Genomic DNA, 51,400 nt, shown 5'->3' with positions numbered 1-51,400 from the left:
AAAGAGCTGATCGAACGCGTCGTCACACGCTGCGGGATCAAGAAGCGCGATGCCAAGCCCTCGATCGAGGCGGCGCTGGCGATTCTCGGCGAGGCGCTGGCCGAGGGCCGCGACTTGCGACTGGAGCCCTTCGGCAAACTCAAGGTGGGCAAGATCAAGCCCCGCGGCAACAAGCGCGTCGTTCACGCGCGGCTGCTACAGAACGCGGCGGCGCCTTCCGAAGGCTCCGATGGGGCGCCCGAGGCCCTCGAAGACTGAGCCCGGGGGCCTGCCGCCACGACAGCGCGCGGGCGGCATGGATTTCGTCGAAAATCCTGCGAATGCCCTCTTGCACCTCTCGGCGGCTTCTCTTATTAGACCCGCTACCGGGTGATTAGCTCAGTGGTAGAGCGCTTCGTTCACATCGAAGATGTCAGGAGTTCAAATCTCTTATCACCCACCATTCTTCTGAAGGGCGCGCTCTCCGATAGGATCGAGCGCGCCCTTTTTCCGTTCTAGGACTTGGTGTCGCGGGCGGCCTCCCGCCCGATCAGGGCGGTTTCCTCCGCCACCGCGCGGCAGAGCGCATCGCAGCGTGTGGGCGCGCGATAGATCCCCGCAAAAAATGTCAGAATGCGTCGCATGGATTACAGGCCTCCTCGGGGTGCGCGGGGCAATTCGCACCGGGGCTGCTCGGCGGGAAGGCCGAGGTCGCGCGCGAGCGCCGGGTTTCGGCGCAGCTGCGCCAGACGCTTGCGGGCGCGGCGGGCGCGCAACCTGTCGCGCAGCAGCGCGAGCAGGCGCGACCGGATCGGTCGCACGCCGATGATGCGGGTCGGGGTCGACATGGGCTCGTCTCCTTGAAGATTCTCTCGATATCGGCCAGCCTGCTTCCTCAAGCTCACTTGAGGTCAAGCGCTCATGTCTTCATCGCCTTCCCGCCGCGGCGCGCCCGTGCGCCCGAACGATCTCTCGGTCGGAGAGATGGCCACCCGCGCGGGTGTCGCTGTCTCGACACTGCATTTCTACGAATCGGAGGGCCTGATCGAGAGCTGGCGCACGCCCGCCAACCACCGCCGCTACGACCGGCGCGAGCTGCGCCGGGTGGCGGTGATCCGGGTGGCACAGTCGCTGGGCATCCCTCTGGCCGAGATCCGCGCCATGCTGGCGCGCCTGCCGAAGGGCAGGGCGCCCAACAAGGCGGAGTGGCAGGCGGTCTCAGAGGACTGGCGGCACGAGCTCGACGCGCGCATCGCCCGGCTCGAGGCGCTGCGCGACGATCTCGACGGCTGCATCGGCTGTGGCTGCCTGTCGATGGAGACCTGCCCGCTCTACAATCCCGGTGACAGCAAGGGCCGTGAGGGGCCGGGGCCACGCACATGGATCGCGCGTGAGCGCCGGGTGCGCAAAGCGACTTGAACTGCGCCGCGCGCTTGGCTAAACCGCGCGGGCCGGGTGATTAGCTCAGTTGGTAGAGCGCTTCGTTTACACCGAAGATGTCGGGAGTTCGAGTCTCTCATCACCCACCACGAAAATCATTGATATATAAAGATTTTTGATCTGCTGAGGCGCGATTTACGAAGTGCGCCTCAGTTCGCTGAACTCAAGAACCTCCGCCGCGCCCGCCAGATGCTCTGGCATGAACCGCGCATAGGTCTTGTAGGTGATAGCGGTGTTCGAGTGGCCGAGGTACTGCGCGACCGCCTCGATGGGCTGGCCTGCGCTGAGCATCCGCACCGCGACCGTATGCCGGATCTGGTGGATGTTGACGTCCTCGAGCTTCGCGCGATCAAGGGCCGCAGCATAGCCTTTCCGGATCGACTTCACCCGCTTCCCGGCCCACTCCACGACATGATCGGTCAGGCGCGCCTGGTAGGCCGTCTCCAGCGCCGCGCGCGCCATGCGGTTCATCGGAACCACGGCGCGGCCTTTCCGCGTGATGCCGTCGGGCAGGCGGAGATCGATCACGCCGCGGTCAAAGTCGACTCGATTCCATTCCAGATCCAGAACAGCGCCGACCCGGGCACCTGTGGCCAGTAGCAGGATGACGGCGAGCCGGATGTGTGGGGCGCCGCATCCGTCGAGCAGGGCAGTGATCTGCCGATCGGTGAGAGGGCGGACGTCGCTGGCGGGCTTCGGTGGTTGCTCGATGTGGGGTGCCTGGTCGATCAGTCGGACCTTCGCTGCCCAGCGAAGCGCAGATCGGAGGTGGCCGAGTTCGGTGTGAACGCTGCCGACCTTCCGACCTGCCGCCATGCGCTGCGCCATGTAATCACGGCAATCCGCGACGGTGATCTGGTCCGGTCGGAATGCGCCGAAGTGCGCGAGAACTGCTTTTCCGGTGTGGGCCATCGTCTGGGCTGTGGGCTTCGATCCGAGGTGGACGATGTAGGCGGTCCAGATTTGCTCGACGGTCGCGCCGCTCGGCCCGGCTGTTTCCTTCAGGTATCGGTCGCGGCCCTCGGCTTCTGCTTCCGCTCTGGTGCCGCTTTTCAATTGGTAGCGAACGCGATTTCCCGTATTCGGGTCCCTCCAGTAGACGCAAAAACCGCCGCGAAGTCGTCCTATCGTAATCTCAGCCATTCGCCCGCCCGTGATTGATGTGATATCCATGGGCGCGCTCCGCCAAATTTCTCGCTTTTATCGCCTCTTCTTTCTCAATGAACGTTCCGAGGTGTCTTCTTCTTCCTTGTGCGTAGATCTGGGCAACCCAACGGCCAGTGCGAGGCTCGAGGAAAACACCGACACATCCGCTAGTATTGTTAGTTGGGCGCTTCGTGTTCATGTGGTTCTCGATATTCGACACGAGGCGGAGGTTGGCTAGTGCGTTGTCTGTTCGGTTGCCGTTGATGTGGTCGATCTGGTACGAGGCATCCGGCCAGCCACCTTTTGCCAAGCACCAGAGAACGCGATGTGCCGAGTATACCCTCCCGAACAGGCAGCCAACACGATAGCCATGGTTATTTGTAGCCGTGAATGCCTCCTCCCCTGCGAACCTTGCGTTCCATGATCTGTAAGCCCTCAGGCCAGATGGGAACGCTTCTATCGGACGTGTCCGCCAGTACAGCTTGCCTGTCTTGAAGTCTGCCTTTAACAGATCTTTGACCTCATTTGGCGCTAGGTCAGTTCTTGTTGGTTTGCTCACTCTTTCGCCTCCTGACAGGAGCATGTCGAAGGCTTATGACGGGGCCGCTTCCCTGTCGCCTCGTCATCCCAATAGACGCAGTATCCGCCTCGCAGGCGTCCGATGCTGATTGCTGACATTTCTCGTATTCCTCGACGGCCTCCCACGGGATTCGGATCATGCGGCCCACGCGGAAGCCGCGCAAGGAGCCGCGCTTGTAGAGCTGCCGGACGGTCTCCGCGGAGCATTGCCAGCGATCGGCCAGGATCTCAGGGGTGACCGGGCGGGATTGGGTCATGGTCATGCGATCTTCTCCCTAAGCCCCTTATTCACCTTCTGCAGGAGCAGCTGCGCGCCCTTTGCTGAGGTCTGCCCGCCGGTGAGCTTCTGCAGCTGCTGGGCCTCCTCCTTGAGGGTCTCGAAATCCGTCTCGGCCAGAACGCTGTCCAGGCGCGAGAGCTCGCGTCCCGCGTCGAGCATCTTGCCGACCACCGTAGCGGTGGCGTCGATCGCGAAGGCGGTGAGCAGGTTGTTCTGGCCGGGCTGGGCGTCGAGCATGGTTTCGAGCGTGGTGAAGACCACGCCTCGGCCGAGGCGCTTCTGCAGCTTCTCTAGTGTGCTAACCGCGCGCGTCTCTTTGTGTCGGATCCCGGCGCCGGCCGGAACGTCGGTGCTGATCTCGAGCTCCTTCAGCATCTCGTCGACGGCGATGGCAACCACGTCGCCGGAAGCGACCCGGGCGCGGAATTTGTCGATCGCGGCCACTGAGGTGCGAACCGAGTTGATGCCGACGAAATCCTTGGCTTGGGCGGCGAGATCTCCGCGCGCGATCACGGCAGGTACGGCGTCGGCCCCAATCAGCGTGGCGGCGAGGGCGCGGTGCTGGCCATCGATGATGGCATAGAGCCCCTCATGCACCTCGGTCACGGCGATCGCACCGAACTTCGACCAGGAGAAGTCGCTCACGATCTTGCGGATGCGCGAGCGTGAGCCATCGCTGGTTCGGCGCTGGTATCGCCTATCCACCGTGAGTGCCGACACGGGGATGAACTCCAGGCGAATGGCTTCCCCGGCTGGCGGGGCCTCCGGGCCTTGTGGCTTCCCAATGCGGGCGAGTTCGGGGCTCTCGATGATCGGTTCAAGGTCGGGCAGGGGCATGGCTCACTCCATCCCCAGAGCGGCTTTGTACATCTCGAGCACGGCCTCTTCCTCGGCGATGTCTTCCTTGTCGCGCTTGCGCAGCGCGATCACCTTGCGCAGCACCTTGACGTCGTAGCCGCGGCCTTTCGCCTCGGCCATGACTTCCTTCTGCTGGTCGGCGATCTCTTTCTTCTCGGCCTCGAGACGCTCAAAGCGCTCGACGAAGCTCCGAAGTTCGCCGGCGGCCACGCCGTATGCGCTTGTTGCGGCCTGTTCGAAGTCCGGGTCGGATTTCATGGGCGGGGCACCACGCTTCTTCTTCCTGGCTTCGTCGGCCCGGCGCATCTCGGTTGCCGCGGTGTTTGCGATTTCGTCCAGCATTTCATCTCTCCGTTCAAAGGCGCATGGGCATGATGACCCAGAGCGCGTCGGGGTCATCCGATTGGATCGTTGCCGGATCACCGGGGCTCATGGTGGCAAGCGTGAAAGTTGGCGTAACAGCCCCCTGGTCGCGCAAGTAGTTGAGGTTGAAACCTGCGCACTGGTGCGTGCAGCCCTCCTCTCGACTGGCTTGCAGGGGCATCGTGATTGAGGTGCCATCTGTAATGCTCGGGCCTCGAGCGCTGATTTTTCCCTCCTCGAAGTTCATTTCCGCGACTGGCCGGTAGTTGTTGTTCATGGCCTTTGCCGCCTTATGCATCCGGCGAAGTGCGCTGCCGCTCAGGTGCGCCACTAGAGCCTTGCTCTGAGGGGGGATGACACGTGTGTAATCTGGATATGTGCCGTCGATCGTCTTCGCGCGAAGTGAAACGCCGGCGACCTCAGCGGAGAGGAAGGTCTTCGCGAACCTGAAGGTGACGGGTTCGTTGCAACCCTTCTCGATGATCAGGCTGAGGAGGTCTGCGGTCTTGGTGGCAACGATCAGGCCCGGACTGCCGGTGCTGCTGAAGTCGACCTCGGCCTCTGAATCGATCACCGCCATGCGATGTCCGTCCGTCGACACCGCGCGCAGAGAGATCTCCTCCGGCCTGTTGGTGAGGTAAATGCCAGTCAGGTAATAGCGCGTCAGCTCAGTGCTCACGCAGTGTCTGCTCAGGCTGAGAAGCCGTTCGACTTGATCTTGGCTGAGGCTCAGGTGTGCGGTGCCGCGTTGAAGGCTCTCCGGCGCCTCAAGCCGAGGGAAATCCTCCACCGGCATATGGACATTCAGCCGGATCAGCGTTTCGCCGTCGGTAAGAATGATCGTATCTGCGCTGCTCACGCCGCGCCTCGGGTCATTCGCTGTGATCGATACCGTGATGGCGCCCGATGCAATGGAGGTGAGCCCGGCGAGCACGGATTTCCCGACCATGAAAGTTGCATCGCCTGTGGTCTCCGCCTCAAGCTCCATGGTCAGGGCGTTGTCCAGATCTGTGGCCTCAAGGGTGACCCTGTTGGATGCGATCGTGATCTTGACGTAAGACAGCACCGGGATGGTGTTTCTGAGCTCAACGACCTTGTTAAGGATTCTGGTGGCGCGCTTGAGGGCGTCGATCTGGATCGTCGCACTCGCCTTTGTCGCTGTCATTTCCTTGCGATGGTGGAGCATGAGGCCCTCCGTCTGATGAGTGGCCCCCTGCCGCGCGCACCGGCCAAGATATGTGCGGCAGGGGGATGCGGGCGGGATGCCCGGCATTCGGTTATCGGTGGGTCGCAATCCGCCCCGTCCAGGCGTCGAACTCGGTGTTCAGCACTCTGAAGCGGGCGCGGGCCTTCTCGTTCGAGTCGAGCTCGCGGCGGCTCTCGATGCGGCAGAAGCTGCGCAGGAACTCGGCGGCGGCTCTGGTGCAGAACTGGCCATCCTCGAAGCCCGATCGGGCCGCGGCGAAGCGCTGGAAGCGCGCGTCGTTGCAGAGGATGCCGGCGCGCTGCGCGAGCGGGGTGTCAGAAGCTGTCATGCTCGCCTCCGGCGCTGGCCATCTCTCCGATCAGGACAGCGGCGAGCTTGCGCGCCGAGACGACCTCTTCGGGCGCGTGCGACAGCGCGATCACCGTGCTGCAGGCCTCGAGCATCACGTCGTCCGGGATCTCGCCAAGCTGCCAGCCGGGCAGGGCCAGAAGCTGCCGAGCATACCACAGGTGGTCGCCCGGCAGCGGGACAGGCGCGGGTCCGTGAGTGATGGTGGGCGCTGTCATTCGAAAAGCCCGGGGGCGCGGTGGACCATCTGGTAGGCCTCGAAAACGATCCATACCCAGACCAGCAGGATTGCGAGCGCGACGACGAGTGTCGGGCGCCAGGTGAGATCATCGCCGGTCTCCGGCTCGAAGGTTTGGCACATGCGTCCGGTATGGGCGGGGTCGATCGGGGGCGAGGCCTCGACTGGACCGTCGAGGCGAACCAGCGCATCCGTGTGCATCTGGATCTCGAGGCTGCCGCTGGTTGGTCCGAGGGCAATGCTGGGGTTGCTCATGCCGCGTCTCCGCCGCGAGCGAGCTTTGCCACCGCCGCGCGGATCGCCGGCATGGCGTGCAAACGGCCAACCTCAACCTCTGTCAGTGCCGGCGCAGGCGGCAGCGGATCGGGGTCGGTTTCCGTGACAACGTGAATGAAAGTAGGGCGCCCGGAGATACGAGCTTCGAGATCATGCAGTCGATTTCCTGCTTCGTTGCAAATCGGGTGTCCCTGACGCTGCTTCGCATGAAACCAGAAGTCTTGGCGGGTCACTCGATCGGCGGCGGCGGCTTCCGGGTCTGTCAGGAAGGCCGCCTCTTCGGGGAGAACGTACTTGTTCGGCATGGTTGCCTCCGTTGATTGATAGCCTGACGATAATCTAGTAAATTTAGATTTTCAATCCGCGTTGGAAAATTTTCTAGATTTTTGCTGACCATCAACGCCGGGGAAGTGCGTGCCTCTGCCTCGGTAGCTTGCTAACGTGCCTTCGAAGGCGTCAGGTCGTGGTGAGATTTATGGAAAACTGGACACGGCATCTGGCCATGGCTCGCTACCTCGCGGCCATCATGGCTGCTGGATACGATGTGAAGGTGTGCACGGACTTTGAGCGGATCCCTGATTTGGCATTGCTCAGCGGTCGGGATTTCCAGATGCCTCAATTCGATATTGGGCGAACGGACCTGACCGCCGGTCGCGCCTTTTGGCTCTTCCTGATTCACCGTGGCGAGGCTGTCGGTGGGGCGGCAGTGCAGCTTCAGGACTTGGGGGGTGAGCCTCTTGATCGCTATTTGCTGCGTACCGCAAGCCATCAATTTCCGCGACAGGACGGGCCGACACTTAAGTCGGTCGCGCAACCCTTAAGCGCAATTACCGGGCGCATTGCCTACATCGGAGAACTGCGGTTCGCGACCGGCCATCGGGGGCGAAGGGAAGTTCTTCAGAACTTCATGCGGCTGTTGCAGTGCATGGCGGTGGTGGAGTGGCGCGTGGCGTGGTCATACGCATTCATACCAGAGCGGCACATGCGCGCGAGGCTCGATCTGGTTTACGGCTTCACTCGCGCTTTACCTTCTGCGCAAGTCTGGGCATCTCCAGTTCCAGCGGTTCGTTCGTCGTCAGAGTGGTTTGTTGGTGCTTCGCGAGAGGAGCTCGATCACATTTTTTCTCTAGACGCGAAGGTCTTGTGAAAAGTTCATGATCAGCTTCTTCCCCGCCTCGTTCACGACCGGGGCTAGGACCCTGCGATAGCGTCTGATGCAGCGCTCTCCGTTTGGTAGGGTCTGGTCGATCGCGGTGTGCGACAGGATTGGCTCCCCGGCGCGAAACGCTTGAAGATGTGCTTCGATAAGCGCGTCGTTATACTCACCGCTAAACCCTTCCAAGGTCTTGGAAAGCTGCGCTGCGTCAGTCACGTGAAATGCGACGCTGGCTAGGCTGTTTGGTCCCGATTTGAGCGGTTGTATCGTGCGAGCTGCACTTTGGGGTGGCTCGAATAGGTCGACGTTCAGCTTCACGGAATCCCAGTTCTCAAGGCGTCCGCCGTGGGCGTGCCACCAGTCAAGAAAGCTCTCCAGCCCTATCGTGGGTTGGTAGATCTTTGCGGTGTCACCGAGTTCGAGGGCGAGTGACAGTATGCGCCTGGCGGCCTCTTGTTCGCGAACTGATGGGGGTGTTCGTGCAAGGTCGTCGAGGCTTACGCCTAGAGTGAGCGAGAGGCTGGCGACGTCCTCAAAGCGCATGCTGCTGCCGTTCGATAATGCGCCGTGAAGGCGCGTGTAAGGAATGTTCGCTGACTTTGCGACATCCCTCATCGATCGACCCGAAGCTTCGATAAGGCACTTAATCTGCGTGTGTATCGACATGCTACATCCAGAAAACTGTATACATCCCATTCTGAATTGCATGGATGACGCGAAAGAGCAACAGTCCCCTCTTGGTTGAGTGAGTTATCGGAGGGGAAAGTGCTTACAGAGGGAAATCTGGATGATGTGATCGAGGCCGCGCGCATGAGCGGCGTTCCGATCGATGTTCTCGTTCACTTGCTGGACGGTCTCGATGAGACCGCCTCTGCTAAGCTGTTGGGCAATGTGTCAACTCTGCCCAGGTATATGAAATCTAAAGATATTCCATACCGCGCTTGCAGCTTCATCGCTCCATCCACCGAGACGCGCCCACTTCCGCGCTCCCACTGCGAGTAGGACTTCGGGGACACGTCTGCCTGCTCGGCGAACTCTTTCGAGCCGAGGTCGTAGAATTTTCGGACAGCCTTCAGGCGTTTGCCGATGTCCGCGAAGCGGTATGACGCGTTTTCGTTCATGCGCGCATTATCCAGTCTAAAAAATTTTACATCCATCTAAGTATCGCGCCATTGACGAAATCTAGAAAATCTGGATTTTATGACTGCATGCAGAGATGGACAGTCAGAGAACTCTTCGATCATTTGGGCCGCCCGAGGGTGCGAGAGGCGCTCTTTGGCCCGTTTGAGGGTAACGAATCCGAGGCGAAGGGTTTCAAAACCGTCGCCCTCTACGCTGCGAAAGGGGCGATCCCGGCCGCGTGGTTTGAGGTAATCGACAGGCTCTGCAAAGAGGAGGGAATTCAGACCCCGCGGTATCTCTTCAGCTTTAAGCGGCCCGATGGCAGTGCAGACGGGAGGAATGCAGCGTGAGCGAGTTTCCGAAGCTTGTGGTGTCAAATGGCGCATGTCTGAACGCTGCGCTGGAACAGCCTGCATCGTCGTGGACCAAAACTTTGGATCGGCGCCGTGTCAGAGTAATTTCGGCCGAGCTCTGGTCGGATTTCCTCCGTCGGAACTTTCGCAACCAAGAGGCAGTGGCGGCATTCTTTGAGGTTCGGTTTCAGACGGCTTGCAACTGGTGGCTCGCAACCAACCGGCCGTCTGCCGACAAGATCATGATCGCCGTTCTCGAGCTACCCGGGTTCCTAGAACATCTGGAGAGCTATATCGAAGTCAATGGGCGCAAGGCGGCATGAGCTTCGAGAGCGATCTCCTCGGCCGCCCGCCGATGATGCGCCCGTTCGAGCGCGCCCCGCGTGAGGACCGCAGGCCGCTGCCGCGCGAAACCCGCGACGGCGTGACCATCGCGCATGTCCCGCGCGTCGGGACCACCAGCGCTGTCGGTCTTACCGCGCCGATCACGATGCCGACGGCGCCGTGGGAGGTCTCGGCGTGACGCGCTCGCTTCAGAATTCGAATGCCCGACCTGTTCGGGCCTGCCTGGCGGGGGTCCAACCTCGCCAACTGGTGCGCGGGGCTGTCCCCGAGCTGGTTGTCTCCTCCCCAGATGTCAGCATGTCCTGCGCACCCTTTTTCATCCCGAGCGCCGCGGGGCCCCGGCGCACCTCCCTGTTGAACCTTGCCCCGGTGTCGCTTTCGGCGCCGGGGTCTTTCGTCGGGGTTATGTGACGTGTCAGGGGGCCACGACCTCGGCGCCGCCTGCCGCGCGCTCTGGGCGGCCGTGCTTGAGCGCGCCTGGTCGGACAGCTTCGGCGCGCGCAGCTACTCAAGCTGGAAGGGAACCGAGGCGCTGGCGGTCGAGCAGGCCCGGCAGTGGATGGGTTCCGATGATTTCGCGACGGTCTGCCTGTTGGCGGGCCTCGATCCGGCGGCGGTCTATGGCCGATGGCGCCGGGCAATTCAGGAAAGGAGCAACGCTCATGGCCGAAAGCTGGTCAGAACAGCAGCAGCGCCACGCGCGAGAGCGGGTTGAACTACTGCGCACCATCCTGCTGGATTCGGATGCTGAGGCTTGCAGTGCGGCGGTTACCGCGTCCGATCTGCTCGAGCTTCTTTGCGAGGAGGTGGCGGCGCGCCACCGCGTTTCGAGCGAGGACATGCGCGGGCACTGCCGCCGCTCGGCGCTCGTCGAGGCGCGTCGCGAGGCCTATGAGTTGATGCTCCGGGCGGAGTTCTCGGCCTCAGAGGTCGCGCGGTTCTTCCGCCGCGACCACACCACCATCCTCTTCGCTATGCGGGGTGCCAAGGGCGCGGCGCAGCGCCGGTCTCAACTGGTAGCCGCGACGGTCGGCGCGCTGGGGGCCACATGAGCGGCTCGGGCGCAAAGAGGGTGCCGATCGTGCACTCGGTTAAGACGAAGTTTGGGCATCTGGATCTTCGGATGAACCAGCTCGAATGCGGCACGCGCGGATGGTCTCTGCGTCCGAGTGGGTTCGATGAGGCGGAGGCGCTTCCGATCGTGAATGGAACGCTCGACGGGCGCGCCGCCGTGTCTTTTCTGGCCGACCTCGAGGTCGCCGCGGCGCTGCTTCGGGGCTTCATCGAGGATGTCGGGGGTGCGGAATGAGCGGCGCCCCGGGGCCGCGCGCGCGGCTTGTGACGATCGCGACGGCTGTCGCCCTGTTCCGCGGCGGCATGGATCTGTGCCCGGACCTGTTGGTGCGGCTCGACGCCGTTCTGCGGTCGATGGGCGGCGGACCGGATGATGATCTGAGCGAGATCGCGGGCGCCGGTCGCGCGATGTGCGATGCGCGCCTCGATGGCGACGTGGCGGCTTTCGACGATGCCAAGATGCGCTTGTGGCGTGAGCTGGCCCGATACTGGGCCGGTCGCGCGCTGGGGATGTCGGCAACGAATTGAGTGCCCGCCGCAGTGCGGGCGGCGCGGGGAGGTCTGCGCAAATACCTGAAGGTGAGGGACGAAATGGAGACGACGAAGGTCTCGGACACATGGTGGTATCCGCTTCGCTACGGCGACACGCTGTCGAACCACGACTGGATTCCGCTCTACATCAACCGGCTGCTGACCTCGCGGTTCGTGGCTCATGCGATTGCGGAAGGCCGGCGGGCCGATCTCGGCACGGCTCTCCTGCTCTGGGCAGAGAGCTTCAAGCAGGACCCGGCGGGAACGCTCCCGGATGACGACATCCAGCTCGCGCAGATCGCGCGGTTCGGTGCTGACCTGGATGGCTGGCGGGCAGCGCGAGCCGGGGCGCTCTACGGGTGGCGCTCGGCGGAGATCGAGGGTGAGGAGCCGGGCCGCACGGCGCGCCTTGCACACCCTGTCATCGCCGAGATCGCCTTCGACATGCACAAGCGGAAGAAGGGCCGGGATCAGGCGCGCGCCGCGAGTCGAATGTCGAGCCTGCGGAGCCGCGTGAGGGCCAAGCTGCACTCGATGAAATACCCGAAGCACATCTGGGACAGCCGGCAGATCGTCGAGACCGTCGCCGACTTCCTCGATCAGGCGGGGCTCTACTGCACCGACGAGAACCTGCGGATCGCCATGGCCGATGCTGTCGGCATTCCTCGCGAGGTCACCACATTGCGCAGCGCCGGAGGTGCCGATGGCGATCTGTGATCCGAGTGTGACAGCGTGTGACGGTCACAGTGATGTCACTGTGACGGCACAGTGCGTCACACCTGTGAACTGCCTTTTTTTAAAGGCCGGAAGTGTGACTGCCCTACAGGACAAGACAAGAAAAAACAGAACAAGAAAAAACACCCTGATACCGCCCCGGGCCGAAGCGCTGGGGCAAGCCGAAAACGCCGATTGCTGAGAAGGGACAGGCCATGACCGACGAGCAGACGACGAAGACCGAAACCAAGCGTGACCGGGTGCGCCGGATCCTGATCCATCCCCTGACCGAGTGGGGCTTCCGCAAGCCGGGCAACGTGACCGAGGAGAAGCACGGCAAGTTCCTCGTCGATCTCGCTGATGGGCTCGCCTACCTCAGCGACGAACAGCTCGAGCGGCTGCGCGAGTTCCTCAAGACCAAGGGCGAGGGCAAGGACCGCCGGGGCTGGCCGCGCATGGCGACGATCACGCCGCTGGCCGAGGCCGTCGCGCCGCGCCCCCTCGAAGAGGTCCCGGTGATCGCAAGCTGGTTCGGCTCGGCGCGCGGGCCGCAGGCGCTGGAGGAAGGCACGCTCGTCGCCGAGTTCCAGTTCGTCACGAAGTTCAAGCGCCCGCCGCTGCATGATGGCGACTGGCGAATGGTCCGGCAGCGCGCCGCCGAGCACGACAGCAACAAGCGGGTGCGCGAGGATCGGGCGCGCCGCGGCGTGGCTGACGAAGATGATCGGCAATGGCTGGCCTGGTACGCCAAGCTCGAGGCGCGGGCGATGGCGCTGTTGCCCGAGCAAGGGCGGGGTGCGGCATGAGTGTGATGGGTGCGCAATTCCGAGTTCCCCGTGTGCGGCCGGGCCGCGCCGGCAAGACGCCGGTCGCGATCTGGGATCTGCTGGTCTGGGCGTTCCAGTCCGAGCGCGTGTCGCTGGACTTCGACGAGTTGGCCAGCGCGGCGGGCGAGCGGCCGGGCGTGTCGATGGAATGGGTGATGATGCAGCGGGCGAACCTCGGCTGCTCGATCGATGGCGGCGGGCGCTCTGAGCCGCACCCGGATGCGGACCTCGTTGCTTCGGCTGTCTCGTGTCTGCCCGAGGGCTGCGGCGGTAGGCGCATGGCGGTCTGGATTGCGGAGCTCGCGCGGCAAGGGCGCGTTCCGGATTGGGGGCAGGGCGTCGTCTCTCGTTGCGAGCCGGTCGCGTGGAAAAGCCATTGGCGTGGCCGGTTCGCGGAGAAGTCGATCTGGGACGGTCTCGGTCGTTGGCCTTCCCATCAGCTTGGCCGTGACGATGGGTACTGCTGCCGTGTCGTCTTCACCGGCACCGTGGCTGAGCAGGCGCGGATGCGGAGAGGGTGGTTGCAGTGGTGGTCTGCGCTCCTGGAGCTGCAGATCACCTTCCGTCTGGGGTGCGATCTTACGGCCTTCGCGGTGACCGATGAGATGCCGCCGTCGGCGCCGTGGCGGAAATCCTCTTGACCAAATGTAGGATCGTTGACAGATTGCCAGCGAACCGAACCGCGCCCGGAGCAGAGATGCTTCCGGGCGCTTCTCGTTTGGAGCATCACGACATGGGCAAACTGAAGGGGCGCGGACTGCCGCCAAGGCTGGGTCATGCCAAGCCCCGATTCGAGCGCCGCGCTGCTCCGAAGACGAGCGACGACGGCAGGCGCTCGAAGGACTGGCTGAACACCGCGCGGTGGCGGCGGCTCCGGTTGGAGATCCTCGAGCGCGATCAGTTCACCTGTCGGCAGACCGGCGTGCTGTTGGTTGGCGTCTACCCGGCGCCGCACAGCCCGGTGGTCGACCACATCAAGCCGCATCGCGGGGACCCGAAGCTCTTCTGGGATCCGAAGAACCTGCAGGCGGTCAGCAAGGTCTGGCACGACCGGACCAAGCAGAGCCTCGAGAAGCGCGGCCTCGCCTGACCCGAGCAGGGGGGCGGTCGAAAGTTCAGGGGGTGGATGGGCGGAAACCCGTCACACCGCCACCGAGAGATTTTTTTCTGGAGATCGGGTTTTTGAACGACACCCGCGAAACGGACCTTTTCGGCAACCCAGTGAGAGCCCGTAAGGGCGAGCGTGGGAGGCCTCCGAAGGAGTTGACCTCGAAAGACCTGGATATGCTGGAAGCTGGCCTGATGCAGGGCTGGAGCAATCAGCGCGTGGCCGATGCGCTGGGGGTCGGTGTCTCGACGCTGAAGCGGAATTTTGGGCCTCTGCTCCGGATGCGGGATCAGATGCCAGACCGGCTGCGCCTGCTGATCTTCTCGACAGCCGTCCGGAAGTCGATCGAAGGCGACATGGGAGCGATCCGCCAAGTGCGCCAGATGATCGACGACAACGAGCGCCGCCTGGCCGCCGCGCGGGTCAACCGCGCGGCCGAGAAAGACAAGGCGGATGAGCAGATCGGGAAAAAGGAGCGCGCGCGTCGGGATGCCAAAGAGGTCACGAAGACCGGCGGCGGAGATCTTTGGGGCGGTGACCTGAGCCCGGGCGAATATCACTGATGGACGGCGGCGCAGGCTTTCTCGACGACGCATGGTCGACCGCGATTCCGGACTGGGAGCAGCGGATCGTCGAGGGTCGCTCGCTGATCCCGGACCTGCCGCTCTTCGACGCAGTCGCGGACAAGGCGCTTCGGATCTTCAAGCGGCTCCGGGTGCCGGACCTGATCGGCACGCCGACCTATGGCGAGGTCTGCGAGGAATGGGTCTTCGACCTGGTGAGGGTCATCTTCGGGAGCTACGACCCCGAGCTGAAGAAGCGCATGCTGCAGGAGTTTTTCCTGCTGGTGCCGAAGAAGAACGGGAAGTCGGCGATCGCGGCGGCGATCATCGTCACCGCGGCGATCATGAACGAGCGCCCGCAAGCCGAGCTGCTGCTGATCGCGCCGACTCAGAAGATCGCCGGCATCGCGTTCAAGCAGGCGAAGAACATGATCGCGCTCGACGAGGACCTGGTGCGGCTCTTTCGGGTGCAGAACCACCAGAAGGAAATCACCCACCACGTCACCGGCGCGGTCATCATGATCCTGTCGGCAGACGGTGACGTGGTCACCGGCTCGAAGGGCACGTTCATCCTGGTCGATGAGACCCACGTTCTCGGGACGAAGCAGAAGGCCCCGGACATCTTCGTCGAGCTTCGCGGCGGGCTCGCTTCGAGGCCCGAGGGGTTTCTGCTGCAGATCACGACCCAGTCGAAGGACCGGCCGACCGGGCAGTGGGAGAAAGAGCTCGAGACCGCGCGCGCGGTCCGCGACGGCAAGCTCGATTTCCCAATGCTTGCCATCCTCTACGAGCTGCCGACGAAGATGGCCGAGGCCGAGAAGTGGCGGGATCCGAAGACCTGGGGCATGGTCAACCCGAACCTCGAGCGCTCGGTGTCGCGCGAGTACCTGCAGCGTGAGATGCGCAAGGCGGAAGAGGGCGGGCCCGAGGCGCTGGCGCTGTTCGCCAGCCAGCACCTGAACGTGCAGATCGGGCTTGGCCTGAAATCAGGCCGCTGGGTCGGCGCCGACTACTGGGCGAAGGCCGAGCGCAAAGAGATCGATTTCGAGCAGATCCTCGCGACCTCGGAGGTCTGCGTCGTCGGCGTCGACGGTGGAGGTCTCGACGACCTCCTCGGGCTCTATGTGCTGGGGCGCCACGCCGAGACGAGTCGCTGGCAAGGCTGGGGCCGCGCTTGGGCGGATCGGGACGTGCTCACGCTCCGAAAGCAGATCGCGCCCGAGCTGGAGGCCCTCGAGGCCGCCGGAGAGCTGATCCTCGTCGACAACATCGAGGAGGAGGCGAACCCGGAGATCGTCGAGATCTGCGCGAGGATCAGGGATGCCGGACTGTTTCCCTCGCAGGACGGGATCGGCATGGACCCTGAGGGCGTCGGCTCGATCATTGATGATCTGGTCGCAGAGGGGTTCGCGATCGACGACATCCGCGCAATCAGCCAGGGCTACAAGCTGAACGCAGCGATCAAGACCGCGCCGGTGAAGCTCAAGAACGGCAGCATGGTCCACAGTGGCCAGAGGCTCATGACCTGGTGCGTTGGCAACGCGAAGACAGAGGCGCGCGGGAACGCAGTTATCGTGACCAAGGCGCAAAGCGGCAGCGCGAAGATCGACCCGCTCATGGCGATGTTTAACGCGGTCATGCTGATGAGCTGGAACCCGGTCCCGAGCGACGATGGTCGCATCAACGATTACTTCGCCGCATTGGAGGCCGCGACTTGAAACTGAAGCAATGGATCAAGTCGGCACTCGTTCGTCCGGTCTCCCTCACCGAGGCCGAGACCTGGCGCCCCTCGGCGCAGGCGACCGACAGCGGAGAGGTTGTCAGCGACAGCACTGTACTCGGTCTGTCGGCTGTCTGGGCTTGCACCAACCTGCTCGCAGGCACCATCGGATCGCTGCCGATGATGGTTTACAGCGCAGGGCAGGACGGTCGGGTGGTGGAGCGGGGGCATCCGCTCTTCCGGCTGCTGCACGACAGCCCGAACTATGATCAGACGGCGCTCGACTTCTGGGAGTTCATCGCGGCTTCGCTGGAGCTCTGGGGCAATGCCTATGCGGCGAAAGACCTGGATAGCCAGGGGAAGTTGGGCGCGCTCGTGCCGATCCGGCCCGACCTCGTCTCGGTTCGCCGCCGGAGCGATGGCGCGCTGGAGTATCGCTGGACCGAGCGCGGCCAGTCGCACGTCCGAACAGATACAGAGGTGCTGCACATCCGGGGATTCGGCGGGAATCCCCTCGGCGGCATGTCGACGCTGCATTTCGGGCGGCAGGCGTTCGGACTGGCGCGGGCGGTCGACCGTTCCGCGGCCACGACGTTCAAGAACGGTTTGCGCCCGTCCGGGGGGCTGAAGTTCAAGGATTGGCTGACGCCCGAGCAGCGCGAGCTTGCTGAGACCAGGCTCGCGGAGAAGTTCATCGGTGCGCAGAACGCCGGCCGCCCGATGGTGCTCGAGGGTGACACACAGTGGGTGCCATTCACGATCAACCCGGAAGACGCGCAGATGCTGGAGAGCCGCCGCTTCTCGGTGGAAGAGGTCTGCCGGTTCTTCGGAGTGCCGCCGCACATGGTGGGTCACACCGAGAAGAGCAGCAGTTGGGGAACCGGCCTCGAGCAGCAGACGCTGGCCTTCCAGAAGTTCACCCTGCGCCGCCGCCTCAAGAGGATCGAGCAGGCGGTCAACAAGCAGCTGCTCACGGCAGCGGAGCGGGCGCGGGGCATGTACGTCGAGTTCAACATCGAGGGGCTGCTGCGCGGTGACAGCGCCAGCCGCTCGACCTTCTACCAGTCCGGTCTGAGCAACGGCTGGCTGACGATCAACGAGGTTCGCCAGCGGGAGAACCTCAGCCCGGTCGCGGGCGGAGATGTGCCGCGGCTGCAGATGCAGAACGTGCCGATCACCGAAGCAGGTTCGAACATGGAGACTGGCGATGGACCCGATCAATAAGGTTGCCAACCCGATCCTCGAGATCAAGGCGCTGAAGGAGACCGGCGAGTTCGAGGGGTACGGCTCGACCTTCGGCGGTGAGCCGGACAGCTATGGCGATGTCGTGGCGGCCGGCGCGTTTATGGAAAGCCTCGCTGATCACCGGGCAAAGGGCACGATGCCGAAGATGTTCTGGCAGCACGACGCCAGCCGCCCGATCGGCAAGTGGCTGGAGGCCGAAGAGGACGATCATGGCCTGTTGATGGTCGGAAAGCTGAACATGGGAGTGCAGCAGGCGAAGGAGGCCTATGCGCTCCTCAAGGAAGGCGACATCGACGGGCTGTCGATCGGCTACCGGATCCGCGAGTATTCGGTCGATACCGATACCCATGTCTGGACGCTGGAGAAGCTCGACCTGCTCGAGGTGTCGGTGGTCTCGATCGGTGCCAACGAGAACGCCACCATCGCCAGCGTCAAGGCGGCGAAGGCGGTTCACGAGATCACGGAAAAGCTCAAGGCCGGGGACCGGCTGACTGAGCGCGAGTTCGAGCAGCTGCTCAAGGGGTCCTTGGGGCTCTCGAACTCGCAGGCGGAGCGTGCCGCGCGCGTCCACCTGAAAGGGCAGGGGGAACCTGCTGAAGCGGATGACGGGCTCGCATTCCTGCGCGCCATGACGGCCTGAAGGCCAACCCCTAAAAATCGGAGGTTCCCATGTCGGGAGATAAGAAAACGGCGGAGCAGCTTGCCGCCGAGATGAAAGCTGCGCACGAGAAGTCGATCAACGCGGTCAAGGAGATTGCGGAAGAGGCGCTTGGCAAGGCCAAGTCCGGCGAAGAGCTGACCTCCAAGATCAAGGAAACCGCCGACGAAGCGCTTCTGAAGATGAACGAGCTCACCGGCCAGATGACCGAGCTCGAGCAGAAGATGGCGCGCCGCGGCGATGGTGACCAGGAGGAGCGCAAGTCGCTGGGCCAGCGCTTCGTCGAGGACGAGCGGGTCAAGGCCTGGCTCGAAAGCGGTCCGAGCAGCGGCAAGGCCGATCTGCGGGTCAAAGCAGACCTCACCACGCTCACCACCGATGCCGATGGCTCGGTCGGCGACGGCGCCGCGCCGACCCGCCTTCCGGGCGTGCAGGAGCAGGCGCAGCGCCGCATGACCGTGCGCGATCTTCTCTCGCAGGGCCGCATGGACGGCAACACCATCGAATACGTGCAGGAAACCGGCTTCAACAACAACGCCGCGCCCGTCGCGGAGGGCAGTGCCAAGCCGTCGTCCGACATCCAGCTCGACCTGAAGAGCTCGACCGCCAAGGTGATCGCGCACTGGATGAAGGCAAGCCGGCAGGCGCTCGATGACGTGTCCTTCCTGCGTTCGATGATCGACCAGCGCCTGATCTATGGCCTCTCCTACGCCGAAGAAAATCAGCTGCTGAACGGTGACGGCACCGGCCAGAACCTTTCGGGTCTCATCACCAACGCTACGGCCTACTCGGAGCCCTTCGCGCCGGCGGCCGCGACGGCCATCGACACCATGCGCCTGGCCATGCTGCAGGCGGCGCTGGCCGAGTATCCGGCGACCGGTCACGTGATGAACCCGGTCGACTGGGCGCGCATCGAGCTGACCAAGGATTCGGAGGGGCGTTACATCATCGGTAACCCGCAGGGCACGCTCTCGCCGACCCTCTGGAACCTTCCGGTGGTGGCGACGCAAGCGATGGGTGTCGACAAGTTCCTGACCGGCGCCTTCAAGCTCGGCGCCCAGATCTTCGATCGCTGGGACGCGCGCGTCGAGGCGGGCTACGTCAACGACGATTTCACCCGCAACATGGTGACGTTGCTCGCCGAGGAGCGCCTCGCCCTGGCGGTCTACCGCCCCGAGGCCTTCATCTACGGCGACCTCGGCTTCGTCGCATAAGGCTTCGGTTTTCTCAGGAGGGCGGGCTTCCCCGCCCTCTCAGTAAGCCGATGGAGGATTGAGCCATGAAGTTCACGGTCCTGCGCCCGCATCAGGGCGACAAATGGTATGATGAAGGCGATGAGCGCGAGGCGCGCGAGGCGGATGTTGCGCACCTCGTTGAGCGCGGCGTTCTCGCGCAGGCGAAGCCGCAGAAGAAAGCTGAGCCCGCTGCCAAGAACAAGGCGCGGCAGGTGCCCAGCAACAAGGCCGACCAGTGACATTTCGGCCAACCCTGATCGAGGCGCCGTTAGAGTTGCCGGTGACAGCCGCGGAGTGCAAGGCTCACGCGATCGTGGAGCACGATGAGGACAATGCGCTTATCGAGACGATGATCAAAGCGAGCGTGTCGCACCTCGACGGCTTCCGGGGCATTCTCGGGAGGGCGATTGTGGATCAGACATGGCGTCTTGTTCTCGATGCTTGGTCGCGCGATTTCGTTCTGCCGGTGCCGGATGTGTCTTCGGTCGCGATCTCCTACGAGAATGCGGACGGCGAGGTGCAGTTGGGACCCGAGGTCAAGCTCGCGCCTGTTGCGGCAGGTACGCGGGTGGTCTTGCCGAAGAACTGGGGCCTTCCCGCGCTCGCATCGGATTCGATCGCGGCGATCCGGGTGGATTTCGTCTGCGGGTTCGGTGGCGCCGATGCGGTGCCGCAGGCACTCAAGGTCGCGATTATGCAGATGGTCGCGCACCAGTACGTTGAGCGCGAAGGGGTCTCTGTTTCGGCGCCCTTCTATGATCGGCTGATCTCACCCTACCGGTGGGTGCGCGTGTGATCGGGCGGCGGGATGAGACGCGCCTCAAGGGGCCGGCGGGCAACTTGCGAGAAGCTGTCGCCTTCGACGAGAACGTCGGCACCACCGGCAGCCTCGGCGGCACGACGTTCGCGTGGGAGGAACGCCACGCTTGCCGGGCTCAGTGGATCTACCAGAGCGGCAATGAGGCTGTTCAAGCCGCGCGCCTCGCGGGGCGCCATGTCTTCAAGATCAAAGTCCGGTCCAGCGCTGCCACGCGGGCGATCACCACGGCCTACCGGATGCGCGATGTGCGCCGCGGGCTGCCCGACGGTGTTGGCGGTGACGCTCTGCCGGGCAACCGGTGGGATGTGAAAGAGGTGGACGCCATCACCGACCGAGAGTGGGTCTATCTCACGGTTGAGGGGATGGTGGTCGCCTAGCGGCGCAACTTTGATACTGCGACCATGTTCGAGGCCTTTTTCTCTGCGCGTTTTCTCCAAGCGTAATACGCTAGGAAAGGCGCCGCCAAGATGCCAATGCCGAAGGTGGCAATGCTGACGATGAGCACGATAAAGCCCATTCCGACGAATCCATGCACCCAGAAATAGATTGGTCCGAAGAGTAGAGACCAAAGCCAGGTTAGGCCGGTGCTTTCCTTGTAGGTTTCTATCAGCAGATCTCTTTCGGCGTTATCAGCGCGAGCTTCATCAACGAGGCTTTGCTTCTTCGGTTCGGTCATAAACGAAAAATCCCAATCTTAATCGAGGGTGGTCCAGATGTCAGTGTCGCTCAAATTGACGGGATTCCGGGAGATTGAAAAGGCCCTTGCTCAACTTCCAGCAGGGACTGCAAAGGGGGTGGCGCGCAGGGCGATGAAGAAAGAGCTGAAGCCGATTGCCGACACCGCGAACGCGTTCTGGCCGGGATCGCGTGATGATGTCTTTCAGATCACCTCTCGCATTGCTGCCGGGCAGCTGGGCGATAGCTACGCAAAGCGGGGTCGCAGCGTGATCAATATGTTCGTCGGGTCTCCTGGGGGCGCAAATGGGACACCGCATGCGCATCTGGTTGAGTTCGGCACCGGACCGCGTTTCCAGAAGAACGGGCGGTTCACCGGGTCGGTGGCGCCACAACCAATGCTTCAGCCGGCTTGGGATATTCACAAACAAAGTCTTCTCGAAGGTCTCGGCGCTCGGCTCTGGGATGAGATCGAGAAGACGATAGCGCGCCGCGCGAAGCGGGCGGCGAAGGGTTGATGGGATGGCGAAGTACACCCCTGAGAACACGTGTCTCGCCGGCAAGCCGGTGCGCGTATTGTGTGATGGTGTCGAAATCAAGGACGTTGTCGAAGCTGATGATGAATCCGGATACGCCATTGTCATAGACCGAGACCAGACGGGCGATATCCTCGTTGTCGAGGGTTCCATTCAGCACCGTCGGGTCGACGGCCATATCGCGGTGGTCGCCGCTTAATGGCCTGCTTCGAGATGAAAATCGATATGACAGATCTCGACGCTTTGGTCGAATATGTGGCCGAGGCCGTGCGGGGTTGGCCCGCTGGCAAGATCGAAGCGCTCCGGATCGAACTAGTCGCGGCCCTTGACGATGGCATCCAGGTATACGCAGAACGGCAGGCTTTCGAGTGCATGGCCGGCCCTTCCTTGTTCGCCGTGCTCAACCGGCACGGCCTGAATCCGGTCTGCTGATGGAAGAGCACCTTTACTCACTGCTCTCGGGCGCAGTTAGCTTCACCATCGCATGGGGCTCTCTCGGCGATGGCGTCGGGCTGCCCCGGGCCTCGATCTACCGGACCAGCGGCGTGCGCGACATGCACCTGCAAGGCAAGGGGCTGATGCAGACGCGTGTGCAGATCGACTGCTACGGCGCGACGGTCGAAGACGCCCATGCCGCCGAGGCTGAAATCCGGGCGGTGCTTGAAGGTTACCGCGGCGGGCCGATCCAAGGAGCATTCCTTGAGGCGACCCGCGACGGGTTCACGGAAGATACGCAGCTTCTGCAGCGTGTCTCCCTGACGTTCGCGGTCTGGCACCGCGACTAAACCGCCGGGCGACCGGCATTCATCCAACGCTGAAAAGGAGTGATCGCCATGGCGACAAAGCAGCGTATTGTCTACGGTGCCACCACCGAATGGGGCACCGACGGCAACAACTTGGAGAACGTGCCCGAGTGTAAGGGCCTCGGGGTGCCGACCGTCGAAGTCGAGTACCAAGATGCCACGCATTTTCAGAGCCCGGGCGGTTATCGTGAATATGTCGCAGGCCTGAAGGATGCGGGCTCGATCACGATACCCTGCGGCTACTCGAGCGCCGGCTATGCTGCCGCGCACGGCTACATGGCCGCCGGCACGTTGGTCTATTTCCGGACCACCATGCCGCTCGAAGGGGGGCAGACAACCGGAGACATCTTCGAATTCACCGGCTACGTGGTCCCGCAGTTGGAGCAGAACGAGGTCGGTGCCATCATCGGCATGAACCTGGTGGTGCGTACCAGCGGTGCGCCGACCTTCACCGAGGCAACCGTCGCATGATCAGTGGTGTCACGAAGCAAATCGGCGGTGGATCGCGGACCTTCCGAATGACGACGCGTGCCATGATGGCGATCGAGGACATCTACGGGAAGGGCATCGTCGACGTGATGCGTGACCTCGAAGATGGCTTCCGCATCGGCGACCTCGTCAAGATCGTCGCGGAATGCGCAGACGACGGCAAAGGGGTCGACCTCGACGCGGCTGCGGAACTTGTCGACGGCCTTGGCGTAGAAGGGGCCGGTGAGCTTCTCGGCGAGGTTGCAGAAGCGGCTTTCCCCGAATCCAAGAATGGTGGCGCAGGAAAAAACGCGAAGAGGGCAGCCCGGTCGAAGTAGACTGGGCTGCCCATCTTCGAGCGTGGGCGCTGGCAGGGCGGGATCCCGAGCAGTGGGCCAATACCACGATGCGAGAGGCGCAGCTGATCATCGAGGCTGCGTCCCTCCGTGATGCGCGCCTTGCCTGGCAGGCTGCGCAATACCACCGCTTCGCGGTGCACCAACCAAACGACATGCCGGATAGGCCGGGCTTTGAGCGCCAAGAGGGCGAGAACCGCGAGGCGGATCTCGTTGAGGCGCGTGCCTGGATGCGTGCGGTGAGCGGAAAGGCGGCAAATGGCAGTTGAAATCGGCGCGCTGCGCGCCCTCCTCAGCCTCGATAGCGCGGCGTTCGAAAAAGGTGCCAAGCGCGCGCAGGCCAGCATGAATGGCCTACAGCGCTCTCTGACGAAGGCGGCGGGGCACATGCGTAAGGTGGGCAAGACGATGTCCACCCGTGTTACTGCGCCTTTTGTGGCCGCAACCGGTCTTCTCGTTCGCTCGTCGCTTTCGACCGTCGACGCGCAGGCGAAATTTGCTCAGTCGCTCGGAACGACCACCAGCAGCATCCAGGCACTGACCCGCGCTGCCGATATGGCCGGCATTTCGCAGGGTGATCTGGAGGGGTCGTTGCGCCGCATGACCCGCCGGATCAGCCTTGCAGAGCAGGGGGCCGGTGCTGGGGCGAAAGCCTTTGCGCGGCTCGGTATCGAGGCGGCTGATCTGGCGGAGCTCGATGCGGCCGAGCGCATCAAGCTGATCCAGGAGCGCATCGCGGCGGTGGTGCCGGCGGCAGAGCAGGCCGCGGTCGCCTCTCAGGTCTTCGGTGACAAGACCGGTCTAGCGATGCTGCGCCTGGACGCCGCCACGATCGACAAGGCGACCGATGAAATCGAGCGCTTCGGCGTGTCCGTTTCTGATGTCGATGCGGACAAGATCGAAGAGGCCAACGACGCGATGAGCGCGCTGGGGCTCGTCACCAAGGGGCTCGGCAACCAGATGGCGGTTGCGCTCGCGCCAGCGCTCAGGTCGATCTCAGAAGGCATCGCCAATGTCGCTGAGTGGTTCTCGGGATTGTCGCCGCGCATGAAGTCCTTCGTGGCATCAGTCGGGGCTGCTGCCGTCGCGATCGGTCCGATGGCGGTGGCGCTTGGCTTTGTTGCCACCGGTCTCGCGGCTCTCGCCTCGCCGATCGGTCTTGCTGTTTTGGCGTTCGGCGCCGTCGCCGGCGCAGTGGCCTATGTCGCGCTCAAGTGGGACAGTTTGGTCGAGAAATATCCGTTCCTGCAGACCGCCCTCGATACGGTCGGCTCAGTGGCCAAACGCGTCTGGGAAGTATTCAGCAACACCGGAAAAGCCGCCTTCGACATCGCCGTGAGCTATATCGAGGTCTTCGCTGCGCTCATGCGGGGTGATTTTAAGGGCGCGCTGGAGGCCTCGCAGCGGATCACCGACACCTTCGTTTCCTACATCCGCGACACTTTCCCCGGCGTCGTCGAAACCGTCACGCGGGTTTTCACAGATACCGTGCAGACCGGGCGGGATATCATCTCGGCCATTTGCGCCGGCATTCGCGAAAAGATCGCCTCGGTGGGCGGCGCGATAGACGAGCTTGTGACCAGCCTGATCGAATGGATCAAGGCGATCCCAGGACGTGTTTGGGAGTCCGCGAGACAGGCTGGGTCCGACATCATCGACGGTCTAGTCGAGGGCCTTCTTGGTGGCCGGTCGAAGGTTTCGTCGGCGGGGCGGAATGTCGCACGCGGTGCGATCGATGCTGTCCGCGATGAGACTGACACGCGATCGCCGTCACGTGAGTTCATGAAGATCGGCGCGGATCTCATGTCTGGTCTGGGTATTGGCATCGCCGGCAACGCCCAGGCGGCGGCGCACGCCGCCGCCGGTGCGGCAAAGCAGGTCACGGATGCGGCTGGCGAGGCTGTGCAAAGTGGCAGCCAAAGCGTGTCGGGCATTTTCGACGACATTGGCAGCGCTGTGTCCGGGGCGATCACGCAGGGCCAAGACTTCGGGGAGGCGATGCGCGGGGTATTCCAGCGGATCGCGAGCGACTTTATCTCGTCCGGGGTCTCGGACATTTTCACCAGCTTGTTCAGCGGGCTTTCGGGTGGCGGCGGGTTCGGAGGCATCCTGCGGGCTGTCTTCGGTGGCTTCCGCGCCGCAGGTGGGCCGGTGTCAGCGGGCCGTGCCTACGTGGTCGGTGAGCGGGGGCCGGAGGTGATGGTTCCGGGCTCGTCTGGCTTTGTCGTGCCAAACCACCAGATCGGTGGAGCGGCGCCGGTGGTCAACATGCCGATCATCAATGAGGCCGCGGGCTTCGTGAACGTGGAGCGGGTCCAGGATGGCGGGCAGGTCTCGGCGCGAATCAGTGTGTCTGAGGAGGCCGTGCAGGCGCTCAGCCAAGCTCCTGGCAAGAGGTTCCTGCAGTCGCGTGGCGCAGCAGCTCCGAGGCCCCGCCGATGACGATCCCCACATTCCCGGCAGATCTGCCTGCGCCTCGTTTCTCGGGCTATCGATCGCAGCGCATGGATGGGCGGCGTCAGTCGAGTTTCGATGCTGGGCCGCCGAAGGTTTCGCGCCGCTATTCTGCGGTCGCCCGGACCGTTCAATTGGAGGTGCTTCTTGAACTTTGGCAGAAGGCAAAGTTCGACCGGTTTTACATCGATGATTGCGCAGAGGGCTCCCGTCTTTTCTGGATGCCGGACTATGCGGTCGACGGCGCGTTTCTTTTGGACGAGGCCGGCCTTTCTCTCCTTGATGAGAACGACGCGCCGCTGCTCACTGCGAAGATGATGCTGTGCCAGTGGGGCGATGCGCCACCCGTCGCGGCGAACCCGGTCCTGCGCCGGCAAGTCGTAAGCTTCTCCGTTGTGGAGCTACCCACATGAGCCGCGTCCTTTCGCTGAACGCGCGGGCGCAGCAGGACGCTGCATTCGCCGATGACCTTCCTGTCGTGCTTCTAGAGGTCTCGCACCCTGATCTCGACGCGCCTGTTCGCCTGAGCAGCGACAACGCTGATCTGATCTCGCAGAGCGCAGAGGCGCAGATCCGCGGCACGCGCTCGAGCTGGCGCGGGGCAAACCAGGAGAATGAGTTCTTCCTGTGGGTTCCGATGGGCCTCGAGATGCCAGGCGACGAAGACGACGTGCCGGCGCAGATGCGCATCGTCATCGACCTCTTCGACGCCACGCTTCCGGCTCTTTTGCGGAGCTTCGAGACCCGCGCGAAGGCAAACGCGGCGGTGGTCATGGCGTCGACACCTAACTTGGTAGAGCAAGCCTGGCTCGGTCTCGAGGTCGTCACCGCCCGGTTCGGATCTCAAATCGCAGTCCAGATGAGCCGCGAGCCGATCGAGGATGAGGGGGCGCCGATGCATGTCGTCGGAAAGCACCGTTTCCCGGGGCTCTACCGTTGAGCTGGTCTGACTTCGTTGGCCTGCCTCATGCGGATCTCGGTCGGGACCGCGCCGGGGTCGACTGCTACGGGCTTCTTCGCCTCGTGTACGCCGAGGATCTCGGGATCGACCTGCCGAGCTTCACCGAGGGCTATGCCACCTGCGCAGAGCACGCCCGCCTGGCCGCTATGGTGGCCGGGGAGTCTATGGCCGGGCCGTGGGCGCCGGTCGATCAGATCCAGCCCTACGATGCGCTGGTGTTCCGCGTCGGTCGGCACGACTGCCACGTCGCCGTGGCGGTGGACCGGACGCGAATGCTGCACGTCCACGCCAGATCCAGCGCGGTGATCGTGTCGCGCAAAGACCCCATGTGGCGCGACCGTTTCGTCCGCGCCCACCGACACGAGGCCATGCTTTGACCATCCCTGTTCTGATCACGCGCGGTGTCGCGCCCGAGGCGCGTAAGAGTTTCGACCTTGCGGCGACCGTGACCGTTGCCGAGATCGTCGCGGCGCAGCTGCCCGGCGCGTCCGAGGCGGTGCTGAGCCGGACCCGGGTCGCGATCAGCCGCGATGGGAAATTCCAAATCATACCGCGCGACTGGTGGGGGAACGTGCGCCCGCACCCCGGTACCACGGTCATCATCCGCGTGGTGGAGGGGGATCCCATCTCCATCGCCACGTGGGTGTCGAGCGCCATCGGGACGTCCTTCTACTTTGCCACAGGCGCGAGCTTGGGAGCGTTCGCTCTGAACGCGATTTGGGTCGGGACTGCCGTCGCTACGACGCTGCTGATCGGTGCGGCAATGAATGCCCTGATCCCGCGTCCGTCCCTCAACTCGCCTGACGGTCCGGAGAGCCGCTATTCGATCAACGGTTGGAGCAACGATCTGCCCGCGGGCAAGCCGATCCCGCTGGTGCTCGGCAAGAAGCGCATGGCGCCTGTCTATGCCGCGTTGCCCTACAGCCAGATCATCAACGGCGAGCAGTACGTCTGCGCCGCCTTCACCTTCGGCTATGGCCGGCTGAAGATCTCAGACATCCGGATCGGCGACACGTCGATCGACGAGTTCACCAACGTGCTCTACCGCACGCGGGAGGGTGTTGTTGGCGATGACCCGATGGAGATCGTGACGCAGCAGGTGTTCGAGGAGAACGTCAACGTCGAGCTCAAGGGGCCGCAGGAGCCGCTGGATGAGTACGGGAACCCGACAGGCGATCCGGCAGAGCTGCAGACGAGTGTCTATGAGACCTGCGCGAACGCCACCGAGGCGTCGATCATCGTGCATTTCCCGCAGGGCCTGACGAGGATCGACAGCGACGGCGACCCGGATGGTCGGTCGGTGCGGCTGCGAATTCGTCAGCGCGAGAGCGGCGCAACGGAGTGGGATGAGGTTCAAGAGGTCACCTACTCGGAGAGGACGATCACCCCGTTCTTCCGGCAGTTCCGATGGTCACTACCATCGCGCGGGTCGTGGGAGGTTGAGATCACCAGGCTGTCCGAGTCGCTGACTGCCGCGCGGTTCCGCGATGCCACCACTCTCTTCGCATTCCAGTCGATCCGACCGGAATACCCGATCAACTTCGATGCGGCGCCGCTGGCCCTTGTCGAGGCCCGGGTCAAGGCAACCGAGCAGATCAACGGGACGATCTCGCGCCTAAACGCCCTCGTCGAGCGCTACGTCCATGCCTTCGACGGGGTCGACACATGGGCCGAGGCGCTGAGCCGTAACCCGGCCGACATCTTCGCTGATGCGCTGCGCGGTGCCTATCAGGCGCGACCTGTCCCAGACGCCGAGATCGACTGGGACATGCTCGAGGAGTGGTGGCTGTTCTGCGACCAGAAGGGGCTTCGCTACGACGCCACGATCACCTCGCAGATGAGCTTCGGCGAAATGCTGGCGGAGATCGCTGCGGCGGGCCGGGCATCCCCGCGCCATGATGGTGAGAAGTGGGGTGTCGTGATCGACCGACCGCAGGACGTTGTCGTCGACCACATCTCCCCGCGCAACAGCTGGGGCTTCGAGGGAGAGCGTAGCTACATCAAGCCGCCGGATGGCATTCGCGTCCGTTTCCTCGATGAGACCAACAACTACAGCGAGGCCGAGCTGATCCATCCGTGGCCGGGCAATGAGGGCGCGATCGACCTGCTCGAAGAGTGGGAGATGCCGGGAAAGACTGATCCCGACGAGGTGGCGCGCGAGACCTATCGGCGCATGCAGGAGGTGATCCAGCGGCGTGACACCTTTCGCGTCATGCAGGAGGGGGCTATCCGAGCCGCCACGCGCGGAGACAAGGTACTCCTGTCGCATGACGTGCTGTCCTCGGTGCAGGTCTCGGGCAAGGTTCTGACCGTCGATGGCTCGCGCGTGGTGATCGACGAGCCGGTTACGATGGAAGCCGGCCAGAGCTACGCGTTGCGCTGGATGGCCTATGATGAGGCGAACACGGTGGGCGACAGTGCTATCGCGACCGTCACAACGGCCCCTGGCACGACACAGGCGCTCCTGGTGCAGGGTGATGCGCTGCCGGCGCCGGGGGATCTTGTCCTCTTCGGCCCGTCAGAAGAGGTCAGCTTCCCGTGCCGGGTGCTTCTGATCGAGCCAGGCGAGAACTTCTCCTGCCGGCTCACGCTCACCAACGACGCAGAGGAGATTGACGCGCTCACCGATGCCTACGTGCCGCCGGACTGGAACCCGATCGTCGGCTCGATCCTCACCGGGGGACTGCCCAACGCGCCGGTCTTCTCCGGCGTGAGCGTGATCTACGACACGGTCGACTTTTCCCTGTCGATTATCGACGGTTGGGGGGACAGAGATCCGACTGTCCGGGCTGTGCGGGTCTCGGCTCGGATGCCCGACACCGAGACGGTTCAGGTCGGCTCGATCCTCGTACAGCATCGCCTCGATGGGGAGGTCATCTGGGACAGTGCGACGATCTACGGTCGCGAGGGGGCGGTTGATCTTGAGTACGAGGTCGGCGACGAGATCGAGATTCGGTTGACGGCCTACAGCGTCGGCGGTGCTGCCGGCGGTACGAGCTCGATCCTGACCTATGCGGTCGCAGACACCGAGACCGTTCCGGACGCGCCCAATATCGAGAGCATCCTGCTGACTTCCGGTTTGGGATATGCCGGCATCGACTATGCCAACGGCGACCCGGCCACTGACACGGTGCTGATCTTCCGAACCTCGGTGGGCGACACGTTCGACGCGAAGACCGACCTGATCAAGAATCTCGAGGTCGAGCTCGGGGTCACCTCATCCTTCTCGGACGGCGATCGAACCCGCGCCGACCTCCTGAGCGCCGGAGACATGGGCGACCCGGGCGAGTGGGCGGCGGGAGGCGGCTGGATGATTTCCGGCGGCGCCGCGACCCATGCGCCCGGGGTGGCCAGCACGATGTCGCAGCCGCTGAGCCTTTCGGTGGGTACGACCTACCGGGGCGCGGTCACGGTCTCAGGGCGAACAGCAGGCAGCATTACGGTTCAGCTGGCAGGCGGGACGCCAGTCGCGACAGCCGCGATCGACGCCGACGGCCGGACGCTGTTCGGTCTAACGGCCATTTCCGGGAATGACCGCCTCGAGATCGTCGCGACGTCGGACTTCGACGGCTCGGCGACCGAGGTCGTTCTCTACGCGCGGACCGCCGCCACGGCGCCGCAGGGGGCGCACGAATACCGCTTCGCGGCTGTCGGCGCGAACAGCATCGTATCCAGCGTCTCTGGCGCTCTTACCACCACCATTATCTGAGGTCTTCACCATGCCAGATGGTATTCGCGTGCCTGACAAGGCTGCGCTCTCTTCGGCTGACTCGTTCCTTGCGGTGCATGACGGCACGGTCGGTCTCTACCTGATCGCCAGCCTTGCCACCCAGCTGGCCGGGAGCGGCGCGGTCGCGGAGAAGTTTGCCGAGCTGACGGCGCAGATCACCGGTGGCTATGTCGCCAAGGCGACCTGGGCCGACCTTCAGGCGATCACGCCGACCGAGGACGGCGTCGGCGGCGAGGTGCTCGACAGCGATGGCGGCACCCATAGCGCAGCGACAGCGACGGGCTATGACGGCGCCTCGGTCAGCAATGCGGGCCGCTACAGCTGGAATGACAGCTGGGGCCGCTGGGTGTGGATCGGTGATACTGGCCTCACCAGCCTTGCACCGCTTCTGAGCCCGGCGCTGACGGGTATCCCCACTGCGCCGACCGCCACTGCTGGCGATGATAGCGTGCAGATCGCGACCACGGCGTTCGTGCAGTCGGCCCTCGCCGCTTTGATCGATGCGGCCCCCGGGCAGCTTGATACGCTCAACGAGTTGGCGTCGGCGCTTGGCGATGACCCCAACTTTGCCTCGACCATGACGGCCGAGCTCGCGGGTAAGGTCTCGATCGCCGATCTTGAAACTGTTTCGCAGGTCGAGGCCGAGGGAGGGGCCGAGACCACACGCCGCGCCTGGACCGCCGTTCGCGTCTGGCAGGCAATCAATGCATGGGTGCAGGAAAACTTCGGCATCACGCTGAGCAACCGCGGCGCGAAGGCGAGCCCGGTGGGTGCGGACGTGATCCCGATCTCCGACAGCGCCGACGGGTTCGCGCTGAAGAAGGTGTTCGTCTCCTTTTTCCTTGGCCGTTCGAACCACACCGGCACGCAGGCGATCAGCACCGTCTCTGGCCTGCAGGCGGCGCTCGACGCGAAGGCCAGCTTGGCGCAGGGCGCGCTCGGTGAGGAGGCTGGCCGGCTTCTGCAGCGCCAGCCTGCGCGACCGGAGCTTAGCGGGGCCTTCTCGTCGGCACTGACGGGCGCGGATCGTGCCGCGATCACGGCCGGCTCGGCTGCGACCAACCCGACGCTTGGCGGTGTCTGGCGTCTCGATGGCGCGGACGCGGTGGGCGGATACCAGGACATCGCGCCGCGCCATGAGGTGGCGCTCGAGGCGGGCCGTACCTACGAGGCGCGGTTCAGCCTGATCCGCGCAACGAACCCGGCCGACCCGTCGGGGCACACGGTCGAGATCAGGATGCAGAACCTCTCGGCCGCGCGTGCGAATGTGTCGAACGTGCGGATCGAAGATCTCGGCCCGATTGTTGCTTCTGATGGTGTGCAGAGCGCGAGCTTCACCTTCTCGACCGAGGTCGGCGCGGACTATCGGGCCCCGGCGACGGCGCGATACGCGCTCCCTTATCTGCGCGTCTACGGTGGTGACCACGAAACCGACGTGGCGGTGATCGATCTGCGCGACGTGACCGATAGGCTAACGCCGGTGCCTCAGGGTGAAGCTGAAGAGGGCGCAGCGGATCAGCGTCGCGCGTGGTCTGCGCTACGGGTGAAGCAAGCATTCGACGCATTCTGGGTGAAAGAAAAGGAAGGCCTTACGAAAGCTGATCTTGGCCTGAGTGCGGTCGACAATACGTCCGATGCCGACAAGCCGGTCAGCACCGCGCAGCAGGCCGCGCTGGACGGCAAGGCCAACACCGAAGACCTTGTGGCGACGATCGCGACAGAGGCCGAAGCGCGTGTTGAGGCTGATGATGCTTTGGCGGCGGCTGTTGCAACAGAAGCTGAAACGCGTGCGTCGGATGACGCGGCAGAGACCACGGCTCGCGTTGCCGCTGATGTTGAAACGCGTTTTCGGCTCTCTGAGCCGTCTGGGGTATCACTGTTGACCCCGGCGGAAGCGGCGTTTTCTGACCTTGCCAAGATGGTTTTCCCGGTAGGGTCGGCGCAAACCGTTTCGATCGAGGGCGGTCAGGCCACCCTTTTGCTTGAGCCGACGCCGGGTGGTGGGAATTACATGTCTCTTCGCTGCTTCCCTCGCCATCTGTTTGAGGCGGCGGGTGTTGTGTCGGCCTCGGTGGTCGTGCTGTCGGCGGAGGAAGTCGACCCGGCAGAGGAGCGGTTCCTCGCGATCAGGCAAACCGCGTCGGATAACGATGTTTCGGTGCAGGTGGACGAGGTGGCAATTCCAGGGGCAGCCGTAGATGCGCCCGGGGAATACCGGGTTGAAGGCATTTCTCTTCACCCGGATTGCGAATGGATCGACATCCGGGTTCGACGTGACGGTGGCGCCATGAAGATTGCGGGCCTCGTTGTTGCTTCCGGGCCTCTCGCCGGGCCGCGCCCGACAAATGCCGATCGTGCAGCTGCTGAGCGAACTCGTGCACGCGGCCTGTCCGAGAATCTGCGTGATATGCCTCGGGTCGTGATCGATTTCGGATCGATCGCAAACGACACCTACGATCCGCGACCGAGGCTTACTGAAACAGGGGTGGCTCTGGGGGCTTCCGGTCAGAACTGGTATGTCATGCGGGCGTCAGATGTTGTCTTTGAGGAGGGTCGCACCTCGGAGGTCACCATTACCGCCAAGAAGCTTGGCGCCGGCTCGGGCCGCATTGGCATCGGTGTGGGGCCCGGCGGCAAAGACAACCGAAGCCGCAAGATGTATGTCTGGCAGACTGATGGTCGTGTGCAGCGCTTCGAGGGCGAGGGTCAAGGCTCTGACTCGATAGAGCTGCTCGCTGCCGCTATCGAGCGAGCCATCCTCGAAGACGATGTTATCTCGATGCGACTGCGCCGTGAGGCTGATGGCACGGGGACATTGACGATCAGCACAACGGGTGAAACGGTCGATCTTGATGATATCCCCGTTGGGCCGGTCTGGTGCGCGGTGCGCAACGGGTCCGGAGGCGTTCAAGAGATCGTTGAATTTCAGTCGGTGCAGCACGCCAGCATCGGGGCGCTGACCGGCGTGGCCGCATCCGCAGTAGCATCCGCAGCCGTAAGCGTGCCTGCGAGCTTCAACAGGTGGGTAATTCCGTATTCCGTCTATCGCCAAGATGACGGGTCTTTCCTTTGCGACTTCGATCCTGCGCTGGCGGCGCCTTTCGCCAAGGCCGACGCCGACGCTGTCCTCTACGTCGATCCGGTGGCCGGAAGTGATGCGGACGCGGGCACCAAGGCCGCGCCTCTACAGTCTCTTTCGGCTGCCGTAGATGGTCGCACCGGCAACGTCATGGTGATCGCCAAGGGCGGTGTCTATCCCCATGCGCTGAGTTTCGCCGGGGCCACGGTCGCAGCCGATGCGCTGGTGATCCGCTCATGGGACGGTGCGCGCATCGTCTCGTCCATGAGGATGCCCCCGCGGACATGGACCAAGACCTCGGGCCAGACCAGCGTCTACCAAGCTTCTGTCGAGGTCGATTATCGCCCTTCGAGCGGCTATGATCTTCTGTCGATCCTCGACGCATCGGTGATCGATATCGACACACTGTCTATGAAGCGTCCGGCCTATGATCGTGGCGACTACCGCCGACTAACCGCTGCCAGTGACGTGGCGGACTGCGATGCGACGGCTGGCAGCTACTTCTACGACAGTTCAACCCATGTTCTCTACGTCCATACCGTAGACGGCCGCGCGGCCGACGATGCCATCCTGGCGTTAGTGCAAGCGGACAATCTGGTTATCGACAAGGCATCGCCGGTGCTATGGGCGCAGGATGTTGATTTTGAGGGAGGATCGGGGCCGCTCCGGGTCAGGGCCACGGGCGCGAGGGCAGCGTCGGTACTAGATCGCTGCACGGTCAAGTACAGCAGCGGCGCCGGCACGTTGCAGGCCAATGGTCTCAACTGCGCAACAGGCTCTCAGACGTGGCTCCTGAAGGACTGCATTGCAGCGGTCAACATTGCCGACGGCTTCAACTACCATGGCAGCAGCCCATACGCCTTGGAAGTGGGCTGCGTCGGCAGAAACAACGGTCATGATGGCGGGGCGGCGAACAACGGCAGCACAATGCACGATCAGGGGGCTGTTGTTCGTGTCGGGTGCAGCTATCCGCTCAATATCCGCAACGTCCACGACATCAACGACAGCCAGTCCCTGAATTTGGGGTGTCTTTCCTCTGCAAGCCGGGGTGATCCGGAGAATGGCTGTGGCTACCGGGCCGGTGTCGCATCCGGCGGTTCTGACGCCTCCCTGATGTGGTTGGACACCTGTATTTCACGTGACAACGAGAGCGACCTCTGCGCGACGGGTGGCTCAATTATTCGCACGTACCAGACGGTCACAGACGGCGTGATCGAGGCGGGCAGTGATGTGCGGGATTACGAGGGGTAGAGATCGTGGATCTCCAATGGTTCTTCGAGCAGTTCGGCGCGCTCGGCCTGATGCTGGGCGCGCTGATCTACGATCGGAAGCTGATCCGGAAGGAGTTGGCCGAAGAGCGCGAGAAGACCGCCCAGCTCACCGACCGCCTCATCGAGGCATCCGAAAAGCACCTCGATGGCGCGATCCAGCGCGAGGTGAGCACGCTCTCGGCGCTCGAGCGGATCACCGAGGGTCTGCGCAAGATCGGGGGGAGTTCCTGATGCAGCTGTGGCCGTTCAAGAAGCCTTGCTCGCCGCCGCCGGACCGGGTGAGGGAAGCTGCGCCCGCGATCGCAGCGCGTGAGCGCACCCTCGCGGAATTGCGTCTGAAGCGGGAGGCTGTCGAGAAAGAGCTCGCCCTCGCTCTGGGTGAAATTACACGGCCGAAGAGGAACGAGTGACGATGGACTTCCACCACATCTCGGCGCTGGTGACGCTGATCTTGGGGCTGTGGGTGGCCCGTGCCTATATCCCGAACCTCTTGGCGCAAATGACCCCGCCGGCCGCCTCCCTCGCGTGGGGGTTCTTCTTCTTCGCCCTCGGCTCGATCGGGCGCGCTGTCTACTGGAGCTTCGGTCGTGTCTTCCTCGGAGAGGACTGGGCGGCGGTGCGCGATGCCCTTGGCGGTTTGAACCTCAACATCGCCTTCGAGCTATGCCTGATCGCCGGGCTGCTCATGGTTCTGCGTGCGCGGCTGCTTGCGATCCCCGAGAACGAGCGTCCGTTCTACAACCTTCTGACCTGCGTGACCTATCCCGAGCCGTTCCGGCTCTCTTCGATCTTCCGCAGGCGCTGACCTAACCCCTTTGCTGGTAAGGCTAGGCGCGAGCGCTGCGCCCGCCTGGGGTAGGCGGCATGACCTGGGGAAAGAAGGCCTACCGCAGCACTCGCCCGCGGACATGAGCAGATCGACAACTTGAAGACAACCCTAATGCCCGGCCATCGCGCCGGGCTTTTCTATTTGGAGATGAAGATGCGCCCCATCACAGAGATCATTGTTCACGCGACGGCGACACGGGCCGACTGGATGGATGGCCACTCGACCGCCGACAAGGTGGCGGAGGTCAAACGCTGGCACGTCGAGGACAACGGATGGTCTGACATCGGCTATCACTTCCTGATCGATCGCGGCGGCACGGTGGCGACCGGGCGCGCGATCGAGCGCACTGGCGCGCATGTCAAAGGCCACAACACCGGGACCATCGGCGTCTCGCTGTTCGGTGGCCACGGCAGCGCGGAGACGGACGATTTCTCGGATCATTTCACCGAGGCGCAGGATGCGGCGCTGCGCGAGCTGCTTGCGGATCTCGACAGCACCTACGGGCCGGAACTCAAAATCAGTGGCCACAACGAATACGCGGCCAAGGCCTGCCCGGGCTTCAATGTGGCGAAGTGGCTCGCAGGCGCGCTGCCGCCGGCCGAGGCTGATCCGGCGGTCGACCCGGACTGCACCGCTGCGACCAAGCTCCGCTGGCGCCTGGCCGAGATCCGCGACACCGCCAACCGCGCGCTGGCCGGCGAATGATCCTCCCCATCACCGACTGGCGCCTCGCGCTGGTCCTCTCCGCGGCGCTGTGCCGCTTTTCCATAAAAGGAAACCCTCATGGACATCCTGAAGTCGATCCTCGCCGATGCGGGGCTGCAGGAAGCGCTCCTCGGCCTCTTCGGCATCATCCTGACCATCATCATCAACCGCGCCGCCGGTGCCTTCACCGCCGCCACAGGGATCGCAATCGAGCGTGATGCACGCGAGGCGCTGCATTCCGCGATCAAGAGCGGTGTTGAAGCTGCGCTCGCCCGCGGGCCGGAGGCGGGGTTCGAAGAGATCAAGGCGTTCGCGATCCACCACGCCCAGCATTCCATTCCGGAGAAGATCGAGCAGCTCGTGCCCGGCGATGGCGTCCTCGACAGGTTGGTGCTGCGCTACTACCGCGAGGCGATGGCCCACGCGGGCCTCCAGATCCCGGCAGATCCGACGCCCTCGCGCGCCCGCAGGTAGGCAATCGAGTGTTTCCGCGCCTCGCCAGATCCGACGGCGCGGTGCCGGCGGTGGGCGGGCCGGGCATCACCGGGGTTGTTCGGACTGGGTGATCGTGACGCGCTGGACGGCGTTTTCGCCAACCGCAACATCGGCGCTATTCAGGAGCCGCAGAAGGCTTTCGCAGTAGGCCATCTCGATCGGACTGGCGCTGCCGTCTATCAGCGCCTTGAGGGCGGGGGAAAAGGCCATCAGCGCATTGTCACCGCGAATGAAAATGCCAGGCCAGTCGTCGCCCTCTTGGACCTTGCCGGTTTCGAGTCGTGCCATGCCTATTCCTTTCGGTCTATTTGGACGTGTCGAAATCAGCGAGGCGATGGCGATTGATCTGATTTCTGAGCTCCGCGCCTCGGCACTGCCGGGGACGCACGTCGGGGAATGCATGATCCGCGCCGCTGACGAAATTGAAGAGCTCCGCCGCCGCCTCGGCGGAGGATGCGAGGTTAGAGGCGGCGGCGACCATCTGGTGATCGCCGAGGGGCGCTACAAGTTCTGCGGGGATTGCGGCGAGAGCCTGACCGGCGTTCGCTATTGCCATGCCCCGCGACATTCCAGTCAGGAGGAAGAGCCATGTGGATCATGATAGCGTTTTGCCTCAACCCAAAGCATTGGCGCATCGGCCAGCAGGTCCGTGAGGACGCGGCGGGGAACAGGCTGGTGACCTGGTGGTGCGCGGGGCCGTTCGCATTTGCGGCCGAACACGAATAGGAGCGAAGGCGATGGAAAGGGTTTCTCAAACGGAATTTGCGAAACGGGTCGGGGTATGTAGCTCCGTATTTTCAAAGCGTTGCCTGGGTGAAGAGGTCCTTTCCGCGCTCGGTCGCGACAAGGGTGGGTCGTCGATTGCCAGGGGAAGCAACGCCAAGATCACCTACCCGGAAAGTACAGTGGCTGCGGTCGAAGGAATGGTGCAGCAAGGCATGGCTCCAGTCTTCGCCATGAAGGCCTACGCCTATCGTCGCGAGATCATCTCGTCATTGGGTAGTGATGATCTGATCTTCAAAATCAATTCTGGCCAAGTGAGTGTCAGGGAAGCGCGCAGTGCGATCGGTTTGACCGCTGTCAGCGCGGTATGACTTGGGAGCGCAGGCGATGAAGTTCTTCAAGTCCCCAGAGCCCCTGGCGATCGGCATGGGCGTCAGCAAAGCGCTTGGTGGCTTCTGGGTGCAGGTCGGCCCTTGGATGGTGGTGATCTGAGATCCCCATGCGCCGCGGTCACTACGCCCTTCTCAGCTGCGCCTGCGGGCGTCACACGGTCCTGATGATGGCAGACCTGCCGCGCTCCGACAGGGACGCGACCGGGTGGGTGATGACCGACGCTGCGCTGGCCCGTCTCAGGTGCTCGGCCTGCGGGCGGGTGGGGCGACCGGATGAGGTTCGGTTCGGCTGGTCGGCGGGCGGAGATTTACGAAGCGCGCCAAAGTTCATTGAACCTGAGTGAACCTGAAAACCTTGGCCAAACCGAGAACATCGCCTTTTTACGAAGTGTTCACATGACCAAATGCCAATAGCTTGGCGAGCGGTCGGTTTGTTTACACCGAAGATGTCGGGAGTTCGAGTCTCTCATCACCCACCAGCATTTCCACATATTTGCGTGGCCTAACCGAAATGCGCCTCGGGTCACAGGGCCGAAAGGGTGCTGCCGCTACCCCCGATGCACGGGTTAAACCCGCGCATGGATCGACTGCGAGATGGCGGCGTTCGGATGGCGCGCGATCTGTCGCGGGGTCGGTGCGCGGAATGCGGACGACGGGCAAGCGGATGGCGGCTAGTTCGGTCGCTTGGCGGGAGGGCGGTTCGGACGCGCCGACAGCCGTCGCGCGAGGCCGGGTCCGTTGCGCGAGAAGAGCGCTGGTTGCCGAGTGGATCTCTCGGAGCACGTGCCACCCGCCGGGCGCGTGGCCGGTTCGGTGTCACAGAAGATGGGCGGGAGGAGAGGGTTCTCAGCTCCAACCACTGCCTTGGCACACCGACCTTGGTTGGCCCACCGACAGGGAGACATTTCGCCGCTTCCGTCCGGGCCTGGGCTGTGCAAAAAGCCTGTCATGCGTGAACGGGCGTCTCTTTCGGTGGGTCTCTCTCTCGGCGTGCTGCTGGCACTGTCGAGCGTATTCTCCGCCATGCTCATGAGCCCTGAGCGCGCCTCCGCCGGTTACGAGGCATACGCGCTCGTCTACGGGGACGACCCCGCCGATCTTTGCGGCGATCATAGCGAACACGACGGGCACGCCGGGCACGATCACCACTGTCCGCTGTGTCATGGCCTTCCCGACGCCCCCGAGAGCGCCCGGCCCGAGCGTCACACCCTGCTTGAGCCGCACGAGGCGTGGCAGCGCCGCGATGATCTGCATCGCAACGCGCAGGCCCGCAACCTGCGTCATTCCACGAGGGCGCCACCGGTCTCCGTCTGACGGCTCTACGCCGTCCTCCCTTCCGACATCTCGCCGCGGCGGCGCGTCCGCCCGGCCCTTGTTTAACGTGCCCGGCAGGCCGCCGGGCCAATCGGATATGCCTCATGACGGAAACCACCTCTCGCGCGGGCTCTGCCGCGCTCTACCGCGCTGTCTGGCGCTGGCATTTCATCGCGGGTCTGCTGATCCTGCCCTTCGTCCTGATCCTTGCGCTCACCGGCGGGATCTATCTCTTCAAGGACGAGATCAACGACGCCGCCCACAGCAAGCTTCGCTTCGTCCAGCCGGCGGCCAGCCAACTCGCACCCACCGCGATCGCCGGCGCCGCGCTCGACGCCCATCCCGGCGAGATCAAGGCCTACACGCCCCCGGCGGCGGAGAACCGCAGCGCCGAGGTCGATATCCTCGGTCCCGGCGGACTGAAGAACACGGTCTATGTCGATCCCTATACCGGGACGGTGCTCGGTACGCTGTGGGACGCGGGCGCCGCCGGCAGCCCGGCGATGTACATCGTGCGGAAGCTGCACTCGCTGGAATATGTTGGCTGGCTCGGCAACCGGTTGATCGAGATGGCCGCAGGCTGGATGGTGCTGCTCGTGGCCTCCGGCACCTACCTCTGGTGGCCGCGCAACAAGAAGCTCGGTACCGTGTCGATCAAGGCAAGCCGCGGCCGGCCGTGGTGGCGCGATCTGCACGCGGTCACCGGGATCTATACCGCCGGGTTCATCGTGTTCCTCGCCATGACCGGCCTGCCGTGGTCCGCGGTCTGGGGGGGCAAGTTCTACGAGTATGCCAACGAGCTGGGCCTCGGAATGCCCGAGGGCTACTGGTCCGGGCTGCCGCTCTCGAGCGTGCCGCTTTCCGAGGCCACCGACCGCGCGCCCTGGATCATCGAGCAGCAGCCGGTGCCGCAATCCGGATCGGCGGAGGGCGTGCCGCGGACGCTCGACCAGGTGGTCGCGACGGTCGAGGAGCTTGGCCTCGTGCCGGGCTACGCGGTATCGATGCCGCGCGGGGCGGAGGGGGTCTTTACCGCCTCGGTCTATCCCGACGACATCACCGATGAGCGGGTGATCCACCTCGACCAGTACAGCGGCGAGGTGCTCTACGATGCCGGGCTTGCCGATCTCGGCACGCTGGGCCGCTGGGCCGAGTGGGGGATCTCGGTCCACATGGGGCAGGAGTTCGGGTTGCTGAACCAGATCATGCTGCTGCTGGCCTGTGTCGCGATGGTCGGGCTCTGCGTCTCCGGGGCCGTGATGTGGTGGAAGCGCCGCCCCTCGGGGGCGCTCGGGGTGCCGCAGGTGCCGGCAGACTGGCGCATCCCGCGCACGCTGATGCTGATGGCGGTCGTCGCGGGGGTGTTCTTCCCGCTGGTCGGCCTGTCGATGCTGGTGCTGGTGGCGGTCGAGATCGTGGTCCATTTTCGCCAGAGGCGCAGGGCGCTGGCCTGAGGCTTCTCTGGCGCCCGGTTCGCCGGGCGCCTTTCCGCGACAGCGTGGTCGAGCGCGGCAGCGCGCCGGGGGCGGGCGTGGCCGCGCTGCGCTTGACCCGGCCTCGCGACGTAGCCCGCGCCAGCGCGTTGACCGTGGCCGGGCTTCAAGCGGATCACCCGGGCCGCGCTCTACATCATTTCGCCACGCGTTTGCGATCCATCAGCCGTACGTATCAGCCGCCAAAACTCACATGCTCCGCTGCTCAGACCTCCGGGGCCAGCCGCCGCGCCAGCGCCAGCGCGCCGTCGAGCGCGCTGCCCTCGGCGGGCCGCAGCGCCTCGGCCATCTCCTTGGGCAGCCAGTCGGCATAGGCGCCGGCCACACCGCCGATCAGGCAGATCGGCTCTTCGGGGCGCCAGCCGAGCGCGTTGAGACCGGTCGCCACGTAGGCCGTGCCACGCCGCATCTGCATCGCCGCCGCCGGATCGTCCGGGGCTTCCGTCACCCGCGGTGCGAGCTGGCCGAAGCTCTCTGGCGTCGCCCTCGCCGCAAAGGCGATCAGACCGGGCGCGCCGCCCAGATCGGCGAGCAGGGCCTCCGACACCGGGGTGTGCGCCTCGAGCCGGTCATGCGCGCGCAGCGTGTAGATCAAGAGCTCGCGCCCCAGCCACGCCGCCGACGCCTCGTCGCCCAGCACGAGCCCGTAGCCGCCGATGCTGCGGACGCCGTCGCCGTCCTGACGGGCGAGGAAGCTGCCGGTGCCAAGCCCGGCCACGCAGCCGGTCGCCGGCCCCAGCGCGCCCGCCACCGCCGCGCGGCGATCCTCCTCGACCACCGCGTGATCGAGGGGCAGGGCACGCGCCACCGCGTCCGCCAGCGCCGTCCCGGTGACCCCGGCCAGCCCGAGATAGGCCGGGCAGCCGCGCAGGTCCTCGACGCCCAGACCGGCGGCCTCGGCCACCGCCTTCAGACCGTCGCTGATGCGCGCCACCGCGCCGTCGAAATCACTGGTCACGTTGGCGGCGCCAAGGCTCACCACGTGGCGGCTGCCAGCATGCTCGAGCGCCACTCGGCAGGTCGACCCGCCGCCATCCACCGCCAGGATCATCGCGACAGCTCCTTCATGCCACGCTCGATGCCGTCCAGCGTCATCGGCACCATGCGGTCGTCGAAGATCTCGCGGATCATGCCAATGCTCTGGGTGTAGGGCCAGTGCCGCTCGGGCACCGGGTTGATCCACAGGTGATCGGGCCACTGCGTTCGGGCACGCTCGAGCCAGACCTGCCCGGCCTCCTCGTTCCAGTGCTCGTTGGCGCCGCCCGGATAGGCGATCTCGTAGGGGCTCATCGAGGCGTCGCCGACGAAGATACACTTGTAGTCCGAGCCATAGGTGTTGAGCACGTCCCAGGTCGCGGTCTGCTGGTCCCAGCGCCGCCGATTGTCGCGCCAGAGGCCCTCGTAGAGGCAGTTGTGGAAGTAGTAATGCTCGAGATGCTTGAACTCCGAGCGCGCCGCCGAGAACAGCTCCTCGACCACCTTGATATGCGGGTCCATCGAGCCGCCGATGTCGAAGAACAACAACAGCTTCACCGCGTTGCGGCGTTCGGGCCGGGTCTTGACGTCGAGATAGCCGTGCTCGGCGGTGGCGCGGATGGTGCCGTCGAGATCGAGCTCGTCCTGCGCCCCGTCGCGGGCCCAGCGGCGCAGGCGCTTCAGCGCCACCTTGATGTTGCGGGTGCCAAGCTCGACGCTGTCGTCGAGATTGCGGAACTCGCGCTTGTCCCAGACCTTGACCGCCCGCCGGTGCCGGCTCTCGTTCTGGCCGATGCGCACGCCCTCGGGATTGTAGCCATAGGCGCCGAAAGGCGATGTCCCGGCGGTGCCGACCCATTTGCTGCCGCCCTGGTGCCGGCCCTGCTGCTCGCGCAGACGCTCCTGCAGCGCCTCCATCAGCTTCTCGAACCCGCCGAGCGCCTCGATCTCGCGCTTCTCCTCCTCGGAAAGGTGCTTCTCGGCCATCTTGCGCAGCCACTCCTCGGGCAGGTCCACCGCCTCGAGCATCTGCTCCAGCCCGATCTCGTCGAGCCCTTTGAACGCGTGGGCGAAGGCCTGATCGAAGCGGTCGAGATGGCGCTCGTCCTTCACCATGGCGCTGCGCGCGAGGTAGTAGAACCCTTCGACGTCATAGGTCGCAAGCCCCGCGCGCATGGCCTCGAGAAAGGTCAGGTACTCGCGGAGCGAGACAGGCACCTGCGCGGCGCGAAGGGTTTCGAAGAACGGTACGAACATGCGGGCTCCGCTGCGGGTGCGCTCACCTTACGCGAAGCGGCCCCGGTCGCAACCACCCCCGATGCGACCCCGCGGAAAATCGCAGGCCGCTTGCACGCTGGCGCGCGGCCCCGTCTTCTTCTGGCCAAAAATATCCCGGGGTGAATGGCGCCGCAGGCGCCAGAGGGGCAGTGCCCCTGATTGCTTCCCTCACTTTGCCGCAAGGCGCGCGGCTCAGGCTGCGAGCTTCTCGATCACGATGGTCGCGATCAGCCCGGCCAGCCCGAAGGCGATGGCATAGACCACCACGAATTGCGCGATATCGGCAAGGTCGCCCTTGCGGCGCTTGGCGGTCAGCCCGCCGATGATGGCCCCGATGAGAACCCCAGCGATCACGATCATCCTGCGCCCCTGCCTCCCTTGAGCGGATTGAGCGAGCCGATCTCGCGCGCCTTGGCGCGCACGGCCCAGTCCGGGCCGAAGCCGTATCGTGCCCAGCCCAGGGAGTCCAGCTTGAGCAGACGGCTTTCGGAGGCCCGCCCGGCGAGAACGAGCGCCTCGCTGCGCAACATCAGCAGCGTCGAGAGCAGCGCCGCGTTCTCGTGCCGCATGGCGGTCTTGAGATGCGGCGCGGTCAGGGCCAGCGCCGCCTCGGGGCGGTTGGCGTGGATCTCGTAGGCGGCAAGCTGGGCGTCGACATAAGCAAGGTGCAGCGCCGTGCCCGGTGCGTGCTCGAAGGCGTCTTTGGCCCGCAGGAAGGCACGCCGCGCCGCCTCCGGCTCGCTGCCCTGAAGCACCCGGCCCATGGCGTAGTGGGAAAAGCCCAGCCGGTGGTCGCGCCAGCCCTCGCGCTCGGCGATCCCCAATGCGATTGCCGCGGCCCTGCGGCGCGCGTCTGGGCCCGTGCCGGGGCCGAGCGCCCTCTGCACCGCCGCGCCCCAGTCCGGCGGAGTGGCGGGAAGGCGGCGGGCCTGATGCAGGCGCCCCTCGGGGTTGAGCCGGGCGAGGATCGACGGCAGGCGCACGGCCACCTCGTCGCGGCGCATCCCCGGGCGCAGGGCCGGATCGTAGAACACCCGCAGCACCATCATGTCATAGCCGGTCAGCACGGTGTGGACGTTGTCGTCGTTGAACACGCTGTCGCCAAGCCGGTAGAGATCGTTGAGCGGCCCGAGCGCCTGCGCGATCTCCTCGTGCAGGCAGTCGCGCAGTTCCTGCGGGGCGGCATCGGCAGGCACGAAGATCGCCACGCGCGTGCGCCGCGCCACACCGGCCCAACTGACGCGGCGGCTGTGGCGCGCGGAGAGATACTCCTTGAGCGAGCTGACATTGGGCACCACGAAGCAGGCCGCCTGAGGCAGGTGGCGGCGGATCTCGTGGCGCGGCACGGCGACGAGGGTGACGTTGGCCGTGCTGCCATCCTTGCGGGAGATGTCGATCCCCGCCTCGCCGCGCAGACGCGCCAGCAGCCGGTCGAGGTCCGGCAGCAGGGTGGGCGGCGCTTCGCCCCGCACCGTGACGGTGATCGGTGTCTCGAAGCGCGAGAACTGTTCCAGCGGGCGCCCCGATTCCAGCGCGAAGGCCAGGTCCAGCACGTCGCGCGCGAGATCCGCGTTCGAGATGGCGGGCGGAGCGGGCTGCGTGCGCGGGAAAGTCTTCATCGCCGGCAGCGGGCCGAGATCTCCCAGCGCGGCGGCGGCGCGGCTCGCCGTCTCCGGAGTTGCGACCGGCATACAGGAGGCCAGCCACATCAGCACCGGAAACAGCCGTCGGCGCATCACGTCCGTTGGTACTTGATGAAGGGGGTCAGGGTGCCGATCCGGTCATAGAGCTGCCGGGCGGTGTGGTTGAACTCCTGCGTCAGCCAGTAGACGTTGGGCGCCCCGGCCGCGTCGGCCTCGGCATAGACCGCTTCGATCAGCGCTCGGCCAGCCCCGGTGCCGCGCGCTTCGGGGGCGGCAAAAAGATCCTGCAGGTAGCAGACATTCTCGACCCGCCAGCAATGGCGGTGGAAAAGGTAATGTACGAGGCCGATCAGGTCGCCGTCGCGTTCGGCCACCAGTGCGTTGAACTCGCGCTCGTCACTGTCGAGCAGTCGGGCAAAGGTGGTCCTGTAGACCTCCTCGCTCACGGAGGCTTCGTAAAAGGTGAGATACCCCGTCCAAAGCTCGCGCCAGCGCGCTTCGTCTGCCGCCCGGAGCGGGCGCACGGTCACGGTGTTCTTCGTCATGTGCTGCTCTTGCCTGCCTCTGCCATCACTGCTCTTGCGCGGGTCTCGGGCCCGATTGGCGCGAGTATAGGCACAAAGCCTCGCGTGACCCAACTTTCTTCCGCAGCGCTGGCGGATTTTGCCGCGCGGGCTGGGGTATGCTGACGCGCCGGGGGCTCGAGCTGACGTCCTGCCGTCACCGTGGCAGGCGGTAAGATTTTTCGTAGGAAAAATCTTCGGCGCGAAGCGGTCAGGCGAAAAAATCTTCGTACGAAGATTTTTCGCGGGAGTCGGAATCAGCCGCCGGTGTGGCTCATGTGGCGTGACACGCGACCGTCGACGCTCTGGCGCGAATAGTCGAAGTCGTGGCCCTTGGGCTTGCGCTCGATGGCGGCGCGGATCGCCTCCTCGAGCGGCGCGTCGCTCCCGGGATGGTTGCGCAGCGCGCTGCGCAGGTCGGCATTGTCTTCCTGACCCAGACACATGAAAAGCTCGCCGGTGCAGGTCAGCCGCACCCGGTTGCAGCTTTCGCAGAAATTATGCGTGAGCGGCGTGATGAACCCAATCTTCTGCCCGGTCTCTTCAAGCCGCACGTAGCGCGCCGGGCCGCCGGTGCTCTCGGGCAGGTCGGTCAGCGTGTAGTGCTCCGCCAGACGCGACCGCAGGTCGCTCAGCTTCCAGTACTGGTCGAGCCGATCCTCGTTGCCGATGTCGCCCATCGGCATGACCTCGATCCATGTGAGGTCCATGTCGCGCGCCGCGCACCATTCGGTCATCGAGAACAGCTCGTCCTCGTTGAAGCCCTTGAGCGCCACGGCGTTGAGCTTGACGCGCATCCCCGCTGCCTGCGCCGCATCGATGCCGCGCAGCACCTGCGGCAGGCGGCCCCAGCGGGTGATCTCGGCAAACTTGCCCTCGTCGAGCGTGTCGGCGGAGATGTTCACCCGGCGCACCCCGGCCTCGTAAAGCGGCTTGGCGAATTTCTCGAGCTGCGAGCCGTTGGTGGTGAGCGTCAGCTCGCGCAGGGCGCCCGAATCGAGATGCCGGGTCATCGACTGGAAGAACTTGAGGATATCGCGCCGCACCAGAGGCTCGCCTCCGGTGATGCGCAGCTTCTCCACCCCCATCCCGATGAAGGTCGAGCACAGCCGATCGAGCTCTTCCAGAGTCAGCAGCTCCTTCTTGGGAAGAAAGCTCATGTTCTCTGACATGCAGTAGACACAGCGGAAATCGCAGCGGTCGGTGACCGAGACCCGCAGGTAGGAGATCGGGCGCGCGAAGGGATCGATGAGCTTTTCCATCCGCGAAACCTAGGCGCGATTGCGCCGCTCGGCAAGGAGAGAGGCGATTGTCAGGCCTGAAGATTGGGCCTAGGCTGCCGGTATGAAAGCGTATTCCCTCCTCCCCGTCCTGCTGCTCGCCGCCTGTGGCCAGACCATGTTCCCGGCCCAGCAGAAAGAGCCCGCCACCCCTGCAACCCAGACAGCGCGCCCCGAAGCGCGGCCCGCGAGCGGCATCGCGCCGCCAGCAGGCGCCCGCACCGAGGAACAGTTCGACACCACCAGCGCCGAAGAGCGCGCCGCCGCGTCGGCGCCCTCCGCGGGCGGCGAAAGCAAGCTCGGCACCACCGTGGTGTCGCTGGGCGATCCCTCGAAGCCGGGCTTCTGGCTCGACACGCCGCTGGTCAGCGCCGAGCAGGAAGGCCGCGTGGTGTTCCCTGGCTCTGGCAAATCGGCGCAGGTGACACTGACCCCCATCGACGGACCGGCCACCGCCGGCAGCCGCATCTCGCTGGCCGCAATGCGCCTGATCGAGGCGCCGCTGACCGACCTGCCCACGGTCGAGGTCTACGCCGGCGGCTGACGGCGCCCGCCCCGACGCGCGCGCCGGGGCGTCTGACGAATATGCTTGGCAGCGAAGAGGGCATTGTCCATGCTGCGGGCAATGGCCGGTCCCCCGGTGGGTCCGGCCCGAAACACACCACTGGTCTGCGCCATTGGTCTTATATGCGCCCCGCACGCAACGTGTATTGTGGGGCCAGCAAGAGAAGGGAGGACCTCACCATGCAGATGAGCGACACGCGCGAGATCAAGGCCCCCCGCGAGGTTGTCTGGGCCGCGATCCTCGACCCGGAGGTCCTCAAGCAATGCGTGCCCGGCTGCACCGAGATGACCGGCTCGCCGGAAGACGGCTTTGAGGCCACGGTGGTGCAGAAGGTCGGCCCGGTGAAGGCGACCTTCAAGGGGCAGGTCGTCCTGTCGAACCGCAACGAGCCCGAGAGCCTGACGCTGTCGGGCGAGGGCAAGGGCGGCGCCGCGGGCTTTGCGAAGGGCAGCGCCGACGTGACGCTGACCGCCAAGGGCGACGAGCTCACCGAACTGCATTACGAGGTAGATGCCAAGGTCGGCGGCAAGCTGGCGCAGCTTGGCAGCCGCATCATCGACGGCTTCGCCAAGAAGATGGCCGACCAGTTCTTCACCAACCTGCAGGACGCGGTCGAAGGGCCTACCGATCCCGAGGAGGCGCCGGAGGCCGAGGGCGAGGCTGCGGAAGAGGGCAAGAAGAAGGGATGGTTCAAGCGCATGGTCTCGAGCTGAGCTCGCGACGCGCGACCCGATCATCCGATCCAGCGGGCCGGCAAGTGGCCCGCGACCAGCAAAGAACAACAGACAGGAACACCCAGGGAGGACTTGATGACCAAGGTGACGATGACGGTGAATGGCAAGGCCGTCTCGAAAGAGGTCTCGGGCAACACGCTCATGACCGAATTTCTGCGCGACGAGCTGCACCTGACGGGCACCCATGTGGGCTGCGACACCAGCCAGTGCGGTGCCTGCGTGATCCATGTGGACGGTGAGAGCGTGAAGGCCTGCAGCATCTTTGCGGCCGAGGCCGAGGGCGCCTCGGTGACGACGATCGAGGGCATGGCGAATGCCGACGGCTCGCTGTCGGTGATCCAGCAGGCGTTCCAGGATTATCACGGGCTTCAGTGCGGGTTCTGCACCCCGGGCATGGTGATGTCCGCAGCGACGCTGCTGAAGGACAACCCCAAGCCCACCGAGCACGAGGTGCGCGAGTATCTCAAGGGCAACATCTGCCGCTGCACCGGCTACCACAACATCGTCAAGGCGATCCTGGCCGCGAGCGGGCAGGACGTGACCGGCATCGCCGCCGAATAGAGCGAACCAACGACCGGACAGGCCGGACCGGCGGGAGGAGGACCCGCCGGATCACGGCCCCCGGGAGGGATCTGCCAAGGCGGGGGCTGCCCGCCACACCCAGGGAGGAGTTTTCTATGCCCAAGGATCATGGCATCGGAGCCTCGCAGAAACGCCGCGAGGACGTGCGTTTCCTGACAGGCACGGGACAGTACACCGACGATATCAGCACTTACGGCCAGACCTATTGCGTGTTCCTGCGCTCGGACGTGGCGCATGGCACCATCACCGGTCTCGACGCCAGCGAGGCCGAGGCCATGCCCGGCGTGGTGCGGATCTTCACCGGCAAGGATTTCGAGGGCATCGGCGGTCTGCCCTGCGGCTGGGAAGTGACCGACAAGAACGGCAAGCCGATGAAGGAGCCCGCGCACCCGGTTCTGGCACAGGGCAAGGTGCGCCACGTGGGCGATCCCATCGCCGCGGTGGTGGCCGAGAGCCTCGAGGAGGCGCGCAACGCCGCAGAGGCCATCGTCTACGATATCGACGAGCTTCCGGCGGTGGTCGACATGAAGGCCGCGCTTCAGGCCGGCGCCACCAAGGTGCATGACGATCTCGACGACAACCTCTGCTACGACTGGCAGTTCGGCTCCGATCAGGCGGCCATCGACGAGGCGTTCTCGAAGGCCGCGCATGTCACCACGCTCGAGCTGATCAACAACCGTCTCGTGGCCAACCCGATGGAGCCGCGCGTCGCGCTGGGCGAGTACAACCGCGCCAATGACGAAAGTACGCTCTACACCACCTCGCAGAACCCGCACGTGATCCGGCTGCTGATGGGCGCCTTCGTGCTCGGCATCCCCGAGCACAAGCTGCGCGTGGTGGCGCCCGATGTGGGCGGCGGCTTCGGCACCAAGATCTTCCACTACGCCGAGGAGGCTTTCGTCACCTTCGCGTCGCGACAGATCAACCGCCCCGTCAAGTGGACCTCGACCCGATCCGAGGCGTTCATGTCCGACGCCCATGGCCGCGACCACGTGACCAAGATCGAGTTGGCGCTCGATGCCGACAACAACTTCATCGGCCTGCGCACCGATACGCTGGCGAACATGGGCGCCTATCTGTCGACCTTCTCGTCGTCGGTGCCCACGTGGCTGCACGGCACGCTGATGGCGGGCAACTACAAGACCCCGGCGATCCAGGTGAACGTGAAGGCCGTTTTCACCAACACCGTGCCGGTCGATGCCTATCGCGGCGCGGGCCGCCCGGAGGCCACGTTCCAGCTCGAGCGGCTGGTCGACAAGGCGGCGCGCGAGCTGGGCGTCGATCCGATCGCCCTGCGCCGGCAGAACTTCATCGACAGCTTCCCCTATGCGACCCCGGTGGCGGTGGAATACGACACCGGCGACTACACCGCGACGATGGACAAGCTCGAGGAGATGATCGACCGCGCGGGCTTTGAGGCCCGGCGCAAGGAGAGCGAGGCCAACGGCAAGCTGCGCGGTCTCGGCATCAACTGCTACATCGAGGCCTGCGGCATCGCGCCGTCGAACCTCGTGGGCCAACTCGGGGCGCGTGCGGGCCTTTACGACGCCGCCACGGTGCGGGTGAATGCCACCGGGTCGATCTCGGTCATGGTAGGCGCGCATTCGCACGGGCAGGGCCACGAGACTGCCTTCCCGCAGGTGGTGGCCGAAATGCTCGGCATCGACGAGAGCATGATCGACATCGTGCATGGCGACACCTCCAAGATCCCCTTCGGCATGGGCACCTACGGTTCGCGCAGCCTCGCGGTCTGCGGCTCGGCCATGGTCCGCGCCACCGAGAAGATCATCAACAAGGCCAAGAAGATCGCGGGCCACCTTCTCGAGGCCTCGGATGCGGATATCGAGCTCAAGGACGGCCAGTTCACCGTGGCGGGCACCGACAAGTCGGTGGCGTGGGGCGACGTGACGCTCGCCGCCTACGTGCCGCACAACTATCCGCTCGAGGATATCGAGCCGGGGCTGGAGGAGACGGCGTTCTACGATCCGGCGAACTTCACCTATCCCTCTGGCGCCTATGCCTGCGAGCTGGAGCTCGACCCCGAGACCGGGCGCGTGACCATCGAGCGCTTTGCCGCCGCCGACGATTTCGGCAACGTGGTGAACCCGATGATCGTGGAAGGGCAGGTGCATGGCGGTCTGGCGCAGGGCATCGGGCAGGCGCTGCTCGAGAGCTGCGTCTACGACGAGAACGGCCAGCTCCTGTCGGCGTCCTACATGGACTACGCCATGCCGCGCGCCGATGACCTGCCGTTCTACCTCGTGGACCATTCCTGCGCCACGCCCTGCACCCACAACCCGCTCGGGGTGAAGGGCTGCGGCGAGGCCGGGGCCATCGGCTCGCCGCCGGCGGTGGTCAACGCGGTGATCGACGCGCTGCATTCGGGCGGCTACACCCATGTCGATCATGTGGATATGCCGGTTTCGCCGCACCGTGTGTGGAAAGCGATGCAGGGCTGAGCCTCTTTCCGGCGGCACCGCTTGACGGCGCCCCCGGATCGTTGAGTATTTGGACCGTGAAGAAGGGCAGGGCGCTGCGCCCGCAGACCCTTCGACAGGAGGATGGAAGATGTACAGCTTCGAGTTGGAGATCCCGACCACCGTCGCCGACGCGGTGGCGGCGCTGGGCAAGGACGAGGCGCAGCCGCTGGCCGGGGGTCAGACGCTGATCCCCTCGCTGAAAGCGCGCCTCGCGGCGCCGTCGGTGCTGGTGAGTCTCGCGCAGATCGACGAGATCAAGGGCGTCACGATCGAGGGGGGCACCGTCACCATCGGCGGTGGCACCACCCATGCCACGGTGGCGGCAGAGGTGGCCGAGGCCTACCCGGCGCTCTCCTATCTCGCGATCAATATCGGTGACCCGGCGGTGCGCAACCGCGGCACCATCGGTGGCAGCCTCGCCAACAACGACCCCTCCGCCTGCTACCCGGCGGCGGCGCTGGCCTCGGGCGCGACCATCGTCACCAACACCCGCGAGATCGCGGCGGACGACTATTTCGAGGGCATGTTCACCACCGCGCTCGAAGAGGGCGAGATCGTCACCGCGGTGAAATTCCCGGTGCCGGAGGCCGCGGCCTACATCAAGTTCGAGCAGCCCGCCTCGCGTTTTGCGCTGGTTGGCGTGTTCCTGGCGAAATACGCCGATGGCGTGCGCGTGGCGGTGACCGGCGCCTCCGAGGACGGCGTGTTCCGCTGGTCCGAGGCCGAGGACGCGCTGTCGAACTCCTTCGGCGCCGACGCGCTCGAGGGTCTGTCGCTCTCGGGCGACGGCATGATCTCGGACCTGCACGGCTCGGGCGACTACCGCGCCCA

General features: G+C 64.7%; 68 protein-coding genes and 2 tRNA genes (2 of these 70 only partly in view). 48 read left to right on the top strand and 22 right to left on the bottom strand.

All coding sequences use genetic code 11. The features are described 5' to 3' along the window. Positions 1–258, top strand: the 3' portion of a protein-coding gene (locus LCM15_RS14065; protein WP_224857442.1) for an HU family DNA-binding protein. 162 nt of this gene lie to the left of the window's left edge; 258 of the gene's 420 nt are visible here — the last part of the coding sequence; the start codon falls outside the window, past its left edge; the stop codon is at positions 256–258. Between the two features lie 109 nt (positions 259–367). Further along, positions 368–442: transfer RNA gene (locus LCM15_RS14060), tRNA-Val, on the top strand. Positions 443–494: 52 nt separating this feature from the next. Here LCM15_RS14060 and LCM15_RS22785 read toward each other — a convergent pair. After that, a complete protein-coding gene (locus LCM15_RS22785; RefSeq protein WP_263619659.1) occupies positions 495–623 on the bottom strand; it encodes a hypothetical protein in 129 nt (42 codons plus the stop codon). A gap of 3 nt (positions 624–626) precedes the next feature. Beyond that, positions 627–827 (bottom strand): hypothetical protein, encoded by a 201-nt coding sequence (locus LCM15_RS14055; protein WP_224857440.1) that lies wholly within the window; start codon positions 825–827, stop codon positions 627–629. A 106-nt stretch (positions 828–933) separates the two neighbouring features. On the opposite strand from LCM15_RS14055, the gene soxR reads away from it, so the two are divergent. Both soxR and LCM15_RS14045 read left to right on the top strand, forming a co-directional pair. Then, positions 934–1,398, top strand: coding sequence for a redox-sensitive transcriptional activator SoxR (gene soxR, locus LCM15_RS14050; protein ID WP_318246064.1), 465 nt, complete (start codon positions 934–936; stop codon positions 1,396–1,398). A 34-nt stretch (positions 1,399–1,432) separates the two neighbouring features. Next, a tRNA-Val gene (locus LCM15_RS14045) sits at positions 1,433–1,508 on the top strand. A 46-nt stretch (positions 1,509–1,554) separates the two neighbouring features. Here the strand turns inward: LCM15_RS14045 and LCM15_RS14040 are convergent. From LCM15_RS14040 to LCM15_RS13995, 10 genes are all read right to left on the bottom strand, one after another. Further along, on the bottom strand, positions 1,555–2,592 hold the full coding sequence (locus LCM15_RS14040; RefSeq protein ID WP_224857438.1) for a tyrosine-type recombinase/integrase: 1,038 nt from the start codon (positions 2,590–2,592) through the stop codon (positions 1,555–1,557). Continuing rightward, the gene (locus LCM15_RS22895; RefSeq protein ID WP_224857436.1) at positions 2,555–3,148 is read right to left on the bottom strand and encodes an HNH endonuclease; all 594 of its coding nucleotides are present in this window, start codon (positions 3,146–3,148) and stop codon (positions 2,555–2,557) included. The genes LCM15_RS14040 and LCM15_RS22895 overlap by 38 nt, the downstream gene beginning before the upstream one ends. Continuing rightward, on the bottom strand, positions 3,102–3,407 hold the full coding sequence (locus tag LCM15_RS14030; RefSeq protein WP_224857434.1) for an excisionase family DNA-binding protein: 306 nt from the start codon (positions 3,405–3,407) through the stop codon (positions 3,102–3,104). Before LCM15_RS14030 ends, LCM15_RS22895 begins: the two co-directional genes overlap by 47 nt. Beyond that, complete coding sequence (locus tag LCM15_RS14025; RefSeq protein WP_224857432.1) at positions 3,404–4,261, bottom strand: ParB N-terminal domain-containing protein; 858 nt, start codon at positions 4,259–4,261, stop codon at positions 3,404–3,406. Before LCM15_RS14025 ends, LCM15_RS14030 begins: the two co-directional genes overlap by 4 nt. A 3-nt stretch (positions 4,262–4,264) precedes the next feature. Continuing rightward, positions 4,265–4,540: a DUF2312 domain-containing protein gene (locus LCM15_RS14020; RefSeq protein WP_224857673.1), complete on the bottom strand. Its 276-nt coding sequence runs from the start codon at positions 4,538–4,540 to the stop codon at positions 4,265–4,267. Positions 4,541–4,637: 97 nt separating this feature from the next. Continuing rightward, on the bottom strand, positions 4,638–5,831 hold the full coding sequence (locus tag LCM15_RS14015; protein ID WP_224857430.1) for a DNA polymerase III subunit beta: 1,194 nt from the start codon (positions 5,829–5,831) through the stop codon (positions 4,638–4,640). A 91-nt stretch (positions 5,832–5,922) separates the two neighbouring features. Further along, positions 5,923–6,180 (bottom strand): hypothetical protein, encoded by a 258-nt coding sequence (locus LCM15_RS14010; protein WP_224857427.1) that lies wholly within the window; start codon positions 6,178–6,180, stop codon positions 5,923–5,925. Beyond that, complete coding sequence (locus LCM15_RS14005; RefSeq protein ID WP_224857425.1) at positions 6,167–6,418, bottom strand: hypothetical protein; 252 nt, start codon at positions 6,416–6,418, stop codon at positions 6,167–6,169. The genes LCM15_RS14010 and LCM15_RS14005 overlap by 14 nt, the downstream gene beginning before the upstream one ends. Continuing rightward, complete coding sequence (locus tag LCM15_RS14000) at positions 6,415–6,693, bottom strand: hypothetical protein (RefSeq protein ID WP_224857422.1); 279 nt, start codon at positions 6,691–6,693, stop codon at positions 6,415–6,417. Before LCM15_RS14000 ends, LCM15_RS14005 begins: the two co-directional genes overlap by 4 nt. Further along, positions 6,690–7,019 (bottom strand): hypothetical protein, encoded by a 330-nt coding sequence (locus tag LCM15_RS13995; protein WP_224857421.1) that lies wholly within the window; start codon positions 7,017–7,019, stop codon positions 6,690–6,692. The genes LCM15_RS14000 and LCM15_RS13995 overlap by 4 nt, the downstream gene beginning before the upstream one ends. A gap of 170 nt (positions 7,020–7,189) precedes the next feature. Between LCM15_RS13995 and LCM15_RS13990 the strand changes: the two genes are divergently transcribed. Beyond that, entirely contained in the window at positions 7,190–7,861 is a 672-nt protein-coding gene (locus tag LCM15_RS13990) for a hypothetical protein (RefSeq protein ID WP_224857419.1), read from the top strand. Here the strand turns inward: LCM15_RS13990 and LCM15_RS13985 are convergent. After that, entirely contained in the window at positions 7,841–8,536 is a 696-nt protein-coding gene (locus tag LCM15_RS13985) for a hypothetical protein (protein WP_224857417.1), read from the bottom strand. The genes LCM15_RS13990 and LCM15_RS13985 overlap by 21 nt on opposite strands. A gap of 173 nt (positions 8,537–8,709) precedes the next feature. After that, positions 8,710–8,991, bottom strand: coding sequence for a helix-turn-helix domain-containing protein (locus LCM15_RS22890; protein WP_224857416.1), 282 nt, complete (start codon positions 8,989–8,991; stop codon positions 8,710–8,712). 347 nt (positions 8,992–9,338) lie between these two features. Between LCM15_RS22890 and LCM15_RS13975 the strand changes: the two genes are divergently transcribed. From LCM15_RS13975 to LCM15_RS13895, 17 genes are all read left to right on the top strand, one after another. After that, positions 9,339–9,668: a hypothetical protein gene (locus tag LCM15_RS13975; protein WP_224857415.1), complete on the top strand. Its 330-nt coding sequence runs from the start codon at positions 9,339–9,341 to the stop codon at positions 9,666–9,668. Beyond that, the gene (locus tag LCM15_RS13970; protein WP_224857414.1) at positions 9,665–9,868 is read left to right on the top strand and encodes a hypothetical protein; all 204 of its coding nucleotides are present in this window, start codon (positions 9,665–9,667) and stop codon (positions 9,866–9,868) included. The genes LCM15_RS13975 and LCM15_RS13970 overlap by 4 nt, the downstream gene beginning before the upstream one ends. A 484-nt stretch (positions 9,869–10,352) precedes the next feature. Next, a complete protein-coding gene (locus LCM15_RS13965; RefSeq protein ID WP_224857413.1) occupies positions 10,353–10,742 on the top strand; it encodes a helix-turn-helix domain-containing protein in 390 nt (129 codons plus the stop codon). A 71-nt stretch (positions 10,743–10,813) separates the two neighbouring features. Continuing rightward, on the top strand, positions 10,814–10,999 hold the full coding sequence (locus LCM15_RS13960) for a hypothetical protein (protein ID WP_224857412.1): 186 nt from the start codon (positions 10,814–10,816) through the stop codon (positions 10,997–10,999). Further along, positions 10,996–11,292 carry a hypothetical protein gene (locus LCM15_RS13955; protein ID WP_224857411.1) on the top strand — a complete coding sequence of 99 codons (297 nt, stop codon included), beginning with the start codon at positions 10,996–10,998 and terminating at the stop codon, positions 11,290–11,292. Before LCM15_RS13960 ends, LCM15_RS13955 begins: the two co-directional genes overlap by 4 nt. 63 nt (positions 11,293–11,355) lie before the next feature. Next, positions 11,356–12,012 (top strand): DUF1376 domain-containing protein, encoded by a 657-nt coding sequence (locus tag LCM15_RS13950; RefSeq protein ID WP_224857410.1) that lies wholly within the window; start codon positions 11,356–11,358, stop codon positions 12,010–12,012. Positions 12,013–12,224: 212 nt separating this feature from the next. Further along, positions 12,225–12,815: a hypothetical protein gene (locus tag LCM15_RS13945; protein WP_224857409.1), complete on the top strand. Its 591-nt coding sequence runs from the start codon at positions 12,225–12,227 to the stop codon at positions 12,813–12,815. Beyond that, positions 12,812–13,477, top strand: coding sequence for a hypothetical protein (locus LCM15_RS13940; RefSeq protein WP_224857407.1), 666 nt, complete (start codon positions 12,812–12,814; stop codon positions 13,475–13,477). Before LCM15_RS13945 ends, LCM15_RS13940 begins: the two co-directional genes overlap by 4 nt. 92 nt (positions 13,478–13,569) lie before the next feature. Further along, complete coding sequence (locus LCM15_RS13935; protein WP_224857405.1) at positions 13,570–13,926, top strand: HNH endonuclease; 357 nt, start codon at positions 13,570–13,572, stop codon at positions 13,924–13,926. A 194-nt stretch (positions 13,927–14,120) separates the two neighbouring features. Continuing rightward, positions 14,121–14,507 carry a hypothetical protein gene (locus tag LCM15_RS13930; RefSeq protein ID WP_224857404.1) on the top strand — a complete coding sequence of 129 codons (387 nt, stop codon included), beginning with the start codon at positions 14,121–14,123 and terminating at the stop codon, positions 14,505–14,507. After that, positions 14,507–16,225, top strand: coding sequence for a terminase large subunit (locus LCM15_RS13925; RefSeq protein WP_224857402.1), 1,719 nt, complete (start codon positions 14,507–14,509; stop codon positions 16,223–16,225). Before LCM15_RS13930 ends, LCM15_RS13925 begins: the two co-directional genes overlap by 1 nt. Further along, positions 16,222–17,451: a phage portal protein gene (locus tag LCM15_RS13920; RefSeq protein WP_224857400.1), complete on the top strand. Its 1,230-nt coding sequence runs from the start codon at positions 16,222–16,224 to the stop codon at positions 17,449–17,451. Before LCM15_RS13925 ends, LCM15_RS13920 begins: the two co-directional genes overlap by 4 nt. Continuing rightward, positions 17,435–18,112: an HK97 family phage prohead protease gene (locus LCM15_RS13915; RefSeq protein ID WP_224857398.1), complete on the top strand. Its 678-nt coding sequence runs from the start codon at positions 17,435–17,437 to the stop codon at positions 18,110–18,112. The genes LCM15_RS13920 and LCM15_RS13915 overlap by 17 nt, the downstream gene beginning before the upstream one ends. Before the next feature lie 29 nt (positions 18,113–18,141). After that, the gene (locus LCM15_RS13910; protein WP_224857396.1) at positions 18,142–19,344 is read left to right on the top strand and encodes a phage major capsid protein; all 1,203 of its coding nucleotides are present in this window, start codon (positions 18,142–18,144) and stop codon (positions 19,342–19,344) included. Between the two features lie 65 nt (positions 19,345–19,409). Further along, complete coding sequence (locus LCM15_RS13905; protein ID WP_224857394.1) at positions 19,410–19,604, top strand: hypothetical protein; 195 nt, start codon at positions 19,410–19,412, stop codon at positions 19,602–19,604. After that, a complete protein-coding gene (locus LCM15_RS13900; protein ID WP_224857393.1) occupies positions 19,601–20,161 on the top strand; it encodes a hypothetical protein in 561 nt (186 codons plus the stop codon). The genes LCM15_RS13905 and LCM15_RS13900 overlap by 4 nt, the downstream gene beginning before the upstream one ends. Next, positions 20,158–20,562: a head-tail adaptor protein gene (locus LCM15_RS13895; RefSeq protein WP_224857392.1), complete on the top strand. Its 405-nt coding sequence runs from the start codon at positions 20,158–20,160 to the stop codon at positions 20,560–20,562. Before LCM15_RS13900 ends, LCM15_RS13895 begins: the two co-directional genes overlap by 4 nt. Here the strand turns inward: LCM15_RS13895 and LCM15_RS13890 are convergent. After that, a complete protein-coding gene (locus LCM15_RS13890; RefSeq protein ID WP_224857391.1) occupies positions 20,559–20,861 on the bottom strand; it encodes a hypothetical protein in 303 nt (100 codons plus the stop codon). The two genes, LCM15_RS13895 and LCM15_RS13890, sit on opposite strands and share 4 nt — an antisense overlap. 37 nt (positions 20,862–20,898) lie before the next feature. On the opposite strand from LCM15_RS13890, the gene LCM15_RS13885 reads away from it, so the two are divergent. The 17 genes from LCM15_RS13885 to LCM15_RS13805 all read left to right on the top strand — a co-directional run bounded on the left by LCM15_RS13885 (position 20,899) and on the right by LCM15_RS13805 (position 36,526). Continuing rightward, positions 20,899–21,378, top strand: a complete 480-nt coding sequence (locus LCM15_RS13885) for a hypothetical protein (RefSeq protein WP_224857390.1) — start codon at positions 20,899–20,901, stop codon at positions 21,376–21,378. Between the two features lie 4 nt (positions 21,379–21,382). Then, complete coding sequence (locus LCM15_RS13880; protein ID WP_224857389.1) at positions 21,383–21,595, top strand: hypothetical protein; 213 nt, start codon at positions 21,383–21,385, stop codon at positions 21,593–21,595. A gap of 26 nt (positions 21,596–21,621) precedes the next feature. Then, positions 21,622–21,828: a hypothetical protein gene (locus LCM15_RS13875; RefSeq protein WP_224857388.1), complete on the top strand. Its 207-nt coding sequence runs from the start codon at positions 21,622–21,624 to the stop codon at positions 21,826–21,828. Then, complete coding sequence (locus LCM15_RS13870; RefSeq protein WP_224857387.1) at positions 21,828–22,181, top strand: hypothetical protein; 354 nt, start codon at positions 21,828–21,830, stop codon at positions 22,179–22,181. Before LCM15_RS13875 ends, LCM15_RS13870 begins: the two co-directional genes overlap by 1 nt. Before the next feature lie 48 nt (positions 22,182–22,229). Continuing rightward, on the top strand, positions 22,230–22,670 hold the full coding sequence (locus LCM15_RS13865) for a hypothetical protein (protein ID WP_224857385.1): 441 nt from the start codon (positions 22,230–22,232) through the stop codon (positions 22,668–22,670). A 47-nt stretch (positions 22,671–22,717) separates the two neighbouring features. Continuing rightward, on the top strand, positions 22,718–23,005 hold the full coding sequence (locus tag LCM15_RS13860; protein WP_224857383.1) for a hypothetical protein: 288 nt from the start codon (positions 22,718–22,720) through the stop codon (positions 23,003–23,005). 276 nt (positions 23,006–23,281) lie between these two features. Next, positions 23,282–25,465 (top strand): hypothetical protein, encoded by a 2,184-nt coding sequence (locus tag LCM15_RS13855; RefSeq protein WP_224857381.1) that lies wholly within the window; start codon positions 23,282–23,284, stop codon positions 25,463–25,465. Further along, positions 25,462–25,890: a hypothetical protein gene (locus tag LCM15_RS13850; RefSeq protein WP_224857379.1), complete on the top strand. Its 429-nt coding sequence runs from the start codon at positions 25,462–25,464 to the stop codon at positions 25,888–25,890. The genes LCM15_RS13855 and LCM15_RS13850 overlap by 4 nt, the downstream gene beginning before the upstream one ends. Next, complete coding sequence (locus tag LCM15_RS13845; protein WP_224857377.1) at positions 25,887–26,417, top strand: hypothetical protein; 531 nt, start codon at positions 25,887–25,889, stop codon at positions 26,415–26,417. Before LCM15_RS13850 ends, LCM15_RS13845 begins: the two co-directional genes overlap by 4 nt. Next, positions 26,414–26,815, top strand: coding sequence for a C40 family peptidase (locus tag LCM15_RS13840; protein WP_224857375.1), 402 nt, complete (start codon positions 26,414–26,416; stop codon positions 26,813–26,815). The genes LCM15_RS13845 and LCM15_RS13840 overlap by 4 nt, the downstream gene beginning before the upstream one ends. After that, positions 26,812–30,147: a host specificity factor TipJ family phage tail protein gene (locus LCM15_RS13835; protein ID WP_224857373.1), complete on the top strand. Its 3,336-nt coding sequence runs from the start codon at positions 26,812–26,814 to the stop codon at positions 30,145–30,147. The genes LCM15_RS13840 and LCM15_RS13835 overlap by 4 nt, the downstream gene beginning before the upstream one ends. A gap of 10 nt (positions 30,148–30,157) precedes the next feature. Continuing rightward, positions 30,158–34,498 (top strand): hypothetical protein, encoded by a 4,341-nt coding sequence (locus LCM15_RS13830; protein WP_224857372.1) that lies wholly within the window; start codon positions 30,158–30,160, stop codon positions 34,496–34,498. Between the two features lie 5 nt (positions 34,499–34,503). Beyond that, on the top strand, positions 34,504–34,749 hold the full coding sequence (locus tag LCM15_RS13825) for a hypothetical protein (protein WP_224857370.1): 246 nt from the start codon (positions 34,504–34,506) through the stop codon (positions 34,747–34,749). Then, complete coding sequence (locus tag LCM15_RS13820) at positions 34,749–34,928, top strand: hypothetical protein (RefSeq protein WP_224857367.1); 180 nt, start codon at positions 34,749–34,751, stop codon at positions 34,926–34,928. Before LCM15_RS13825 ends, LCM15_RS13820 begins: the two co-directional genes overlap by 1 nt. Beyond that, complete coding sequence (locus tag LCM15_RS13815; RefSeq protein WP_224857365.1) at positions 34,925–35,323, top strand: hypothetical protein; 399 nt, start codon at positions 34,925–34,927, stop codon at positions 35,321–35,323. Before LCM15_RS13820 ends, LCM15_RS13815 begins: the two co-directional genes overlap by 4 nt. A gap of 135 nt (positions 35,324–35,458) precedes the next feature. Beyond that, the gene (locus LCM15_RS13810; RefSeq protein WP_224857364.1) at positions 35,459–36,052 is read left to right on the top strand and encodes an N-acetylmuramoyl-L-alanine amidase; all 594 of its coding nucleotides are present in this window, start codon (positions 35,459–35,461) and stop codon (positions 36,050–36,052) included. Between the two features lie 78 nt (positions 36,053–36,130). Further along, positions 36,131–36,526 carry a hypothetical protein gene (locus tag LCM15_RS13805; RefSeq protein ID WP_224857362.1) on the top strand — a complete coding sequence of 132 codons (396 nt, stop codon included), beginning with the start codon at positions 36,131–36,133 and terminating at the stop codon, positions 36,524–36,526. Positions 36,527–36,592: 66 nt separating this feature from the next. On the opposite strand, the gene LCM15_RS13800 is transcribed toward LCM15_RS13805, so the two are convergent. Then, positions 36,593–36,835: a hypothetical protein gene (locus tag LCM15_RS13800; RefSeq protein WP_224857360.1), complete on the bottom strand. Its 243-nt coding sequence runs from the start codon at positions 36,833–36,835 to the stop codon at positions 36,593–36,595. A 46-nt stretch (positions 36,836–36,881) separates the two neighbouring features. Between LCM15_RS13800 and LCM15_RS13795 the strand changes: the two genes are divergently transcribed. The 4 genes from LCM15_RS13795 to LCM15_RS13780 all read left to right on the top strand — a co-directional run bounded on the left by LCM15_RS13795 (position 36,882) and on the right by LCM15_RS13780 (position 40,430). After that, positions 36,882–37,148, top strand: coding sequence for a hypothetical protein (locus LCM15_RS13795; RefSeq protein WP_224857359.1), 267 nt, complete (start codon positions 36,882–36,884; stop codon positions 37,146–37,148). A gap of 136 nt (positions 37,149–37,284) precedes the next feature. Continuing rightward, complete coding sequence (locus LCM15_RS13790) at positions 37,285–37,641, top strand: hypothetical protein (protein WP_224857358.1); 357 nt, start codon at positions 37,285–37,287, stop codon at positions 37,639–37,641. A gap of 969 nt (positions 37,642–38,610) precedes the next feature. Further along, positions 38,611–38,976 carry a DUF2946 family protein gene (locus LCM15_RS13785; RefSeq protein ID WP_224857357.1) on the top strand — a complete coding sequence of 122 codons (366 nt, stop codon included), beginning with the start codon at positions 38,611–38,613 and terminating at the stop codon, positions 38,974–38,976. 104 nt (positions 38,977–39,080) lie between these two features. Then, positions 39,081–40,430, top strand: a complete 1,350-nt coding sequence (locus LCM15_RS13780) for a PepSY-associated TM helix domain-containing protein (protein ID WP_224857356.1) — start codon at positions 39,081–39,083, stop codon at positions 40,428–40,430. Positions 40,431–40,674: 244 nt separating this feature from the next. On the opposite strand, the gene LCM15_RS13775 is transcribed toward LCM15_RS13780, so the two are convergent. From LCM15_RS13775 to moaA, 6 genes are all read right to left on the bottom strand, one after another. Continuing rightward, entirely contained in the window at positions 40,675–41,520 is an 846-nt protein-coding gene (locus LCM15_RS13775; protein ID WP_224857355.1) for a BadF/BadG/BcrA/BcrD ATPase family protein, read from the bottom strand. Further along, positions 41,517–42,701, bottom strand: a complete 1,185-nt coding sequence (locus LCM15_RS13770) for a vWA domain-containing protein (protein ID WP_224857354.1) — start codon at positions 42,699–42,701, stop codon at positions 41,517–41,519. Before LCM15_RS13770 ends, LCM15_RS13775 begins: the two co-directional genes overlap by 4 nt. 213 nt (positions 42,702–42,914) lie before the next feature. Further along, positions 42,915–43,082 (bottom strand): apolipoprotein acyltransferase, encoded by a 168-nt coding sequence (locus LCM15_RS13765; RefSeq protein ID WP_224857353.1) that lies wholly within the window; start codon positions 43,080–43,082, stop codon positions 42,915–42,917. Continuing rightward, complete coding sequence (locus LCM15_RS13760; protein ID WP_224857352.1) at positions 43,079–44,458, bottom strand: DUF2927 domain-containing protein; 1,380 nt, start codon at positions 44,456–44,458, stop codon at positions 43,079–43,081. The genes LCM15_RS13765 and LCM15_RS13760 overlap by 4 nt, the downstream gene beginning before the upstream one ends. After that, positions 44,458–44,910, bottom strand: coding sequence for a GNAT family N-acetyltransferase (locus LCM15_RS13755; RefSeq protein ID WP_224857350.1), 453 nt, complete (start codon positions 44,908–44,910; stop codon positions 44,458–44,460). Before LCM15_RS13755 ends, LCM15_RS13760 begins: the two co-directional genes overlap by 1 nt. Before the next feature lie 275 nt (positions 44,911–45,185). Continuing rightward, the gene (gene moaA / locus LCM15_RS13750; RefSeq protein ID WP_224857347.1) at positions 45,186–46,190 is read right to left on the bottom strand and encodes a GTP 3',8-cyclase MoaA; all 1,005 of its coding nucleotides are present in this window, start codon (positions 46,188–46,190) and stop codon (positions 45,186–45,188) included. Between the two features lie 82 nt (positions 46,191–46,272). On the opposite strand from moaA, the gene LCM15_RS13745 reads away from it, so the two are divergent. The 5 genes from LCM15_RS13745 to LCM15_RS13725 form a co-directional block, all read left to right on the top strand. Continuing rightward, a complete protein-coding gene (locus LCM15_RS13745) occupies positions 46,273–46,752 on the top strand; it encodes a hypothetical protein (RefSeq protein WP_224857345.1) in 480 nt (159 codons plus the stop codon). 200 nt (positions 46,753–46,952) lie between these two features. Beyond that, complete coding sequence (locus LCM15_RS13740) at positions 46,953–47,486, top strand: CoxG family protein (protein ID WP_224857343.1); 534 nt, start codon at positions 46,953–46,955, stop codon at positions 47,484–47,486. A 96-nt stretch (positions 47,487–47,582) separates the two neighbouring features. Continuing rightward, positions 47,583–48,068 (top strand): (2Fe-2S)-binding protein, encoded by a 486-nt coding sequence (locus tag LCM15_RS13735; protein WP_224857341.1) that lies wholly within the window; start codon positions 47,583–47,585, stop codon positions 48,066–48,068. A gap of 116 nt (positions 48,069–48,184) precedes the next feature. Then, the gene (locus tag LCM15_RS13730) at positions 48,185–50,548 is read left to right on the top strand and encodes a xanthine dehydrogenase family protein molybdopterin-binding subunit (protein ID WP_224857340.1); all 2,364 of its coding nucleotides are present in this window, start codon (positions 48,185–48,187) and stop codon (positions 50,546–50,548) included. A 109-nt stretch (positions 50,549–50,657) separates the two neighbouring features. Beyond that, positions 50,658–51,400, top strand: partial view of an FAD binding domain-containing protein gene (locus LCM15_RS13725; protein ID WP_224857338.1) — the 5' portion only. Its footprint extends 46 nt past the window's final position; the window shows 743 of its 789 coding nt (coding positions 1–743); it begins with the start codon at positions 50,658–50,660; its stop codon lies beyond the right edge, outside the window.

Origin of the sequence: Salipiger bermudensis, from assembly GCF_020171625.1 — a bacterium.
Taxonomy (GTDB): Bacteria; Pseudomonadota; Alphaproteobacteria; order Rhodobacterales; family Rhodobacteraceae; genus Salipiger; species Salipiger bermudensis_B.
This window is presented reverse-complemented; position numbering and strand designations above follow the sequence as displayed.

What these genes read in the sequence shown, in the direction of transcription:
- LCM15_RS22785 (WP_263619659.1), bottom strand. Translation starts at nt 623, where the DNA reads ATGCGACGCATTCTGACATTTTTTGCGGGGATCTATCGCGCGCCCACA.
- LCM15_RS14055 (WP_224857440.1), bottom strand. Translation starts at nt 827, where the DNA reads ATGTCGACCCCGACCCGCATCATCGGCGTGCGACCGATCCGGTCGCGC.
- LCM15_RS14040 (WP_224857438.1), bottom strand. Translation starts at nt 2,592, where the DNA reads ATGGATATCACATCAATCACGGGCGGGCGAATGGCTGAGATTACGATA.
- LCM15_RS22895 (WP_224857436.1), bottom strand. Translation starts at nt 3,148, where the DNA reads ATGCTCCTGTCAGGAGGCGAAAGAGTGAGCAAACCAACAAGAACTGAC.
- LCM15_RS14030 (WP_224857434.1), bottom strand. Translation starts at nt 3,407, where the DNA reads ATGACCATGACCCAATCCCGCCCGGTCACCCCTGAGATCCTGGCCGAT.
- LCM15_RS14025 (WP_224857432.1), bottom strand. Translation starts at nt 4,261, where the DNA reads ATGCCCCTGCCCGACCTTGAACCGATCATCGAGAGCCCCGAACTCGCC.
- LCM15_RS14020 (WP_224857673.1), bottom strand. Translation starts at nt 4,540, where the DNA reads ATGAAATCCGACCCGGACTTCGAACAGGCCGCAACAAGCGCATACGGC.
- LCM15_RS14015 (WP_224857430.1), bottom strand. Translation starts at nt 5,831, where the DNA reads ATGCTCCACCATCGCAAGGAAATGACAGCGACAAAGGCGAGTGCGACG.
- LCM15_RS14010 (WP_224857427.1), bottom strand. Translation starts at nt 6,180, where the DNA reads ATGACAGCTTCTGACACCCCGCTCGCGCAGCGCGCCGGCATCCTCTGC.
- LCM15_RS14005 (WP_224857425.1), bottom strand. Translation starts at nt 6,418, where the DNA reads ATGACAGCGCCCACCATCACTCACGGACCCGCGCCTGTCCCGCTGCCG.
- LCM15_RS14000 (WP_224857422.1), bottom strand. Translation starts at nt 6,693, where the DNA reads ATGAGCAACCCCAGCATTGCCCTCGGACCAACCAGCGGCAGCCTCGAG.
- LCM15_RS13995 (WP_224857421.1), bottom strand. Translation starts at nt 7,019, where the DNA reads ATGCCGAACAAGTACGTTCTCCCCGAAGAGGCGGCCTTCCTGACAGAC.
- LCM15_RS13990 (WP_224857419.1), top strand. Translation starts at nt 7,190, where the DNA reads ATGGAAAACTGGACACGGCATCTGGCCATGGCTCGCTACCTCGCGGCC.
- LCM15_RS13985 (WP_224857417.1), bottom strand. Translation starts at nt 8,536, where the DNA reads ATGTCGATACACACGCAGATTAAGTGCCTTATCGAAGCTTCGGGTCGA.
- LCM15_RS22890 (WP_224857416.1), bottom strand. Translation starts at nt 8,991, where the DNA reads ATGAACGAAAACGCGTCATACCGCTTCGCGGACATCGGCAAACGCCTG.
- LCM15_RS13970 (WP_224857414.1), top strand. Translation starts at nt 9,665, where the DNA reads ATGAGCTTCGAGAGCGATCTCCTCGGCCGCCCGCCGATGATGCGCCCG.
- LCM15_RS13965 (WP_224857413.1), top strand. Translation starts at nt 10,353, where the DNA reads ATGGCCGAAAGCTGGTCAGAACAGCAGCAGCGCCACGCGCGAGAGCGG.
- LCM15_RS13960 (WP_224857412.1), top strand. Translation starts at nt 10,814, where the DNA reads ATGAACCAGCTCGAATGCGGCACGCGCGGATGGTCTCTGCGTCCGAGT.
- LCM15_RS13955 (WP_224857411.1), top strand. Translation starts at nt 10,996, where the DNA reads ATGAGCGGCGCCCCGGGGCCGCGCGCGCGGCTTGTGACGATCGCGACG.
- LCM15_RS13950 (WP_224857410.1), top strand. Translation starts at nt 11,356, where the DNA reads ATGGAGACGACGAAGGTCTCGGACACATGGTGGTATCCGCTTCGCTAC.
- LCM15_RS13945 (WP_224857409.1), top strand. Translation starts at nt 12,225, where the DNA reads ATGACCGACGAGCAGACGACGAAGACCGAAACCAAGCGTGACCGGGTG.
- LCM15_RS13940 (WP_224857407.1), top strand. Translation starts at nt 12,812, where the DNA reads ATGAGTGTGATGGGTGCGCAATTCCGAGTTCCCCGTGTGCGGCCGGGC.
- LCM15_RS13935 (WP_224857405.1), top strand. Translation starts at nt 13,570, where the DNA reads ATGGGCAAACTGAAGGGGCGCGGACTGCCGCCAAGGCTGGGTCATGCC.
- LCM15_RS13930 (WP_224857404.1), top strand. Translation starts at nt 14,121, where the DNA reads ATGCTGGAAGCTGGCCTGATGCAGGGCTGGAGCAATCAGCGCGTGGCC.
- LCM15_RS13925 (WP_224857402.1), top strand. Translation starts at nt 14,507, where the DNA reads ATGGACGGCGGCGCAGGCTTTCTCGACGACGCATGGTCGACCGCGATT.
- LCM15_RS13915 (WP_224857398.1), top strand. Translation starts at nt 17,435, where the DNA reads ATGGACCCGATCAATAAGGTTGCCAACCCGATCCTCGAGATCAAGGCG.
- LCM15_RS13910 (WP_224857396.1), top strand. Translation starts at nt 18,142, where the DNA reads ATGTCGGGAGATAAGAAAACGGCGGAGCAGCTTGCCGCCGAGATGAAA.
- LCM15_RS13905 (WP_224857394.1), top strand. Translation starts at nt 19,410, where the DNA reads ATGAAGTTCACGGTCCTGCGCCCGCATCAGGGCGACAAATGGTATGAT.
- LCM15_RS13890 (WP_224857391.1), bottom strand. Translation starts at nt 20,861, where the DNA reads ATGACCGAACCGAAGAAGCAAAGCCTCGTTGATGAAGCTCGCGCTGAT.
- LCM15_RS13885 (WP_224857390.1), top strand. Translation starts at nt 20,899, where the DNA reads ATGTCAGTGTCGCTCAAATTGACGGGATTCCGGGAGATTGAAAAGGCC.
- LCM15_RS13880 (WP_224857389.1), top strand. Translation starts at nt 21,383, where the DNA reads ATGGCGAAGTACACCCCTGAGAACACGTGTCTCGCCGGCAAGCCGGTG.
- LCM15_RS13875 (WP_224857388.1), top strand. Translation starts at nt 21,622, where the DNA reads ATGACAGATCTCGACGCTTTGGTCGAATATGTGGCCGAGGCCGTGCGG.
- LCM15_RS13870 (WP_224857387.1), top strand. Translation starts at nt 21,828, where the DNA reads ATGGAAGAGCACCTTTACTCACTGCTCTCGGGCGCAGTTAGCTTCACC.
- LCM15_RS13865 (WP_224857385.1), top strand. Translation starts at nt 22,230, where the DNA reads ATGGCGACAAAGCAGCGTATTGTCTACGGTGCCACCACCGAATGGGGC.
- LCM15_RS13860 (WP_224857383.1), top strand. Translation starts at nt 22,718, where the DNA reads ATGACGACGCGTGCCATGATGGCGATCGAGGACATCTACGGGAAGGGC.
- LCM15_RS13855 (WP_224857381.1), top strand. Translation starts at nt 23,282, where the DNA reads ATGGCAGTTGAAATCGGCGCGCTGCGCGCCCTCCTCAGCCTCGATAGC.
- LCM15_RS13850 (WP_224857379.1), top strand. Translation starts at nt 25,462, where the DNA reads ATGACGATCCCCACATTCCCGGCAGATCTGCCTGCGCCTCGTTTCTCG.
- LCM15_RS13845 (WP_224857377.1), top strand. Translation starts at nt 25,887, where the DNA reads ATGAGCCGCGTCCTTTCGCTGAACGCGCGGGCGCAGCAGGACGCTGCA.
- LCM15_RS13830 (WP_224857372.1), top strand. Translation starts at nt 30,158, where the DNA reads ATGCCAGATGGTATTCGCGTGCCTGACAAGGCTGCGCTCTCTTCGGCT.
- LCM15_RS13820 (WP_224857367.1), top strand. Translation starts at nt 34,749, where the DNA reads ATGCAGCTGTGGCCGTTCAAGAAGCCTTGCTCGCCGCCGCCGGACCGG.
- LCM15_RS13810 (WP_224857364.1), top strand. Translation starts at nt 35,459, where the DNA reads ATGCCCGGCCATCGCGCCGGGCTTTTCTATTTGGAGATGAAGATGCGC.
- LCM15_RS13805 (WP_224857362.1), top strand. Translation starts at nt 36,131, where the DNA reads ATGGACATCCTGAAGTCGATCCTCGCCGATGCGGGGCTGCAGGAAGCG.
- LCM15_RS13800 (WP_224857360.1), bottom strand. Translation starts at nt 36,835, where the DNA reads ATGGCACGACTCGAAACCGGCAAGGTCCAAGAGGGCGACGACTGGCCT.
- LCM15_RS13795 (WP_224857359.1), top strand. Translation starts at nt 36,882, where the DNA reads ATGGCGATTGATCTGATTTCTGAGCTCCGCGCCTCGGCACTGCCGGGG.
- LCM15_RS13790 (WP_224857358.1), top strand. Translation starts at nt 37,285, where the DNA reads ATGGAAAGGGTTTCTCAAACGGAATTTGCGAAACGGGTCGGGGTATGT.
- LCM15_RS13785 (WP_224857357.1), top strand. Translation starts at nt 38,611, where the DNA reads ATGCGTGAACGGGCGTCTCTTTCGGTGGGTCTCTCTCTCGGCGTGCTG.
- LCM15_RS13780 (WP_224857356.1), top strand. Translation starts at nt 39,081, where the DNA reads ATGACGGAAACCACCTCTCGCGCGGGCTCTGCCGCGCTCTACCGCGCT.
- LCM15_RS13775 (WP_224857355.1), bottom strand. Translation starts at nt 41,520, where the DNA reads ATGATCCTGGCGGTGGATGGCGGCGGGTCGACCTGCCGAGTGGCGCTC.
- LCM15_RS13770 (WP_224857354.1), bottom strand. Translation starts at nt 42,701, where the DNA reads ATGTTCGTACCGTTCTTCGAAACCCTTCGCGCCGCGCAGGTGCCTGTC.
- LCM15_RS13765 (WP_224857353.1), bottom strand. Translation starts at nt 43,082, where the DNA reads ATGATCGTGATCGCTGGGGTTCTCATCGGGGCCATCATCGGCGGGCTG.
- LCM15_RS13760 (WP_224857352.1), bottom strand. Translation starts at nt 44,458, where the DNA reads ATGCGCCGACGGCTGTTTCCGGTGCTGATGTGGCTGGCCTCCTGTATG.
- LCM15_RS13755 (WP_224857350.1), bottom strand. Translation starts at nt 44,910, where the DNA reads ATGACGAAGAACACCGTGACCGTGCGCCCGCTCCGGGCGGCAGACGAA.
- moaA (WP_224857347.1), bottom strand. Translation starts at nt 46,190, where the DNA reads ATGGAAAAGCTCATCGATCCCTTCGCGCGCCCGATCTCCTACCTGCGG.
- LCM15_RS13745 (WP_224857345.1), top strand. Translation starts at nt 46,273, where the DNA reads ATGAAAGCGTATTCCCTCCTCCCCGTCCTGCTGCTCGCCGCCTGTGGC.
- LCM15_RS13740 (WP_224857343.1), top strand. Translation starts at nt 46,953, where the DNA reads ATGCAGATGAGCGACACGCGCGAGATCAAGGCCCCCCGCGAGGTTGTC.
- LCM15_RS13735 (WP_224857341.1), top strand. Translation starts at nt 47,583, where the DNA reads ATGACCAAGGTGACGATGACGGTGAATGGCAAGGCCGTCTCGAAAGAG.
- LCM15_RS13730 (WP_224857340.1), top strand. Translation starts at nt 48,185, where the DNA reads ATGCCCAAGGATCATGGCATCGGAGCCTCGCAGAAACGCCGCGAGGAC.